Here is a 55818-nt window from a genome sequence, read left to right on the forward strand (position 1 = left end):
AATCAGCTATTATTTCTAGTACAGTAAGTGATATAGCTAATAATATCTTAGAAGATGTTAAGAAGAAGAGGTTTTAATCTTAGATGACTAGCTAAAAAGCTAGTTATCTATATAAAATAATATATGTTTAATTCTTTAAGATTTAATGAAATGTGGTATAGAGAAATTCTAATTGTCAATATTAAGTATTTTCTAAATCAAATACATTTTAGAGTGTGATAAAATTCAGGGTTATCAAAACTTGGAGGAAAAGGAACACTGGCTCTAAATTCTTTATAAGTATTACCTGGAAGTTTGTCTATAATTTCTATAGTGTAAGAAACACTTGTATTTTGCATTTTGGCATTGCGAATATTTTTATCATTGAAAATTTCTCCCCCTACTTTTTTTTGATTTAATATGCTAAGTATCAAATAGCATTTTCTGATTTCAAATTTAGTAAGATTTTGAACCTTTCCGCTTACGATAACACTTTCATGTCTTAGATCTCTTGTGTAGGTTAGTTTGCTAAGATCGGCTTGAGTGGTGAATTGATTGATTGTTAGAAAAATAGAATATATCAAAAGTGCGGTAAAAATAGTAGCTATGGTATAAGAAATCAAAGCCATTTCTTTCTGTTTAACTTTTAGAAAGATTAAAATACAAATCAAGGCAAAGCAAATAAGTAAAATGATAAAAGCTATAATATGAAAAATTGTAAAATGCATTAAAAACACTCCGAAACTAAGCGTATGGTATAGTTATTTTCATAGTTAAAATTTTCGAAAGCAATTCTTTGAAATTGGGTTGCATTTTTCTTTAGATCTTTAATTTCTCTACTTTTTTGTCTAAAAGGGATAAATTTCTTTTTATATTCTTCTATGATATTATCATTAGGTATTTTATCCGCAAAAATTTTAGCTGTAATTTTACATTCTTTAAAATTATTTTTTGAATTATTTGTAATGTTAAAATCAACAATTAAATCATTTGAACTTTGTATTATTTTTTGATCCGTAATAGCGGTTTTCCGAGTTCTTACTTCATTGTCTATTAGTTTATACCCATAGATATAAACTAAAAAACAAACAATAATATCAAATGCAATAATAAAAAGTGCTGCTATAGGTCTATGGCGTAAAAATACACAAAGAAGTAAAACACAAGTGAAGAGAAAAAAAACTAATAAAATCAGCATATAATCTACTAAATATAAATGAGTAGTGTAAAAAAGCACGATTTCTCTTAGTTTTTCCACTTGCGTATCCTTTTAGTTCATGTTGGCAGAACTTTGCTTTTTAGCATCTTTGGTATCAACCCAAATGTTTGGTACTGCTCCACCTGGAGTTAAGAAAATTTTAGCATCTTGATTGACTTTTAAAGCTTCATTAAATTCTTTTTGAGTTTCAATTTGCTTTAAATTTAGTAAAGGAGTGTTTAAGCTGTTTGCGATTTCTTTATTAGAATAAGCTTGTGCATCTGCTTCTATCTTAACAGCCATAGCTTTACCTTTGGCACTGATTATAGTTGCATTTGCTTCCCCTTCAGCTAAGGCAGCTTTTTTTAAGGCTTCTTGATTAGCTCTTTCTACTTCATATTTAGTTCTTTCAGCCTCTTGTTTTGCAATTTGCACGCGTTCGATTTGTTCTTTTACTTTTGAAGGTAAAATAATTTCTCTAAGTTGTACAGCGCGAAGTTCTACAGGTTCGTTTGGTTGGGCTTCTATGGTTTTTCTTATACCTTCTTCTATTTGAGTGGCTATTGTATTACGATTAGTAGGAAGTTCTTCGGCTGTGTATTTTCCTACAACACTTCGCACTACATCACGAACAACTGGATCAATAATTTTATTTTCCCAATTTAAGCTCCAAGTAGCTATAGTTTGAGGAACTTGCAAAGGATTTAAGCGGTATTGTACTGTAACATCAATAGATACAGGCAATCCACGAGAGTCAAGTACAGAAATACTATTTTTATTAATTACACCTGAACCTGAAGATAAATTTTCATTACTTCCCTCTATAGAAGCATAGTTGATTTGTCTTACTCTAGTATCGATTATGGTTATTTTTTGTACAAAAGGTAAGAAAAAGTGAAGTCCTGGTTCTAATGGATTTGGGTCATATTTACCTGTTGTTGATTTAATCCCCATTTCTCCAGAATTTATTACCATAAAAGGTTTTGCAACGATTAAAAATAAGATAATAATAATCACCCCATAAATAAGCGGAGAGAATTTTCCAAAACCTTTAAAATTAAATTCTGGTGTTTTGAAATTGAAATTTTGACGGTTGTTGTTTCCGTTATTGTTAGAATTTCCATTTTTTTTATTGAAATAATCATTCAAATCAGCTGGCATTTATTTCCTTTTTTAAATATAAGTTAGCATAGATGCGTATTTTTGATTGCGTCCATAAACTACATCAAAATAAGCATCTTGAAGTTTTTTAGTTACAGATCCTCTTAAACCATTTCCTATTATTCTTGCATCAATATTGTTAATAGGTGTGATTTCAGCGGCTGTTCCGGTGAAAAATGCTTCATTAGCAGTGTAAACTTCATCTCTTGAAATTCTTTGGCGAAGCACAGTGACACCAAGATCATGAGCGATTTTAAGCACTGTATCTTGAGTAATGCTTTTTAAAGAAAAATCATTTGGAGGTGTGATTAAAACCCCATCTTTTACAATAAAGAAACATTCTCCTGTTCCTTCTGCGATAAAACCTTCTTCATCAAGCATCAAAGCTTCTTCATAGCCTGCTTCAATAGCTTCAAATTTTGCAATTTGAGAGTTAAGATAATTCGCACTTGCTTTAGCTTTTCCCATGCATGATTTAACACTATTTCTTGCAAAAGACGAAATTTTTACTTTTATGCCTTTTTCTAAACCTTCTTCTCCAAGGTAAGCACCCCATTCCCAAGCTGCAATCCCAACTCTTACAGGAGCTTTTATATGATAAAGTCCCATAACTCCATCGCCTAAGAAGATCAAAGGGCGGATATAGACATTGCTTTTAAAATTGTTTGCTTTTAATAGTTCAATTTGTGCATTTTCAAGCTCTTTTTGAGAAAAAGGACAATTTAAAAGAGTAATTTTTGCAGACTCTAAAAGTCTTTTGGTGTGATCTTCAAGTCTGAAAATTGCCAATCCTTTATCTGTTTTATAGGCTCTAGTTCCTTCAAAAACAGCATTGCCATAATGCAAAGAGTGGGTTAAAAAGTGTAAAGTTGCATCTTTAAAATCAACTAATTTTCCATCCATCCAAATTTTATCTGCTGAGATCATTTTTTACCTTTTATAGTTGTTTATTTCTTAAAAAATATTATTTTAAGAATAAATCGGGATTTTATCAAAAATATACTAACAATAAGCTTTTATTAAATTAAGGTTTTTTGTTAAAAAAAATATTAGGTATTTTTTGAAATAATTATAAAAAATTATCGTTAAAAAGGAGAAACAATGCCATTAGTAAATATTAAATTAGCAAAACCGGCTTTAAGCAAAGAGCAAAAAGCAGAACTTATAGCTGATATTACTGAGCTTTTAAGTAAAAAATATAATAAAAGCAAAGAAAGAGTTGTGGTGGTTTTAGAAGATGTAGAAAATTATGACATAGGCTTTGGTGGAGAAAGCGTTGAAGCTATCAAAGCAAAGGCAAGTAAATGAGTTTAAACATAGGAGATAAAGCACCTCAATTTGAGCTTTTAAATCAAGACGGGGTAAAAATAGCCTTAAAAGATTTTATTGGCAAAAAGGTGATTTTGTATTTTTATCCAAAAGATAATACCCCAGGTTGTACTACAGAAGCTTGTGATTTTAGTGCAAATTATGATAAATTTAATGATAAAAATGCAGTGATTATTGGTATCAGTCCTGATAGTGTGACAAGTCATGAAAAATTCATCTCTAAATTTGATTTAAAGCATATTTTACTTAGCGATAGTGAAAAAGAAGTTGCTAAAGCTTATGGAGTTTGGGGACTTAAGAAAAATTACGGAAAAGAATACGAAGGTCTTATCCGCTCTACTTTTGTTGTCGATGAAACAGGTAAGATTGCTCAAATTTATAGCAATGTGCGTGTGAAAGATCATGCTTTAAAAGTGCTTGAAAGTCTTTAATGCTAGTGCATATTTGTTGTAGCGTAGATAGTCATTATTTTGTTGAAGAACTTAGAAAAACTTATCCTAATGAAAAAATCATAGGGTATTTTTATGATCCAAATATCCATCCTTTAAGCGAATACGAACTAAGATTTTTAGATGTAAAAAGATCTTGTGATAAACTTGGTATCAAGCTTTATAAAGGTGAGTATGAGTATGAAAAATGGCTTAATGCTGTGCGTGGTTATGAAAATGAGCCTGAAAAAGGTGCAAGGTGTGAAATTTGCTTTGATGTAAGAATGGGATCTAGTGTTAAATTTGCTGCTAAAATAGGAGAAAAAAAGCTTACTACTACCCTTTTAACCAGCCCTAAAAAAGATTTAGAACAGTTAAAAAATGCTTTACAAAAGGAATGTGAGCCTTATGGAGTAGAGTTTTTAGCTCCTGATTTTCGTAAAAATGGCGGCACTCAAAGGCAGTTTGCTTTAGCAAAAAAAGAAATGCTTTATCATCAAAACTATTGTGGTTGTATTTATGGGCTTAAAAAACAAAAACAAGATAAGAATTTTATTGATGAATTAATGTCTCCTGCAAATAAGCAAATTTTACCTGCAAGTATAGAAGCAAGAATAGCTCTTTATAAAAAAGTAGTTTTATGGGAAAAAAAAGGTATAAAATTTGAAATTTTAAGAGAGAAATTTTTAAATTATCGTCTTTTAAGTGCTTTAATAAAATTAGATAAAAAGCCTGTTAAATCTCATATTTTATTTTATTCGCATTTTAAAAACGCTTATACAAGATTTTCTTTGGATGAGGAAAATTTAAAACAAAATTTAAAAGAAGGCTTTTATAGAAGCACTAAAGATGAAATGGTTTTTGTTGAATTTTGGCGTTTTAATGCATTTTTTAAAAACAAATGGAAAAATTTTGAAGATTTTTTAAAAAGACCTTTGAGTGTGCAAGCAGAAACTAAATGGCGTAATAAATTGTTTGGAACTTATAATCTTAGCCCTATTATCATCCTTGAAAATATTTTACCTTCAAGATATGAAGTGATAGCAAAAAGTGAAATTTATCATGATAATCAAGAGGTGCTTGTAGAAATTTAAGAAATTTATTAAGAAAAACTTTTTTTGTTAATGTAATTTTTAATGATTTTTTTATATAATAAAATTTTTAATTGTTTTCAAGGTTAATTTAATAATGATAGATGTAATGCAAATTCAAGAAATCTTACCGCACCGTTATCCTTTTTTACTAGTAGATAAAATTACAGAATTAAAAGTTAAAGAAGTGGTTCGAGGATATAAAAACATCAGTATAAGTGACCATGTTTTTATGGGGCATTTTCCAGAACATCCTATTTATCCTGGAGTTTTGATTTTAGAAGGTATGGCTCAAACAGGCGGAGTTTTAGCTTTTGAAAGCATGGAAGATAAAGTGGATCCAAAAAGTAAAGTAGTTTATTTCACAGGTATAGATGGAGCAAAATTTAGAAATCCTGTGCGTCCTGGAGATAGGCTTGATTATGAAATGAGCGTGGTTAAAAATCGTGGTAATATGTGGATTTTTAAAGGGCAAGCTTTTGTAGATGGAAATTTAGTTGCAGAGGCCGAGCTTAAAGCTATGATAGTGGATAAATAATGAAAAAAATTCATCCAAGCGCGGTGATTGAAGAGGGCGCACAACTTGGTGATGATGTTGTAATAGAAGCTTATGCTTATGTAGGTAAAGATACTAAAATAGGTAATGATGTTGTCATCAAACAAGGTGCTCGAATTCTTTCAGATACAACTATAGGTGATCATTCTCGTGTATTTTCTTATGCTATAGTAGGCGATATTCCTCAAGACATATCTTATAAAGAAGAGCAAAAAAGCGGTGTTGTTATAGGAAAAAATGCAACTATTAGAGAATTTGCAACGATAAATTCAGGTACAGCTAAAGGAGATGGTTTTACTCGTATAGGCCATAATGCTTTTATTATGGCTTATTGTCATATTGCTCATGATTGTCTTTTAGGTAATAATATTATTTTAGCTAATAATGCAACTTTAGCAGGACATGTAGAGCTTGGAGATTTTACGGTTGTAGGCGGGCTTACACCTATTCATCAATTTGTCAAAGTAGGCGAGGGTTGTATGATAGCAGGAGCAAGTGCACTTTCTCAGGATATAGTACCGTTTTGTTTAGCAGAAGGAAATCGTGCAAGTATTAGAAGTTTAAATTTAGTAGGTATTCGTCGTCGTTTTGATAAAGATGAAGTAGATAGACTTAGCAGAGCTTTTAAAACTTTATTTAGGCAAGGAGACTTAAAAGAAAATGCTAAAAATTTGCTTGAAAATCAAGAAAGTGAAAATGTTAAAAAAATGTGCCATTTTATATTAGAAACAAAGCGCGGAATTCCTGTCTATAGGGGTAAAAATAATGCCTAGAAAATGTAGTTTTTGCAATGAAGTGGAGAATCCACAAAGAAGAATTTTAGCAAATGAAAATGATGATGCTTTTATTTGTGAATATTGCGTTGAAGGTGCTTATAGTATTATTTATGGAGAAGAAAAAGAATTTAAAGAACCTAAACAAAGCTATAATACAGAATTTAAAGATATCACTCCAAAAGAATTAAAAGCTTATTTAGATCGTTATGTCATAGGGCAAGATAGAGCTAAAAAAGTTTTTAGTGTTGGAGTATACAATCATTATAAAAGACTTTTTAAAGCCGAACTTCAAGATGATGATACAGAGCTTTTTAAGTCAAATATTTTACTTGTTGGGCCAACAGGAAGTGGAAAAACTTTATTAGCACAAACTTTGGCTAAATTTTTAGATGTACCTATAGCAATTTGTGATGCAACTTCTTTAACTGAAGCAGGATATGTAGGTGAGGATGTGGAAAATATTTTAACACGTCTTTTACAAGCTGCAGATGGAGATGTGCAAAGAGCTCAAAAAGGTATAGTTTTTATTGATGAGATTGATAAAATTGCTAGAATGAGTGAAAATCGTTCTATTACTCGTGATGTAAGTGGAGAGGGTGTGCAACAAGCTTTACTTAAGATTATCGAAGGAAGTTTGGTAAATATTCCACCAAAAGGGGGAAGAAAACATCCAAATCAAGAATTTATACAAATTGACACTTCAAATATTTTATTTGTTTGTGGTGGAGCTTTTGATGGTTTGGAAACTATCTTAAAAAGAAAACTTGGCGATAAAGTTGTGGGATTTTTTGATGATGCAAAAGAAGAAAATAAAGCTTTACTTGAGAAAATCGAACCTGATGATTTGGTGCATTTTGGTTTGATTCCTGAGCTTATAGGTCGTTTGCATGTGATTGCATCTTTAAATGAGCTTAATGAAGAGGATATGGTAAGAATTTTAACTGAGCCTAAAAATGCCATTATTAAACAATATCAAAAGCTTTTTGCTATTGATGGGGTAAATTTAAAATTTGAAGAAGATGCTCTAAGAGCTATCGCACAACTTGCATTGGAGAGAAAAACAGGGGCTAGGGGACTTAGAAGTATTATAGAAGAAATGATGGTAGATTTAATGTTTGAGTTACCAGAGTATAAAAATTATGATATTGTAATAACTAAAGAAGTTGTTAAAGACAATGCAAAAGCATTATTAATAAAAAGAAAAATAAGTTAAAAGGATAGAAATGATATTAGATCAACTTATAGGATTTTTTTCTAGTGATATGGGGATTGATTTAGGAACAGCTAATACGCTAGTTTTGATAAAAGATAAGGGTATAGTGATAAATGAGCCTTCTGTTGTGGCAGTTGAAAGAGAAAGGTATGGTTCCAAAGCAAAAATTTTAGCCGTAGGTAAAGAAGCTAAAGATATGGTGGGAAAAACTCCAGGCAATATCGAAGCTATTCGTCCTATGAAAGATGGCGTGATTGCAGATTTTGATATGACTGAAAAAATGATCCGCTATTTTATAGAAAAAACACACCGTAGAAAAAGTTTTTTACGCCCTAGAATTATCATTTCTGTTCCTTATGGTTTAACTCAAGTAGAAAGAAAAGCGGTAAGAGAAAGTGCTTTAAGCGCAGGTGCAAGAGAGGTATTTTTGATTGAAGAGCCTATGGCAGCAGCTATTGGTGCAAGTTTACCTATACAAGAGCCTAAAGGAAATTTGGTAGTAGATATAGGGGGTGGAACTACTGAGATTGGAGTGATTTCTTTGGGTGGACTTGTGATTTCAAAGTCTATTCGTACGGCTGGAGATAAGCTTGATATGAGTATAGTTAATTATGTAAAAGAAAAATATAATCTTATCATAGGTGAAAGAACAGGCGAAGAGATCAAAATCACTATAGGTTCAGCAATACAACTTCCAAAAGAGCTTTCTATGGTGGTAAAAGGACGCGATCAAGTAAGTGGACTTTTAAGTCGTATTGAACTTACAAGCGAAGATGTAAGAGAAGCGATGCGTGAGTATTTAAAAGAAATTGCTGATGCTTTAAAAATGGTTCTTGAAATGATGCCGCCTGATTTAGCAAGTGATATAGTAGAAAATGGTGTAGTTTTAACAGGTGGCGGAGCATTGATTCGTGGTCTTGATAAATACTTAAGTGAAATTGTACGTTTGCCAGTTTATATCGCAGATGAACCGCTTTTAGCTGTAGCAAAAGGAACAGGTAAAGCTTTAGAGGAAATTTCATTATTACAACAATTAACCAATGAAGAATAAGATTTTTTATGTTCTTGTCTTAGCCTTTTTGGTTTTTATATCTTTTTATTATGGAGGACTTATCAAGCAGAATGTTCTCCGTGTTAATGACTTTGTTATAGGTAATTTTTATAATATTAAAGATTATTTGGGAGAAAAAATTTCAGAACATTTTAATCAAGCAAATCAAATTCAGCAATTAAAAGCTAGAAATAAAGAATTAGAAGACATTGCTGTAAAGGTAACTAGCTTTGCAAATCAATTAAATCGTATTTTAGAGGATCAAAATTCTACAAAATATTTACCTCAAGTTTCTTTAACTAGAGTTATTTCTTATGTTCAATTGAATGATTATAAAAAATTATGGCTAGATTGGAGCAAAATTCCCGTTGGTAAAAATCGCGGTTTAATATATCAAGGATATACTGCAGGTATAGCTATTAATAAAGATGGCAGAACAATGGCTCTTCTGCAAGGTGATGATCAGTGTGTTTTTTCTGTTTATATAGGAAAATCCAAAGCTCCAGGTTTAATTCAAGGTGAAAATGGCAAGGTTGTGGTTAAATTTATTCCAAAGTGGGCGAAAATTAATGTCGGAGATGAAATCTTAACAAGTGGACTTGATAATATTTTCTTTTCGGATGTCCCTGTTGGGATTGTGAATAGAGTTGATGATGAAGATATGTATCAAAGTGTAGAAGTAAAGCCTTATGTTAAGATCAGTATTCCTGCTTATTTATATGTAGTAGATAATTTATAAGTCAAGGGTTAGACTTTTTAAAAATTTTCTATATTTTTACTAATTATTATAACTTTGTTTAATGCTAAAAATTTTGTTAAATTATCAAATAAATTTTTATAATCGAATGAGAATTTTATAAAAATCTTAAATTTCTTTATGTATTATTTCCTAGATTAAAAGCAGGGTGTTTATTTTTTAAAATTATATCAATAATTTCAAAGTTTATAAAACTAATTTTTGTTATAATCAGCTCAAATTCATGCTCTTAGGAAAATTTATGCCAAAACGAACAGATATTAAAAGCATTTTACTTATAGGAAGTGGTCCTATTGTGATAGGACAAGCTTGTGAATTTGATTATTCTGGAACTCAAGCCGCAAAGACTTTAAAAGAGTTAGGATATCGTGTAGTATTAATCAACTCAAATCCTGCAACTATCATGACAGATCCTGAATTTGCAGATGCAACTTATATAGAACCCATAACAAAAGAAAGTATTTTAAGTATTATTAAAAAAGAAAAAATTGATGCAATTTTGCCAACTATGGGCGGACAAGTAGCGTTAAATGTTGCTATGGAAGTTTATGAAAGCGGACTTTTAGGAGATGTAAAATTTTTAGGCGCAAATCCTGAGTCGATTAAAAAGGGCGAAGATCGTCAGGTCTTTAAAGAATGTATGAAAAAAATCGGTATGGATTTGCCAAAATCGATGTATGCGTATAATTATGATGAAGCTTTAAAAGCCGTAGATGAAATCGGCTTTCCTTTGATGATCCGTGCTTCTTATACTTTAGGAGGTGCTGGAAGTGGTGTGGTTTATAATATGGACGAATTTAAAGAACTTGCCAATACTGCTTTAGCTTTATCGCCTATCCATGAAATTTTGATTGAAGAAAGTTTGTTAGGTTGGAAAGAATATGAAATGGAAGTTATACGCGATAGAGCGGATAATTGTATCATAGTTTGTAGTATAGAAAATATCGATCCTATGGGAGTTCATACAGGAGATAGTATTACAATAGCTCCAGCATTAACTTTGACGGATAAAGAATATCAAGTTATGCGTAATGCTTCTTTTGCTATTTTGCGTGAAATTGGCGTAGATACAGGTGGAAGTAATGTACAATTTGCTATCAACCCAAAAAATGGAAGAATGATAGTTATAGAAATGAATCCAAGAGTTTCAAGATCAAGTGCTTTAGCTTCTAAGGCAACGGGTTATCCTATAGCAAAGGTTGCGACACTTTTGGCAGTAGGCTTTAGTTTAGATGAGATTAAAAATGACATTACAGGAACTCCTGCATCTTTCGAGCCTGTGATTGATTACATTGTAACAAAAATTCCTCGCTTTACTTTTGAAAAATTTCCAGGAGCAAATACAACTTTAGGTACAGCTATGAAAAGTGTGGGTGAGGTAATGGCTATAGGACGCACTTTTAAAGAAAGTATACAAAAAGCACTTTGTTCTCTTGAGCGTTCTTTGAGTGGTTTTGATAGAGTGAAATTTGAAGATAAAAACGATCTTATCTTTAAAATTCGCAACGCTAACGAAAAGCGTTTGCTTTATGTTGCTCAAGCTTTTAGGGAAGGTTTTAGCGTAGAAGAACTTTATGAGCTTTGTAAAATAGATCCTTGGTTTTTAACACAGATTAAAGAAATTGTAGATTTTGAAGAGCAAATTGATATGGATATTTTAAACAATAAAGCTCTTTTGAGAAAGGCAAAAACTATGGGCTTTTCAGATAAAATGATAGCCTTGCTTGTAAATTTGAAAGATAATTTAGAATTAAGCCAAAATGATATTTATTATGCGAGAATGAAGCAAAAAATCATCGCAGAATTTAGCGAAGTAGATACTTGTGCGGGTGAATTTGAAGCTTTAACTCCTTATCTTTATTCAAGTATCAATGTAAGCGAACTCACTCAAAGTAAAAACGATGCTAAGGATAAAAAAGAAAAAAAAGTGATGATTATAGGTGGGGGGCCAAACCGCATAGGACAGGGTATAGAATTTGACTATGCTTGCGTACATGCTTCTTTTGCGCTTAAAGATATGGGTATTAAAACCATTATGTATAATTGTAATCCTGAAACCGTTTCGACTGACTATGATACAAGTGATATTTTGTATTTCGAGCCTATTGATTTTGAACATTTAAGAGCGGTGATTGAGCGTGAAAAACCTGATGGAGTGATTGTGCATTTTGGTGGACAAACTCCTTTGAAATTTGCTAAGCGTTTGAGTGCTTTTGGAGCTAAGATTATAGGTACTAGCGCAAGAGTAATTGATATGGCAGAAGACAGAAAGAAATTTGCCGAATTTATTACAAAACTAGGTATCAATCAGCCAAAAAATTCCACTGCAACAAGTGTGGAAGAAGCGGTGCTTAAAGCTAGTGATATAGGATATCCTGTGCTTGTAAGACCAAGTTATGTTTTAGGTGGGCGTGCGATGCGTGTGGTAAATGATGAGGCCGAACTTAGACTCTATATGCAAGAAGCTGTAGATGTGAGCGATAAAAGTCCTGTTTTGATCGATCAGTTTTTAGACAATGCTACAGAAATTGATGTTGATGCGATTTGTGATGGCAAAGATGTTTATGTGGCAGGAATTATGGAGCATATAGAAGAAGCAGGAATTCATTCAGGCGATAGTGCTTGTTCTTTACCACCTTGCAATATCGATGAAAAAATGCAAGAATTTATTGCACAAAAAACCGCAGATATTGCTTTAAATTTAGGAGTTGTAGGGCTTTTAAATATACAATTTGCTTTACATAATAATGAGCTTTATATGATAGAAGTAAATCCTAGAGCTAGTCGTACTGTGCCTTTTGTTAGTAAAGCTACGGGTATCCCTTTGGCAAAAGTAGCAACGCGTGTGATGTGGCAAGGAAATTTAAAAGAAGCTTTGAAATTTTATGATACTTTCAAAGTGGTTAATTTTGATACTAAAATTTTACGCCCTAAAACTCCAAAATATATGAGTGTAAAAGAAGCAGTATTTCCATTTGCAAAACTTAGTGGAAGTGATTTAGAATTAGGCCCTGAAATGCGTTCAACAGGTGAAGTTATGGGTATAAGTAAGGATTTTGCAAATTCTTACGCAAAAAGTCAAATCGCATCGTTTAATCATCTTCCAGAGCAAGGCGTGGTATTTATCTCCTTAAAAGATAAGGATAAAAAATATACCAAAAAAATCGCTGCAGAATATGTAAAACTTGGCTTTAAACTTATGGCAACCAGGGGAACTTGCAAGGAAATTTTAGAAAGTGGTTTTGAGTGTGAGCTTGTACATAAAATTTCAGAAGGACGCCCCAATGTTGAAGATAAATTGAAAAATGGAGAAATTCACTTAGTTATCAATACAAGCGATAGTCACAGTTTTAAAGGTGATACGAAAAAAATTCGTGAAAATATCATTCGTTTTAAAATACCTTATTTTACAAATTTACGATCAGCTTTAGCAGGTGCAAAATCGATTAAAGCTATACAGAGTAAATCTTGCTTAGATGTAAAGAGTTTGCAAGAGTGGCTTAAATCTTGATTTATTTAGCTCAAACAGATACTACGGTAGGATTTTTAAGTAAAAATTTAGAAGAGATTAATGCTTTAAAAGGTAGAGATAAAAATCAACCTTGCTTAATCACTTCTGCGAAATTTTGCGAGTTAAAAAGTTTAGCAAGAATTCCAAAATCTTTTAAAAATTTAGTACGTCGTTCCAAAAAAACAACTTTTATTTATCCAAATAATCAGGCCATTCGCGTTGTGAAAGAGTGTAAACATGCGAATTTTTTAAGTAAAAATGGCTATTTTTATTCATCTTCGGCAAATAAGCATGGAAAAGAATTTGATGAAGAATGGGCTAGAAGTGTTGCTGATATAATACTTGATGATAAATTTTTCGAAAATATCCCATCAAAAATATTAAAACTTTCAAAGAATAAAATGATAAAAATACGTTAATTAAAGAGCTTTTAAAATATCTTCAAAAGCAATACAAAATTGCTCTATGCCATCGCTTAACAAATCATTGCAAGCTTTTTCTCGTTCACTTTGAGAAATGATTTGATTAAGTTCTGTATAAATTTCAAAATTCATTAAAGGTTTTTTAAAATCCATTTTTCCTTTAAATACCTCTATTGCATCAAGAGGAGCAGTATTAACAGAATTCTCAAAAAGAAGTTCTTTGATATAATAGTCTTTTGGCAGATCATCTCCTTTAACTCCAGTGCTTGCAAACAAGGCGCGAATATTAGGTTCATTTTTTGAGTAGATATTGTTATAAGCTAAATTTGCATTTAAAATTCCAATACGATTTTGCTCTTTGGCTTTAGGATTTAAAAGTCTATCAAAACGACTTACAAAAATACTTATAACAGCTTGTGGTGTTCTAGTATTTTGTTCTTTTAAGGCTATATTGTTTTTTCTAAATTCGACTAAACCTGCATTTAAAGCTTCAAAACATTTTTGACTTTGTTCAAGAGAAAAAATTAAGGTAGCATTGACGCTAATACCATTTTTCATAAGTTCATACATTACTTCATAAGAAGCTTTTGTAGCTGGAATTTTAATCATTACATTTTCTTTGCTAATAGCACTATAAAGTCTTTTAGCTTCGCCTAAACTAAGAGTCGTGTTATCATGAAGTCTTGGATCTATTTCAATACTTATAAATCCATCGTTTTTTTGATAAAAAAGAGGAGCTAATTTATCAGCTGCTTTTTGAATATCAGAAATTGCTAATTCTTCATAAATATCTTTTGTTTTTTTTCCTTTTAATTTAAGAATTTTATCTTTATAAATTGGAGAATTTAAAATAGCATTTTTAAAAATAGCAGGATTTGAAGTAGCACCATTAATTCCATGTGATAATAAATTTAAAAATTCATTATCTAAAAAACTATTTTCTATAAAATCACACCAAAGAGAAAAATTTTTCATTATATTGCCTTTATTATTTCTTTTAAGTCTTTTATATCTATGCAAATATCAGCTTGAGAACGTAAAATTTCTTTAGCACAAAATGCAATCTTTAATCCACTTTCATTAAACATTGCCAAATCATTTGCCCCATCGCCAACACACATCACTTCATCTGTTTTCAAATTTAAAAAGCTTTTTAATCGTTGTAGCATTAAGCCTTTTGAATTTGAAAACATCATTTCTCCACCAACTAGCCCTGTTAAAATGTCATTTTTATGATGCAGATAATTTGCAAAACCGAGGTTAATTCCAAGTTTTTGCATAGCAGGATCTATGCCTTCATGAAAACCACCGCTAAAAATAACAATTTGTATATTTTTAGATTTTAAATATTGGATAAGCTCATGTGCTCCATGCATTAGTGGAAGTGTGCTACTTAATTCTAAAACTTTTTTATAAGACATACCTTTTAAAAGGCTTACTCGTTTTTGAAGACTTTCGAAAAAATCAAGTTCTCCAGCCATAGCATGGTGGGTAATTTCGCTTGTTTGATCACCCTTGCCATGTGCTGTAGCTAAAATATCGATGGTTTCACCATCCATTAAAGTAGCGTCAAAGTCAAAAACACAAAGTTTAATCATTAAAATTCGCGCTTAAGTAAAGCTTCCACTTTGAGTATAGTTAAGATATTTTCATCTCTTTTTCCTATGCCATAAATCATACCTTTGTCTTTAACTAAAGTTTCAGGTGGCGGATCGATTCTGTTTCTGTGAATTTTAATTGCTTCAGTTAATCTATCTATAACAAAACCAGCATTTCCTCCAACTCCAGTTCCATTTGTCTCACCTCTTAAAACAATATATCTTGTTTGAGGTGTCATTTTAGAACTTCCTAAATGAAAGCGTTGAGCTAGATCAATGAGTGGCATAACATTACCACGCATATTAAAAACCCCTAGAACATAATCAGGTACGCTAGGAACTCTAGTATATTCTATAGGTTTGATGATTTCTTGTATATTAAGAATTGGAATCGCATATTCCTCATCTCCAACTACAAAGCCGACAAGTTGGATGATATCATCTTCTCTTTGATCGACATCAGGACCAGCCATCTGAGTTTGCTGTTTTTGCAAAATTTGCTCTAATTTTTCATTACTCATATTCTTATCCTAGTTTCAAATTTTTTCTAACCACATTTTCCAAGTATTCTGGAGAATAAGGTTTAGTGATATATTCAGTCATACCCACTTCAACACCTCTTAAGCGGTCAGTTTTACTTGTTCTTGAAGTAACTGCAATGAGTGGTAAGTTACGATATTTAGAATACTTTCTAATTTCACCAGCTAAGGTGTATCCATCCATTCTTGGCATTTCGATATCTATAAGCATTGCATCAATATCATGTTCGCCAGATTTTATAATATTCAATGCTTCAACACCATTGGTTGCTTCAATTAAACTAACTCCTAGTGGTTCTAAAGCTTTTTGCATTAAAGTTCTATCCATTTTAGAATCATCTACAATTAAGACTTTATAATCACTTGGTTGTTCTTTAGGTTTTTTCGCACTTGATTCTAATTGCGCTTTAATATCAACTTTAATTTCTTTGGCCATATCCATCATAGCACCTACATCGATGATTAATGTCACTCTACCATCACCACGGATTGTAGCTCCTGCTATACCTTGGATATTTTGTAAATAATCACCCATAGATTTAATAACTATTTCTTCTTGTCCTACAAGAGTATCTACTATAATACCAAGCTTGCTTTCTGCTACCCCTATAACAACGACATAAGTTTGATCACCGCTTTCAAGGACTTGTTTAACTCCAAATACATCTGAAAGTCTCACAAGAGAAAGCACTTCATCTCTTAAGCGTAATACATTTTTACCTTCGATAGTATAGATATCATCAATTGGTACTCTAACTGTTTCAAGAACGCTTGCAAGTGGAATTGCATAGAATTCTTCTTGAGTTCCTACAAGTAAAGATTGAATGATTGCCAAGGTAAGAGGAATTTTAAGTTTAAACGAACTTCCTTTACCTAGCTCACTATCAATTTCAATTACCCCATTTAGTTTTTCGATGTTGGTTTTAACAACATCCATTCCTACACCACGACCTGAAACATTTGTTACTTTAGCCGCAGTTGAAAAACCAGGTTTGAAAATCAAAGCAAAAGCTTCTTTGTCTGTCATTTGATCTGCTTCTCTTTCGGTAATCAAATTTTTCTCTATAGCTTTTGCTTTTAAGCCATTTGGATCAAGTCCTTTACCATCATCTGTAATTTCTACAACGATGTGATTGCCTTCATTATAAGCTTTAAGTTGAACTATACCTTTTTCAGGTTTTCCATTAGCTGCACGAGTTGCTGGATCCTCAACACCATGGTCACATGAATTTCTAATCATATGCATGATAGGATCGCCAATTTCCTCTACGATAGATTTATCAAGTTCAGTTTCTTCACCTGTAATTTCAAGTTCTATTTGCTTTCCTAATTCACGACTCAAATCACGAACAACTCTTGGAAATTTATTGAAAACTTTTGCTATAGGTTGCATTCTTGTTTTCATTACAGCAAGCTGAACATCAGTTGTAATAATACTTAATTGACTTACAACCTGATTAAGTTCTTCAAGGAATTTTTCTCCTTCATAACGCTCTTCAACATCATCGTAAATTTTAAGCAAACGGTTTTTACCTAAAACAAGCTCCCCAATTAGATTCATTAAGTGATCTAATCTTTTTACCTCCACGCGTATGGTTTGATCCATACTGCTAGCATTGCTACCTGAAGCAGGAACTTTTTTCTCTCCACTTTCTGCAGGTTTATTTGCTGTATTGTTAGTCGGTTTAGGTGCCGCATTTGTTGTTTGTTTCTTTTGTGCGCGACGAGCTTGATCTTCAGCTTTTCTAACTTTTAAAAGTCTTTCTATTTCAGCTTCAACTTCAGAATCACTTAATTGATTAACATCTACTTCAGGTTCTGGAGTAGCTATTTCTTGTTTTGGTGCTTCTGGTTCTGCTTGTGGAGTAGATTTTTCATTTGAATCTGTTGCTGCAACAGGAGACTCTCCCTCTGAAATAGCTGTTAATCTTGCGCAAATTGGTTCTATATCCATACCAATAGCAGTATCGTTGCCATTATCACGAATGGAATTAAGCAAAGTTTTCATTCTATCAATAGACTCTAAAACCACATCCATGATATCTGGAGTTATTTTTAACTCGCCATGTCTTGCTTTATTTAAAACATCTTCCATGTGGTGAGTTAACTTTGTTAAAACATCAAAATTTAAGAAACTTGATGATCCTTTAACCGTATGTGCAACACGGAAAATTCTATTTAATAATTCTAAATCTTCTGGATTTGATTCAAGCTCTACTAAATCATGGTCGATTTGCTCAACAAGCTCAAAAGCTTCAACCAAAAAGTCTTCAAGTATTTCTTGCATATCTTCCATATTTTACCCCTGTTCTTGAGATTGATGTTTTTTAATAACCTTTGCAATTTCATTGAAGAAATCGCTAGCGTTAAATTTGACAAGATAGCCTTCTCCACCAGCTTCTTGAACACCTTTCTCATTCATAAATTCATTTGATAAAGACGAGTTAAAGACTATAGGAATATCTTTAAATCTTGAATCTTCTTTAATGCGTGCAGCAAAGTGAAAACCATCCATTTGTGGCATTTCGACATCGCTTACTATAATTTTTAAAGTATCATTTAAACTTTCACCATAAACTTGGCTTAATTCTTCTAATTTGTTTATGCCCTCTACGCCGTCCTTAGCTTCAACAACTTGAAAGCCCATCTGTTGCATCATTTCTTTGACGCGTTTTCTAGCAGTCATGCTGTCATCAAGTATAAGTGCTGTTCCAGTAAATTTTTCTATTTTTCCAAAATCTATATCTGTTTTTGGAGCGTAAATTCCTAAATCTTCAACAACACTTTCAAGATCTAAAATTAGCAACACTTCATCATTTTCAATGCGTGTTACACCTGTGATTTTACCTTTATCTAAAGCACCTGATCCTGTAGAAAAAGTTGCTGGTTCTATATCTTTCCAGTTTATTCTACGAATTCTTTTTGCTTCGTGAACTATAAAACCAATAAGAATATTGCTAAATTCAGTAATAATAACTCTAGGTTTTAGCATAGTGCTTTCTGGCTCAGTGATTTGCATCCATTTGGCAAGATTGACTACAGGTATAACCACTCCACGAAGATCAAAGATACCTTCGATGTAATCAGGTACACCTGGAAGTTCTGTAAGGCTTGGGATTTTTATAATCTCCCTTACCTTAGAAACATTTACACCATAAATTCCTTCATAGACTTTATCGTGTCCTTGCTTAAAGATACGGAAATCGACAAGCTCCATTTCATTTGAACCCGTTTTCACGATATTTTCATCAAACATTTTGACCCCTCAATTTCTGTTCTCGAAATTTGATTTCTTGTTGATATTCTACTACAAAAAAACTTCTCTCATATGCAAAACTAGCTAAGTTAAGATATTTAATGTTTTCTTTGTTGATTTGATGATTTTGATGATAGTGTCCTTCACATACCCAAAATCCTAAATTTTCATATCTTTCATATCTTTTTTTTGCTAAATTTTCAAAATCTTTTATTTGATAAAAAAGGTTTTTTTTGTTTTGATTTTGAAGAATTTTATTTGAAATAAAATTACAAGTAATAATATTTAAAAAATTCAAAAATATAAGCAAATAATGATTTCTTAATGTTTTAAGAGTAAATTGTAAAAGAGGTGGTAAAAAAATATCCCCGTGAGCTAATTTTATAAAAGCGTTATTTAAAACAAGATTATTACCTTTACTTGTATGCAAATTAAGCTTTATGGGTTGCTTTTGTAAGTTAAAAATTTTTACCCTTTTAAAAAAACAAGAAAGATTAAAATCATGATTGCCTTCTAAGTAGATAATTTCAATCTTTAAGGCCAATTCTTCTAAAAGTTCTATGTAAGGTTTAGCAAATTCATGTGTAGCAGAGATTTCACCTATAAGTAAATCGAAAATATCACCCATAAGTATGAGTTGAGGGGTGGAAATTTTACCTTTTTTTAAGGCTTGTAAAAATTCCCAAAACCCCCTTCTTTGTTTATTTTCATGAGCGTCCGCGATTAAAATCGCTCCATTTTGTAGTAAAATTTTTTATCCTTAAAATTTCAAAGGCTCATAATTTATAGAAAGGATTTCAAATTCACTTTCACCTTTTGGCAAACGTACTTTAAAATCATCTCCTTCTTTTTTCCCAAGCATAGCTTTTGCTATTGGAGATGCGATGGAAATATAACCCTTATCTAAATCTCCTTCGCAAATTCCTACTAGAGTATATTTGCTTTCTTTTTCTGTATCCAAATCCATGATCACAACACTTGAACCAAATTTCACACTATCGTGCTCATAGCTTGAAGGATCGATCACTTGAGCTCTTGCTAGCAAGTCACTAAGCTCTGCTATACGACTTTCTATCAAAGCTTGCTTTTCTCTTGCGGCATGGTATTCTGCATTTTCTTTTAAATCCCCGTGACTTCTTGCTGTATCGATTTCTATTACAACGGCAGGGCGTTGATTATCTTTCAAATCTTTTAATTCTGCGGCTAACTTATCATAGCCAAATTGACTCATTGGTTCTTTTTGCATAATTTATCCTTTTATATTTCACTTAGGATTTTTGCTAAATTTTTAGCACTTCCAAATTGTAAATATTCTTTTAAAAAATAAACTTTAGCAAAAAATGCCTTATAATCATATTTATTATAAGCTTCATATAAATTTAAAACATTGACTTTATCTTGTAAAAATTCAGGATTTAAAGCTTCTTTTCCAGCGAAATCACAAAAAATATTTGCAAGTCCTATGTGTTTTAATTTTACAAAAAGTTTTGCGATAAAAATATCGATAGCCTTTGCCTTATAAGCAAGAACAAAAGGAGTTCCCACTAAAGCTGCTTCTAAAGTAGCCGTTCCACTACAAATAAAGGCAAAATCAGCTTTTTTAAGCACTTTTGGAGTGTTACTTTCTATTTTAAATTCACTAATATCACCATAAATTTCTAATTTTTCAAGATTAAATGGGGGAACACAAAGAATTTTTTCACCCTTAAATTTTTGAGAAAGTTCTTTAAAAATAGGCATCAAACGCCTAATTTCACTACGCCTTGAACCTGGTAAAAAGGCTATAGTTTTTTCATCATCTTTTTTTAAAAGTATATTGTTAATGTCTTCTTTATTTTTAAATTCTTTTATCTCATCTAAAAGCGGATGGCCTACATAAGTGCTTTTGTTAAAAAACTGATTATCAAAGGGTAAAATAGAAGCTAAAATATCAAAATGACTTTCTATGATAGGTATGCGACCTTTTTTCCACGCCCAAACTTGAGGCAAAATATAATAAATGCGTGGAATTTTACTACCTGCTTTTTTTAAAGCCTTTGCAAAAGGTATGTTAAAAGCGGGCGAATCTATACATAAAATCCCATCTATTTTTTGAGTAAAACTTAAATTTACAAGTTCTTTTATAGCTTTTTTTGCTTTAAAAATCAAAGGTAAAACTTCTATAAAACCCATAGCACTAAATTCATGTGAGCTATAAAGTGGCTTAGAATTTAGATCAAATTCTTTGCATAAGCTCTCATCATAAATCCCATGAATTTCAAATTCGCCAAAATCTTTTTTATAAGCTTTTAAAACTTCTTTTAAATGCAAATTTGCTGAAGGTTCTAAAGCACAAACTAAAAAGGTTTTCAAAAAATTTCCTTATCAATATTTTAAACATTTTATCTTATTTCGGCTTAATTAAAAGAAGTTGTGGAAAAATACACGCTAAAAGTGTATATGAAGGTTTATTATTTTCTCCAGTAGTATTTTTTGAAAATTATTTATTTTTTGCATCGATTTATTAAATATTTTAATTACTCACAAGCTTATTATTTTAGCTTGCTTGCAAGTAATTAATAAATAGGGGTTGCTTCTATAATAGCTGGAGTAAAAAACATTAATTCGTTTAAATCTAAAAATAAAGCTGGATCTAAAGTACATGGTTGTATACCAAAACGTTTTTCTATTGGAACATTTGGGTTGTAAAATATTTTCATACATTCTCTTCCACCTTCAACTAAAGATCTTATTTGAACTGCTGAGCTAGTTGTTGGCATAATAGAAAATATAGTTTCTAACTTTCCATCTTTTAAATCTTGTTTGCATGATTTCCCTCCAAAAAAACCACTTTCTAGTATTGCCAAACAAATATCATCATCGTTTGGATTTACAAATTGCACATAACCAAAGTGTAACAATTCTCCTAATTCATCTTTTTGTTTTAATTCATCGCTAAGTATAATTTCTCTTAAGATCCAATTTTGGTCTTTTAAATCTTCCGAAGTCTCTCTAAAAGGGCTTAAACTAATTCCTGTCTGTAAGGATCTAATAGCAAACATTGGTGTAAAATCAGATAAATCGCCAGGTTCTTCGATAGATTTAGATAAGCTTAATAAAACTAATATTAAAATAACAATTTTTTTCATAACAACACCTTATATTAAAAAAATTTTCTAAAATTCACAGGAAAATGATCTGAAGCTAAAAACGTTCTAAGTCCAGCAGCAGCTAGTATGGCTAGTATAGCTGGGGGAGTATATCTTCTGGTTGTATCAGAATTTCCTGTAACAGCGTAATCAAGAACACCGCCGCTTGCTTGAGTATAAGAAGCAGGAGAAACAAAATATATACGATCCCTTAATCCTCGATCTAATAAAGATGCTAATGAGCCTGGATTTCTATTAAAATCTCCCAAGATCATCCAATTAATTTGAGGCATGTTTCTAAAATGCATATCAACAGCAGTAACTATAGCACCTGCATCATTTCCTCCTCTTGCTAAAGCATGTGCATTGAAAAATACATCATTGCCAATACGGATTCCTATGATAGGTCTTGAAGCAACGGTTGGAGGAGGTAATACAATTACTTCATCTGCCTGTCTTCTGCTTACTATTGCCATATTAACTCTATTTGCTCCTACATCAACTCTTGAATAATATATAAAAACTGAATTAGGACGAGATAAGGTTCCTAGATTCCATTCGTATTCATGGATAGGAATACCCACCCCAACAGGCTGAACTTGTCTTTGTGTCATTACTGCAGTGGATGGTAAAACACCTGCTTCTTGAATAGCTAAGACATCCATAGGATTGCTTCCCGTAACAAGTTGTCTAACGCTAATATTCCATTTACTTTCTGTTGATGCTGAAGAACCTTGTAAATTCCATGTTCCAACATTATAATCTTCTAAAGAAGCAAAACTCAAATTGATACTTAAAATAATCAATAATATTTTTTTCATAATTAACTCCAAAATTTATCTATAGGGACTATGAGTAGCATAAGTAGGCGGTGCTATATACCACTGTCTATCTAAATTTTTTTCTCCTGATTTTAAACAATCAGTAAGAAATATTTTATAATAACTAAAATCAAATTCTTTCATTACATCATTTATAGGTGTTTGAATGCATTTTTGAGTTGCGTAATTATAAATTTGATAAGCACCATTACTCATAGGAAATAATATCCAAAATTGAGCAAAATTGCTTTGATCACAAGGGTAATGGACAACCCCTTCGCCATAAGCATTGAGACATGTAAGCGTCTTAACGTTTTTAATCATAACTTTGTTTTGAGGAAATTCTATGATTTGCCAGACATTTGCATCGCCAAAAGGTATACTTGAATATAAAGTATAGCCCCATATCCAATTTCCCGGTCTTAAAGCCCATACAGTTAAAGCTGCTCCTGATGGACCCATTATGGTTACAAAATCACTAGGATATCCTCTATTTTCATATACAGATGCATCATTAAATTTTCCATTTGATTGTAATCTAGGCGAAGGTCCTTTAACAAAATCATTACCTTTAAAAGTATTTGTTTTTATTACAGGTGGTTCTAAAGGAACATCTTTTGGTATCAAATCTGAACCATCAACTAAAGCAGGAGTTTCTTGTTTGGCTGGTATTGTAGGTGTTTTTCCTATTTTAAGTGGATCGCTATCATGCAAATCACCGTAAGATCGTCCCAGAGGATTAAGCTCTTTAGAAGAGCATCCGATAAAAAATATCAATAATAAGCTTAATACTATCATAGAATGAAATTTTTGCATTTTTTCTCCTTAAAGTGAATTAAGATGTCGATAAGTATAATAATATAATTTTAAAAATATATAAAAAATTATAATTTAAGATTAAATAATTGTCTTCTATAAAAGAATAAAATTTTAATTTTTTGGAAAAATTATAGTTATAAAAAAAATATATTAACATCAATAATGAAAATTAATTTTAATAATAAAAAAGTTTTTTTATTATTAAAATTTAAACTATGGAATTTTAAGTTTTTAAGAATAAAAATATAAATGAGTATGGAATTCAAAATATTTGAACACTAGAAGAGTTACGATTAAAATCGTGATTCTAAAGTGTAGATTGGACTAAATAATAAAAATTAAGTTAATTAAGTTAATTGTGAATTACTTTATTGAGTTGAGAATAAAAGAATTAATTATAAAGAACATTTCTATATAGCTTTATTTGTATTTATTCTTAAAGCTTTTTATGTTAAAATATCCAATAAGGAAAAGCAATGAAAGAAATTCTTATCACTAATGATGATGGCTATGAGAGCAAAGGACTTAAAAAACTCATTAAGATGTTAAAAAAAGAATTTAAAGCCAAGATCACCATAGTAGCTCCTGCTAGTGAAAAATCAGCTTGTTCACACTCCATAACCCTAACCAAACCTTTGCGTTTTGTTAAAGTAGGAAAAAGATTTTACAAACTTGATGATGGCACTCCTGCAGATTGTGTTTATCTTGCACTTCACGCACTTTATAAAACACGCTTGCCTGATCTTGTAATCAGTGGGATTAACAAAGGAGCAAATGTAGGTGAAGATATTACTTACTCAGGAACTTGCGCAGGAGCTATGGAGGCGGTTTTACAAGGAATTCCTGCTATCGCTCTTTCTCAATTTTATAAAAAAAGCGAAAAAGAAATAGACTATAAAAATGCTTTAAAAATTACCAAAAAAATCATTCAAAATATTTTTGATAAAGGTTTTCCTTTGGAAAAAAAAGAATTTTTAAATATCAATTTTCCTGCAAAATCAAAAATCAAAGGCATTAAAATTTGTAAAGCAGGCAAAAGGGTTTATAATTTTGAAGCCCATTCAAATGTCAATCCACGAGGAGTGGAGTACTATTGGCTTGCAGCGGCGAATTTAGACTTTGAAGATGAGAAAAATAGCGATATTGCCTTGCTTAAAAAAGGCTACGCTACAATAACCCCTATAATGCTGGATCTTACAGCTTATGAAAAAATGAAAAAGGTTAAAAAATGGTTAAAGGCAAATGATGAATGATAGATTTACACGTATAAAATGGCTAGTTGGAGAAGAAAAATTTCAAAAAATTTCACAAACAAAAGTTTTGGTTTGCGGACTTGGTGGAGTGGGTGGAATTTGCGTTGATGCGCTTTATCGTAGTGGTTTTAAAAACCTTACTTTAATCGATGCGGATAAATTTGAAATCACCAATCAAAATCGCCAAATTCATAGCGAAAATATAGGCGAAGAAAAAGCTAAAGTATTTGAAAGAATTTATAAGGCTAAAGGTATAGTCAGCAAAATCGATGAAGATTTTTTAAAAAATTTTGATTTAAGCGAGTTTGATCTTATCATAGATGCCATTGATGATATCCCTGCAAAAGTAGCTTTGGCTCATCTTATAGATTTTAAAAAACAAATTTTTATCTCTTCAACAGGTGGAGCTAGAAAGCTTGATCCAACACGCATTAAAACTACAAGTATTTTTAAAACTCACGGTGATGCTTTAGCAAAAAAATTTCGTTATGAACTTAGAAAATCAGGCTTTAAGGGAAATTTTGATGTGGTATTTTCTGATGAAGAAGCACATTGTAAAGATTTAGGTTCTTTTATGGGTGTGACAGCTTCTTTTGGTTTGGCTTTAGCAAGTTTAGCAATGAGAAAAGTCTTATCAAAATATAAAGAGCAATGAGAAATTTTATTGTATTTATATTGTTTTTGAATATAGCCATTGGAGAGGATAAAATACTTGGTAATTTTTTTAAAGATTGTAATACAAGTGGGACTTTTATAGTCTTTGATGGAAAAAATTATGCAAGTAATGATTTTCAAAGAGCTAAACAAGCCTTTTCTCCTGCTTCAACTTTTAAAATTTTTAATGCTTTAATTGCACTTGATAATGGTGTAGTTAGAGATACAAAGGAAATTTTCTATCATTATAAGGGTGAAAAAGTATTTTTGCCCTCTTGGAAACAAGATGCTAGTTTAAGCTCAGCCATAAAACGCTCTCAAGTGCCTGCTTTTAAAGAATTGGCAAGAAAAATAGGACTTAAAACCATGCAAGAAGGCTTAAATAAACTTTCTTATGGAAATACAAAAATTTCAAAAATCGATACCTTTTGGCTCGATAATTCTTTACAAATTTCTGCAAAAAATCAAGCTGATTTGCTTTTTAAACTTTCGCAAAATTCTTTACCTTTTTCCAAAAAAAGTCAAGAAGAAGTTAAAGAAATTATTCTTTTTAAGGAAGATAAAATCCAAAAAATTTATGCTAAAACAGGTTTTAATGATAATATCAATTTAGCTTGGATTGTTGGATTTGTAAAGACTGAAAACAAAATTTTATCTTTTGCTTTAAATGTTGATATAAAGGACATTAAAAATATTAAAATAAGGGAAGAATTGCTAGAAAAATATCTAGCAATCATAACAAATTAAAATAATCCTGCAATCTGATTTGCAATTTTATCTTCTAAAATAGGCGTAGCTTCAGGAAGTTTAAGTCCTGTTTTCACAGCTTCTGCAAAAATAATAGTATTTTTTTCTATATATTTGCCTTCATAAGTTTGTTGTGTATTATTGATTTGATTTGAATTTAAATGTCCTACTTTATCACTGCGAACATTTCCGCCAAAGCTATTTAAAAAGCCTGAGCTTTGGGAATCTCTTACGCTAGCTTGTCCGCTAACATTACCACTAGAAGTTAAAACTTTACCATCAGCTTTTTGCTTGATATTAATATCTACTTGCATTTGCCAAATTGTATCTTCGGTAAGTTTTCCTAAAAGTCCTCCTACTAAAGCACCTGCAGCACCTGCAGCAACCATACCTCCTGCACCGCCGCCATTATAGCCACTAACTGCCACACCCGTAGCACCTCCTGCAACAGCACTGCCTACAGCATTATTTTCTTGTTTTTTATCGCAATATAAAATATTAGTACTTAAAATATAATTTGCTTTATCAGGATCATCTATAACTTTATATCCTTTAGCTTCCAAAGCACTTCTTAATTTAGGTTCTAAATTTACATCATGTCCGCTTGTATTTTTGATATTTAAAAATACAATTCTTTTTTCCTTAGCTACAGGATCAAGAAAAATACTTTGACTCATTGTTGCATTAGTTTGTAAAGTAGTTGTTAAACAACCTGTGAGTAAACTAGCTGCCAAAACACTACTTAATGTGATTTTAAAAATTGATTTTTTCATGATTTCTCCTTAAAGTATAGAATTTTGTTTATTTTTGCGTTCTTGTTCTTCTTTTTTGATATAGTCTTTATAAAGTTTTTCAAATTGATTAGTTTTATAAGTTAAATACATCTCAAAACTTAAATGAGGTGATTCAAGTTCTATTTTACAATCTCCATCCTGTAATTTTACATAACGATTACCTACATAAGGTACTTCTTTTTTGATAATTTTATATTTTGAAAGCGAAGATAAAATATCATTAAAACGATCTTTATGAAATTTTAATTGCACTAGTGTTAATCTATTTTCTTTATCAAAAATAAAAAGAACTTTATCTTTTAAACCCTCAAGCTCAAAATCACTTGAACTTACTTCAATAATCTTACCCCCTGTGTAAATACTAGTACCAGCATTTGAAAAGTTCGGATATTTTTTTACAACTTCATCGAAATTAGCTTTACCAAGTTCTAAGCCAAAAGGCATGGGATTTGCAAATATAACAGTAGTGTAAAAAATGCAAAATAAAAATATTTTTTTCACAATTAACTCCTTTTTAAAAATGAAAAATCAATTATAAAGACTTAAAGCTTAACAAACACTTATAAGTGTTTGTTATTTTACACTTGCTTTTTTATCATTCTAAAAATAACAATTTAGGTATTCAAATTGGAACAAGAATTAGATATTTTTTTTAATAAAATTGTAGAAAAAGTTAAAAAAGAAAGAAAAAAGCGAAAAATATCTCAGCTAATGCTTGCTAGCATTTTAGGACATAAATCACCAAATTATATTGCAAAAATAGAAACTAGAAAACATGGAGCAAATTATAATCTTGCTCATCTTTATCAAATTTCTAAAGAATTTGGTATAGACATCAAAGACTTAATGCCTTAAATTTTTCCAACAATAATAGGATTAAAAGCTTTTACTGAAAGTATGAGAGTATCGCCTATTTTTATATCTTGATAAGCTTTTAAAAATTCCTCTTCACTAAGAGTAATTTTAATAATGTCTTGATTTAAAAGCAAGGTTAAAACCACTAAAATATCACTTTTTTTAATTTCTAACAAAGTTGCACTTAAACGCAATTTTGCACTAATACTTGAATGAGTAAAAAATTCATTTTTAGGAAAATCCTTAATGATTTTTCCATTCCTAAGCTCTAAAATTCTATGACTTAACTTATAAATTTCAGCTAAATCATGACTTACCAATAAAGTACTTATCTTAAAATACTCTAAAATTTTAGCCAATTCATCTTGTAAATTGGCGCGCATTTTAAAATCCAAAGCGCTCAAAGGCTCATCTAAAAGCAAAATTTTTGGTTCCCTTGCTAAAGCTCTTGCTAAAGCTACTCTTTGTGCTTGTCCTCCGCTTAAATGTTTAGGATAAATTTTAGCCAAATTTTCAAGATCCATTAAGGCTAGAAGTTCCATAACCTTTGCCTTAGAACTAGCGGCATAGGCGATATTTTCTTTTACATTCATATTTGGAAAAAGCGCATAATCTTGAAAAACAAAACCAATTTTTCTTTTTTGCAAAGCTAAACTAAAATTTTTTGAAGAATCAAACCAAAGTTCATTATCTACTTCTATACGTCCAAATTCAGGTTTTATAAGTCCTGCTATGATTTTTAAAAGAGTGGTTTTTCCTGCTCCGCTTTCGCCAAAAAGTGCAGTAATTTTTCCTGATTCTATATCTTTTTTAAAATTTAAATCCAGCCTTCCTTTGGCGGTATTCATAGGATGATTGATATCAATTTTTATCATTGAAAACTCATTTTTTTATTGACAAAATAAAGACTAAAAAGCACCAAAAAAGAAAAAATAAACAATATAAAAGCATATTGATGTGCCAAGCTATAGTTTAAGATTTCAAGTTCATCGTAAATAGCTATACTAGCTACTAAAGTTTCACCTTGTTTATGTCCTCCTATCATCATCACGACTCCAAATTCACCCACAGTATGGGCAAAACTCATCGCACAAGCACTAAAAATTCCTGCTTTAGAATTAGGTAAAATCACTCTAAAAAGAGTATAAATTTTACTTTTACCTAAACTATAAGAAGCATCGAGCAAATTTGGATTGATCGATGAAAAGGCACTTTGCAAAGGATTTACCATAAAAGGCAAAGAAAAAATCAAAGAAGCAAAAACAAGACCTTCAAAACTAAAAACCAAAGAAAGATTAAAATATTCTTTTAAAACTTGCCCTAAAAAACTATTAGCCGAAAAAGTTACAAGCAAATAAAATCCCAAAACACTAGGAGGTAAAATCAAAGGCAAAGAAATAAAGCTTTGAAGGATTGTTTTAAAAGGAAAACGCACAAAACTTAACAAATAAGCTAAAAATACACCAATAAAAAAAAGAATAAAAGTCGTGATAAAAGCAAGTTTAAAAGTAAGATAAAGGGTTTGTAAAAAAGCTGAATCAAGCACTATGACTCCTTAATACAATATCATTTGCTTTTACAAAGCAAAGCCATTCTTGATTTTCACAAAGTTCAAGTTCTAAGGCTTTTTCTTTGGTGATGATGCTAGAAAGCTCATTACCTTTAAAATCAAAAAATACCTGATACAAAAGTTCGCCTTTTTTAATTTTTGTAATTTTAGCCAAAAAAGAATTTTCAACACTTAAAAGAGTTTTACTTGTGCTAAAACAAAGCTCATGTTCTTTAAAAAGAAGTTCTACACTCGCGCCAATTTTTAAATTTTCTAAAGATTTTAATTCAAGCATTAAAACACTAAAAATCACTTCTTTAGAAAGTATTTTAACAATAACTATATCCTCTTGATTTAAAAGCTCACAAATTTGTCCTTTTATAAGGTTCATGGTGTGCTAAATCCGTATTTTTTGAAAATTTCTTTTGCTTTTGAAGAGCCAATAAATTCGCTAAATTCAAAGGCTAATTTTTTATCCTTAGCGTATTTTGTGATAACATAACTTTGCTCTAAAGGGCTAAAATACTTTGCATCAATTATAACAGCCTTACCCTTAGGATGATTGATAGAAGAAACTAAAGAATAAGCTACTATAGCTATATCTGCATTTTTACTATCTACATGTAAAACAGGCACTGAGATATTTTCACCTAAAACGATTTTATCCTTAAAAAGCTCATTTAAATCCAAATTTTCAAGCACTTCTTTAGCTGCTACTCCATAAGGAGCTACTTTAGGATTGGCTATGCTTAGATGCGTGATTTTACCTGCCTTTTCTTTTAAATTTTCAACACCTCCTTGGAGTAAATTTTCATCCAAGCTATATAAAGCCAAAACTCCCAAAACATAAACTTTTGGCTTTATTAAAGCATTTTTATCATCATAAATAGCCTTAGCATATTTAGTATCCGCTGAAAAAAAGAGATCAAATTCTCTTCCTTGTTTTAAAAGCTCATAATATTTTCCAGAAGCACCAAAAACCAATTCTATTTTATCTTCTGGATGTGTTTTCAAAAACTCATCTTTAACTTCACTCATCGCCTTTGAAGCTGAAGAAGCCACGAAAATGTTTAAATTTTGTGCATTTAAACACGAAGCAAAAAACAAAATCCCAAAAAATACTATAAACTTTTTCATTTAGTTTTCCTTGTGTAAAAATTTAATTTTTGGATTATAACACAAAAAATTCATTTTATATCATTTTTGCATAAAATAAATACAGGATGATAAGTGAGTTTGTTTTGAAATTTTTCTTCAAATTCTTTTAAAAAGCTTTTATTTAAAGGATAAAATCCTAAAGAATTTACCCCGCTTAATTTTAAATGCCTAAAAACATCTAAAGCATTATCAAAGCTTAATTTTATGAGTTCTTGAGTAATTTTTACCTCATTAAAATAGACTTTAAAAATTTGTTCTAATTCATTTAAGCTAAAATAATTTAAACCAAAACCCGTGCTTTGCTTGATTTCTTTTAAATTTTGTTCTACAAAAGTAGAAAGAAGTAAAATCCCATTTTGATTTAGCATATTCCTAAGACTTGGTAAAATGCGTTTTAAATCAAGCCATTGCAAAGTTGCATTTGAAACAATAAGATCAAATTTCTCTTTACTTAAATCCTGTTTTGAAATTTCATTCATATCAAAAATTAAAATATTAGAATTTTCTTTAAAATCTAAAATATCGTTTTTTAAATACTCATCAAAGGTAATGAAATTTTGAAGTTTTTTACTCAATTCACCCCTACCACAACCAAATTCAAACACTTTTTCAAAATGTGAAATTTTTAAATCTTTTAAAATTTCACAAAGTTTTAAACCCATGAAATCTTGCACTTTTGCATGTTTTTCATAATCTTTTGCTTTTAAAAAATTCAAAGCTCATCCCAAGTTTTAAAATGAAAAAAAGCAAAATGCGGTTCATTTAAAAAAATAAGTTTTGAAAAAGCATTTTTTAAAGCATTTGGTGGAAAAATTTCATCTTTTTTACTTGAATAAACCTTATCCCAAAGCAAATTTTCTTCTTGTTTTACTAAAGCAAAGTCAAAAAGTTTTTCAAGCTCTATTTTTAAAGCTTTTTCATCTTTAAAAATAAAATCTTTGGCTAAGCTTTTGCATTCTTCAAATAAAACTTCTTTAAAATGTTCTAATTTAAAATTTTGTAGGGTTTTTTTAAAAATTGTAGGATGAATTCCTTTTGATTTATCTATGCCTAAATTTGTGCCATTTATGGCTATTTTTTGTTTAAAATTAAGCTCTTTTAAAAGTCTATTTGCCACACAAACCCCCATAGAAAAAGCGATTAAAAAAAGTTCATCAAAAGCTTTGAAATCAAAATTTAAATCAAAATTTTCATAATCATAAAATAAAATCACATTTTTATCGCTTTTTAAATGCGAAAAATGACTAGAATGTGAAGCAAATCCCCCAAATACCACTATAAGTTTTTTTGAATCAGGATTTTTGCATAAAAATTCATATTTCATAAAAGCTCTATTATCCTTTCAAGTTCTTCTATATTAAGTCCTGCGTGCAAAGAAAAACGAATTCTAGCTGTATTTTTTGGCACGGTAGGTTCTTTAATCGCAGGAGCAAAAAATCCAGCTTTTTGAAGTTTTTGTGAAATTTCTAAGGCTTTTTTATTTTCACCTAAAAGCAAGCAAATAATATAAGCATCGCCTAAAACAGTGTGATTTTTTTCTTGCAATTTACTTTTAAAAAAAGTACTTAAAAGTTCTAATTTTTCTCTTTCTTTCTTAAAATAAGGCATTTTTTTAAAAATAAATTGCGTCCAAGCTACATTAATAGGTGGCAAGGCTGTAGAATAAATAAAAGCTCTAGCTTTGTTGATGAAAAATTTTTTATATTTTTCATCACATATCATACAAGCACCCATGGAGGCAAGGGCTTTTCCAAAGGTAAAAACCAAAAAATCCACTTCATTTTCCAAGGTCAGTTTTTTAACAAACCCCAAACCTTCTTCATCAAAACAACCCACGCTGTGTGCTTCATCTATATAAAGCTTAATTTTATCATAACGTCTTTTAAGCTCACACAAAGTTTTAAAATCGCTAAAATCTCCATCCATACTAAACAAAGCTTCGCTTAAAACGATGATATTTTCATAATTTTCATAATGTTTTTGGATTAAACTCTCTAAATGATTCATATCTTTATGATGAAAACGAAAAAAATCAGCCCTGCCAAGTCTTAAGCCATCAATCATACTTGCATGAATTAATTTATCGGCTAAAAAAAGCGTTTTAGAAACGCTAGAAAGTGCTGCTATACAAGAGATATTTAGATGATAGCCACTATTAAAATGTAAAATTTCCTTATCTTTAAATTTAGTCTTTAAAAAACTTTCTAATTCTTCATAAATTTCAAAATTTCCACTCAAACTTCTTGAACTAGAACTTGAAAAAAACAAATCTTGCTCTTTTAAGGTATTTAAAAACTCAGCTTTTAACTCTTTAGAAGACGCCAAATAAAGATAATCATTTCCTGCTAAATTTAAAAGTTTTTGATTTTGCTTATAAACAAATTTATTTTCATGTTTTAAAGGCGTTAGAGTTCTTAGATTGTGATTTTGCTCTAGATCTTGCAAAATTTTTTCAAGCTTCATTTTTTTCCTGTAAATTTAAAAATTTAAAGTATTATTTTGCCAAAATATTTTTAAAAAAGAAGTTATAATGCAAAATCAAATCTTAAAAAATCTTGATTTAAAACACATTTGGCACCCTTGCACACAAATGAAAGATCACGAAACCCTACCTTTAATCCCTATAAAAACAGCAAAAGGCGTGTGGCTTTATGATTTTGATGATAAAGCTTATATGGATTGTGTGAGTTCTTGGTGGGTAAATCTTTTTGGTCATTGTAATGAAAAAATCGCAAATGCCATTAAAAAACAAGTTGATGAGCTTGAACATGTGATTTTAGCAGGTTTTACACATGAGCCTATCATCAAGCTTTCTACGAGACTTTGTGAAAAAGTAGGCAGGAATTTTAACAAATGTTTTTATGCAGATAATGGCTCAAGTGCTATTGAAGTAGCACTTAAGATGAGTTTTCATTATCATTTAAATAAAGGCTTGAAAAAAAATAAATTTTTATCCCTAAGCAATTCCTATCATGGTGAAACCTTAGGGGCTTTAAGCGTGGGCGATGTTGCGCTATATAAAGATACTTACAAAGCCTTGCTTTTAGAGTGTTTAAGCACTCCTGTGCCACAAGGCAAAGACTATACTAAAGAGCTTGAAATTTTAAAAGATATTTTAGAAAAACACTCGAGTGAAATTTGTGCTTTTATTCTTGAACCCTTGGTGCAATGTGCGGGAAATATGCACATGTATGAAGTTGGTTTTATCGATGAAGCGATCAAGCTTTGCCATGCTTTTAATGTGCAAGTGATTTTTGATGAAATTGCAGTGGGTTTTGGACGCACAGGAACTTTGTTTGCCTTGCATCAATGCAAACAAAGCCCCGATTTTATCTGTCTTTCAAAGGGAATTACAGGAGGATTTATGCCTCTTTCTGTAGTGCTTACAAAGGATGAAATTTATAATGCTTTTTATGATACTTATGAAAGCCAAAAGGCTTTTTTACATTCTCATAGCTATACGGGAAATACCTTAGCTTGCGCGGCAGCTAATGCGGTTTTAGATATCTTTGAAAATGAAAATATTTTAGAAAAAAATCAAATTTTAAGTACCTTTATCCAGCAAGAATTTTCCAAACTTAAAAAATTTGATTTTTTAGGAAATTTTAGAACTTGTGGAATGATTAGTGCTTTTGATATTTTAAGCCATAAACACGAACGCATGGGACTTTTTGTATTTCAAAAAGCCTTAGAAAAAGGCTTGCTTTTAAGACCTTTAGCAAATACGATTTATTTTATGCCTCCTTACATCATCACAAAAGAACAAATCGTTTATGTGGTGGAAAGTTTAGAGCAGATTTTTAATGAATTTTAAGTTGTAAAATTTCTTGCATTTGCTCTTTAAAATCTTCATTTAAAATGCTATTTTCATCAAAAAAATCAAGATTGATTATGGGAATTTTTGCATAATTTTTTATAAAATCATCTTGTAAGATATCTTTTTTACCCATCATCACAAGGGCTAAAAGATTGATATTTCTTTGCTTTAAAGCTTCAATGCTAAGTAAAATATGATTAATACTTCCAAGATAGTATTTTGCTACTAAAATCGTAGGGTGTTTAAAAATATTTACAAAATCAATCATAGTGTAATTTTCATCCATAGGAGAAAAAAGCCCACCCGCAAGCTCAATAAGTAGGTTCTCACTTTTTGGTAAAATAATATCTAAGGCTTTATAATCAAGCTTTTCTTTGATTTTTCCAAGATGAGGGGAAGCTGGAGTTTGCAAAAAAATACCTTCTTTAAAAACCTTTGTTTTTGGGCTAAATTTTGCAATAAACTCGCTATCTGTTGGAGTTCCTGCTTGAATGAGTTTAAAATAATCATAGTTAAAATTCGCGCAAAAAGCTGCACTAAAATGTGTTTTTCCTACATCAGTATGTATTCCACTCACATAAATTTGCACAAAAAATCCTTAAGAAAGAAATTTTAAACCTACTGTACAAGCAATAATCACAGCGATTAAAAAAAGTTTTAAAAAACTTTTACTTTCTTTATAAAAAAGTACTCCTATCATTACCCCACCAGCAGTTCCAGCTCCTGTCCATATAGCATAAGCAACACTCATAGCGATATTTTGCATACTTAAGCTTAAAAAAGTAAAAGAAAATCCAAAACACACTATCAAAGCCAAAAGGTAAAGCTTGTTTTTAGTGCTTACAAGTTCTTTCATGATCACCACACCAAAAATTTCACAAGCAGTAGCTAAAAACAAATAAAACCATTCCATATTTAAGCTTCCTTGCTTACCCATTTAAGGGCTATAATGCTTAAAAGTAAAATCGCTATAAGCACAAGTTTAATTACAGAAACAGCCTCATTAAAAATAAACATTTCATTTAAAACCACTCCTATAGTGCCAATGCCTACAAAAACACTATAAGTAATGCTTACTTCAAGTCTTTCACAAGCTTTTAAAAAACAAGTAAAAGAAATACAAACTCCAATGGCTGTTAAAATATAATGCCAAATTTCTGTAGAATATTTAAGTCCGCTTACCCAAAAGCATTCTATAATCCCACCTAAGATTATTAAAAACCAAGCTATATTGATATTGAATTTTTCATTCACATGAAGCCTTAAATTAACATAATTTATAAAACAAATTATATCTTAAAGAAATTAAAAGAAGCTATAAATTTACTTTTCCATAAGCCAAAATTAGATATAATCAAAGCTCATTTTTTAAGAAAGGACAAAAGATGTTAGAAGGTATCGTTAGAGAGAGTATCGGTAGAAAAGCTGCTAAAGCTTTAAAAAGAGATGGTTATCTAATCGCAAACATCTATGGAAAAGGATTAGAAAACATCAATGCCGCTTTTAAAGTAAATGAGTTTATTAAAGAAGTTCGTAAAAAAACTACTTTAATTTTTGATGTAAAAGTAGGTTCTCAAACTTTAAGCGTTGTAGTTGTGGATTATCAAAAAGATCCTGTAACTGCAGAGCTTAAACATGTGGATTTAAAAGTTGCACAAAAAGGTGTGATTTCTAAGTACATGGTTCCGGTTAAAATCACAGGAACAGCTATAGGTCTTAAAAATAAAGGTGTTTTAATCCAATCAAAAAGAAGATTAAAAGTAAAATGTGCAGCTGAAAATTTACCAAATTTCTTCGAACTTGATGTAAGTAAACTTGATGTGGGTGATGCTTTACTTGTTCGTGATATTGTAGTTCCTGCGGGAGTAACTATAATTGATGCTGATAGAGTAGCGGTTGTAGGCGTAGAAAAAGCTAGATGATTTTAGTCGTAGGGCTTGGCAATATAGGCGTAGAGTATGAAAATACCCGTCATAATGTCGGTTTTATGCTAATTGACTTGCTTTTAAAAGAAAGCAATTTTACAAATCTTACAAACTCTAAATTTAAAGGAGAACTTTTTAAAATAGGTTCTTCTTTACTTCTTCTTAAACCTAGCACTTATATGAATAATTCAGGACTTAGTGTAAAAGCAGTGAATGATTTTTATAAATGCGAAAGAATGATAGTTATCCATGATGATATAGATATAAATTTAGGATCCTTGCGCTTTAAAAAAGGCGGTTCAAGTGGTGGACATAATGGACTTAAAAGCATAGATACTTTATGTGGAAATGATTATGAAAGAGTGCGTATAGGAGTGGGAAAGGGTGAAAATGTGATTTCCCATGTTTTAGGTAAATTTAAACCCGAAGAAGAAATAACCTTAAGCAAAGTTTTAGAGCATACAAAAAAAGCTTTGCTTGAGCTTATTGAAAATGATGATTTGTCTGCTATATCATCCAAATACAGCCTAAAGGCTTAAGATGTGGATATTTTTTCGTTTTATTTCAGGGATTTATCTAAAAAATTTTTTTATTATATTTTTTTCTTTACTTGGTTTTTATTGCGGTATTGATTTGCTCTTAAATTTTAAAGATCTACCAAAAGCCGCAAATCTTGATTTGCTTTATGTTATGTTTTTATCTTTCTCGGCAGTGCCTTATGTATTACCCATTTCCTTGATTTTTGCCTTGGTAGTTTCTTTGATTTCTATGATCAGAGCAAATGAATTTGTAAGTCTTTATGCGTTAGGACTGAGCAGAAATTATGTTATTTTATTTCCTTTTTTATGGGCTTTATTTTTTTGTTGTGTTTATATAGGATTGAATTTTACTTCTTTTGCTTATGCAAATGATTATAAGAGAAATATTTTAAAAAATGGCACTATTATGAATCAAAGTGGAGAAGTGTTTTTGAAATTTAACAATAATTTTGTTTATATTTCAAAGATAAACAATGGACAAAATAGTGCTCAAAATATAAAAATTTTTAATATCAATGATTTAAATTTAAGCTCTTTTGTAAGTGCTAACCTTGCCCATTTTGAAGGTGAAAGTTGGATTTTGCGAGATGGTAATATTACATTATTACCTAAAAACTATGAACTTGCTAATGATGGTTTAAAAATACAAGATTTCTCCGAGCTTAAATCACTTGAGGGTTTTAAACCAAAGATTATAGAAGGGGTTGCTAGTAATAGTGATTATTCAATATCTGATGCACTTGAAAGTTTTGAGCTTTTTAAAGCACAAAATGTCAATACAGATGCTCTTAAAATCAATCTTTATAAATTTGTTTTTACTCCTTTTTTTGCACCATTTTTAATGCTTATTATGTATTATTTTTTTCCTGTAATAGCAAGATTTTTTAATCTTGCTTTTGTAACTTTTATAGCTTTTGTAGCGACTTTGATGATTTGGGGAGTCTTGTTTTTGCTTACTAGATTAAGCGAAAATAGTGTGATTGCAAGTGAAATTGGCATTGTAGCGCCTATTATAATTTTGGGTTGTTTAAGTGCTTATATGTATTATAAGCATCGATAAATTAAGCTTTGTGTAGTAAAATTATAAAAATTAAAGGTTAAATATGGATTATAAACAATTAAAGCAAGAATTTAATACTCCTTTTTATATTTACAATTTTGATTTCATAAAAGAGCGTTTTTTAAATCTCAAAGAGGCTTTTAAGGCTAGAAAATCTCAAATTTTTTATGCTGTAAAAGCCAATTCAAATTTAAGTTTGTTGCAAATGCTTGCAAATTTAGATAGTGGATTTGATTGTGTGAGTATAGGCGAGGTAAAGCGTGCCTTAAAAGCAGGGGCAAAAGCTTATAAGATTATTTTTAGTGGAGTAGGAAAAACCAAAGAAGAGTTAAGACAAGCTTTAGAATATGATATTTTATATATTAACCTTGAAAGCGAAGCTGAAATGATGCTTTTAGAAAGTGTGGCTAAAGAACTTAATCTAAAGGCAAGAATTAGTATTCGTGTTAATCCAAATGTTGATGCAAAAACACATCCTTATATTTCTACAGGATTAAATGAAAATAAATTTGGTGTTGAAATTGATACAGCAAGAAAAATGTATCTTTATGCAAAAAATTCATCTTTTTTAGAGCCTGTTGGAGTGCATTTTCATATAGGTTCGCAACTTTTAGATATTTCTCCCATTCATGAAGCAGCAGGCATCGTTGCAAAACTTGTAAGAGAGTTAAAAGCCTTGCAAATCGATCTTAAATTTTTTGATATAGGCGGTGGTTTGGGTGTGGCTTATGAAAAAGATGAGTGTGAAGTTGATCTTTATAATTATGCACAAGGTGTATTAGCACAACTTCATGGGCTTGATTTAACTATAGGAATGGAGCCTGGAAGGTATTTAGTTGCTAAAAGTGGAGAATTTGTTTGTTCGGTGCTTTATGAAAAACAAAATAAAACCAAGCGTTTTGTTGTAGTAGATGGAGCGATGAATGATCTTATACGCCCAAGTTTATACGAGGCTTATCATGAAATAATCTTACCTTATAATCAAGCTCAAGAGAGTTTATGTGATGTTGTGGGCGGAATTTGTGAGAGTGGAGACTTTTTTGCTAAAGCAAGGTCTTTACCCAGCACTCAAAGTGGTGATATAATGGTTATTAAAAATACTGGAGCTTATGGTTTTAGCATGAGTAGTAATTACAATACTCGTAATAAAGTTTGCGAATTAGCCCTCGAAGAAGGACAGGTAAGATTGATCCGTCAAAGAGAAAATTTTGAAGATCAAATCGCTTTAGAAGAGAAATTTTTAAAGGCTTAAAATGTTTTTTTTAGATGTTCAAGGGACTTTAATTTCTGATCATGATAAGAGTTTAATCCATGGTGCTAAAGAATTGATCGATTTTTTAAATGCAAAAAATCTTCCTTATGTTATTATTACTAACAATACAAAAAAACTTGATTTTTTAGAAAAATTACAGCAAAAAGGATTGGCTATAAAAGAAAATGCTTATATTGATCCTTTTAGCGTTTTAAAACACCTTTTAAAACCTTGTAAAGTTGCGGCTTTTGGTGCAGATGAGTTTGTAAAAAGTCTTGAAAATCTTGGTTTTGAGCTCGATTTTGTAAATCCTAGTGCTGTGCTTGTAGCTAGTTATGATGATTTTAAATTTGTAGATTTTGCTAGTATGATAGAATTTGCTAGAAGAGAAGTTAGGTTTATAGCTATGCACGAAACTAGCATTTATAAAAAAGATGGCAGGCCTTATCCTGGTGTAGGTAGCATTATGGCTATGCTTAAAAATGCTATTGATTTTAAATACGAGGTTGTGGGTAAGCCTAGTATTGCTTTTTATAAAGAAGCTTTAAATTTGATAAGAAGACAAAATTCAAAAATCGATTTTGAAGATATTAAAATCATTAGTGATGATTTTAGAGGAGATTTGCTTAAGGCAAAAGAACTCGGCATGAAAACCTTACTAGTTTTAAGCGGCAAAATAAGCGACACAAAAGGGCTTGATACGGATTTGCTTGATGGAGTTTATCCTAGTGTTTTTGAGTTTTTAAAGGAGCTAAAATGCTAAATTTAGAAGAATTTAGAAATAAAATCGATGCGGTTGATGATAAAATTTTAGAACTTTTAAACGAAAGAATGACTTATGTTAAAAGCATAGGCGAGCTTAAACAAAGTAGCGGGGGAAGTATTTATCGTCCTGAGCGCGAAAGAGCCATTATCAATCGTTTAAAAAATGCAAATTTAGGAGTTTTAGATCAAAATGCCATAGAGGCAATTTATCAAGAAATTTTTGCAGTTTCAAGAAATTTAGAAATGCCTCAAACTATAGCTTATTTAGGGCCTGAAGGAACTTATACTCATCAAGCAGCAAGAAGTCGTTTTGGAGCGATGAGTCGTTATATAGCCTTGGCTAATATCGAAGATGTTTTTAAAGAGTTAAGCAACAAAGAAGCAAAATACGGTGTTGTGCCTATAGAAAATAATACCGAAGGTGCAGTAGGTATTACTTTAGATTGTCTAGGTAGGTATAATGAGCTTAAAATTTTTGGTGAAATTTATATGGATATTCATCATTCTTTTGTGGGAATTAATGAAAATTTAAAAGAAATCAAACGTATTTATTCGCATCCACAAGGTTATAATCAATGTCGTAAATTTTTAGAAAGTCATGAACTTAGTGCTATAGAATTTGTTCCTTCAAAATCTACAGCTAATGCGGCTTATCTAGCTTCGCAAGATAAATATGCAGCAGCAATTTGCTCTAAAATAGCGGCTAAGCTTTATAATGTGCCTGTGCTTTTTGATAAAATAGAAGATAATGCAGCCAATAAAACAAGATTTTTAATTTTAAGCGATATTAAAAATCCTAAAATGCCAAATTGTAAAACTTCTATTTTAGCACACACAGCACATAAACCTGGGGGGCTTAGCTTTTTATTAGAGCAGTTTAAAAAAGAAAATATCAATCTTACCAAGCTTGAATCTCGTCCTGTAAAATCAAAAGAATTTTTACACAGTTTTTATATAGATTTTGAAGGGCATATTGATGATGAAAATGTAAAAAAAGCTTTAAAAGATATACAAGAGATTGTTTGGCTTGGATCTTATTTATCAGGAGAGAAAGATGAAATTTAATGAATTTTTAAATCATTTAAGCAATTATGAACCCGGCAAAGATATAGAAGTTATTGCTAAAGAATATGGCGTTAAAGAAGTGATAAAATTAGCAAGTAATGAAAATCCTTTTGGCACGCCACCAAAAGCTATAGAATGTTTAAGACAAAATGCAAACAAAGCCCATCTTTACCCTGATGATAGTATGATAGAACTTAAAAGCACATTGGCTCAAAAATACAAAGTTCAAAATGAAAATATTATTATCGGTGCAGGCAGTGATCAAGTGATTGAATTTGCTATACATGCTAAGTTAAATTCTAAAAATGCTTTTTTGCAAGCTGGAGTTACCTTTGCTATGTATGAAATTTACGCCAAACAATGCGGTGCAAAGTGCTATAAAACTCAAAGCATTACTCATAATTTAGATGAGTTTAAAAAGCTTTATGAAACGCACAAAGATGAAATTAAACTCATTTTCTTATGCTTGCCAAACAATCCTTTAGGCGAGTGTTTGGATGCAAGTGAAGTGACCAAATTTATTAAAGGTCTGGAGGAGGATTGTTTAGTTGTGATTGATGCAGCTTATAATGAATTTGCAAGTTTTAAAGATAGCAAAAAACATTTAGAACCTTGTGAATTGATTAAAGAATTTGACAATGTACTTTATTTGGGAACTTTTTCTAAGCTTTATGGATTAGGAGGCTTACGCATTGGTTATGGCATAGCTGATGCTAGTATTATTAGTGCATTTTACAAGCTTCGTGCGCCTTTTAATGTGAGCAATCTTGCTTTAAAAGCAGCAGTTGCAGCAATGGATGATGATGAATTTACTGAAAAAACTTTAGAGAATAATTTTTCTCAAATGGAGCTTTATAAAGAATTTGCTAAAAAACATAATATCAAAATCATTGATAGTTATACAAATTTCATCACTTATTTTTTTGATGAAAAAAATAGTACAGATTTGTCTGAAAAATTGCTTAAAAAGGGTATAATAATAAGAAATTTAAAAAGCTATGGTTTAAATGCTATACGCATTACTATAGGAACATCTTATGAAAATGAAAGATTTTTTACAGAATTTGATAAGATTTTAAGATAGATATAAATCAAATAAAAATATGTAAAATTCGCCAAACTAAGGGATGAGAATTAATGGATTTTAAAAATATGTTTCATCAAATTGGGCAACTTTATCAAAATTTAACTCGCAAGCAGCGTATAGTGATTGCTGCATCTATTGTAGTGGTGGTTGGGTTTTTGGTTTTTTTAGCTTTATTTCGCGGAAGTGGTAGTAATGCAAATAATGGATATGCAGTTTTAGTTGAAAATGTAAGTCCAAGTTCTTCTGCTGCAATTGTAGCTAAACTTGAACAAAATAATATTCCCTATAAATTAGAAAGTGAAAATAAAATTTTAGTTCCACAAGATCAGGTTTATCGTCAAAGAATGTTTATTGCAAGCGAAGGTCTTATAAAAGATAGTCGCGTGGGTTTTGAAGCTTTTGATACTCAAGCTTTTGGAGCTACAAATGAAGAGCAAAAGGTAAAATACCAAAGAGCCATAGAAGGCGAACTTGCAAGAACTATTGAGACTTTAGAACCTATTCGTAGTGCTGTTGTACACATAGCATTTCCTAAAGATAGTGTTTTTACCGAAAGGCAAATTCCGCCTACAGCTTCAGTTGTTGTTAATGTTCGCGAAGGCTTAAAGCTTACTAGAAAACAAATTGATGGTATAAAAAATATTGTTTCAGCGGCAGTTCCAAAACTTACTAAAGAAAATGTTAAGATTAGTGATCAAAGTGGTGTACCTTTAGATGAGCAAGAAGCATATGAAGATGACTTGGTTCGTGCGCAAATTAAATTTAAAAGTGATCAAGAAAAAGCTTTAGAAGATAAGATTATAGAAAATTTAGCTCCTTTTGCAGGTGGTATGGATAAAGTAAAAGTGAGTGTAAATATAGATTTTGATTTTTCCAAGCAAGAATCTCAAAGTGAAATTTATGATCCAAATCCTATAGTGCGTAGTGAGCAAACTTTAAACGAGGAAAGAACAGGTAGAAAAGATCCAGAAATTCAGGGTGTTCCAGGTGCTGTTTCTAATATAGGTCCTGTTGAAGGACTTGACAATAAGGGTCAAATTGACACTTATAAAAAAAATCAAGTTACTACAAATAATGAACTTTCTAAAACTATTACAAATACCAAAAAACAATTTGCAACAGTTTTACGCACTTCAGCAGCTGTTACTATAGATGGAAAATATCAAGATGTGGTTGATGAAAATGGAAATGTAAAAAGCGAATATGTTCCATTAACCAAAGAAGAGCTTGCAAGTGTTGAGAGTATAGTTAAAAATACTATTAATTTTAGTGCCGCGAGAGGTGATAGTGTTGTAGTTCAAAATTTACCATTTCATCGCGAGTCGATTAGAGTTGAAAGTAAAGTTAAAACTTTTTATAATCGTTTTATTGAGCCGTTTATTCCACCGGTTAAGTATTTTATTGCAGCGATTTTACTTTTTATTTTTTACAAAAAAGTTATTACTCCATTTACTCAAAAAATGCTTGAAGATGTCGCAGCACAAGAAGAAATGCAGCAAGGTCCAAATGCTGTTTTAGATGATGTTGAAGATACTTTGGAAAAAATGAATGCAGCAAGGAAAAAAGTTGAAGAACAACTTGGTTTCGGAGATAATTTCAATGAAGATTCTATCCAGTATGAGGTTTTGCTTGAAAAATTGCGTGGTTTGGTAAGTGATAAAAGCGAGGAAATTGCTGCACTTTTGCAAAATTTAATTCAAAACGATAGTGAATTTGGTGAAAAGGATATGTGATGATAAAGCTAAGTGAAGAACAAAAAATGGTCTATGATGATTTATCGATGCCTGAAAAGGTGGCGATATTTCTTATACAACTTGGCGAAGATGCAACAACTTCTGTGTTTTCACATATGGAAATTGATGTAATTACAGAAATTTCACGTTATATTGCTATGGCTAAAAATGTTGATAGATCCGTAGCTACTGCAGTTTTAGAAGAATTTTACACTCTGCTTCAATCAAATCAATATATTAAAAGTGGTGGTTTGGAATATGCTAAAGAAATACTTTTTCGTACTTTTGGGCCAGAGATTGCAAATAAAATTCTTGAAAAACTCACTAAAAGTATGGAGAATAATCAAAATTTTGCTTATTTGGCGCAAATTAAACCACAGCAACTTGCAGACTTTATTACTAAAGAGCACCCACAAACCATCGCTCTTATTTTGGCACACATGGATTCTATTCATGCGGCAGAAACTTTAGAGTATTTTAGTGATGAATTAAGGGCTGAGGTGGTTATAAGAATGGCAAATCTTGGCGATATTTCTCCAAGTATTATTAAAAGAGTTTCTGCAGTGCTAGAAAGCAAGCTTGAAAGTCTTACCTCTTATAAGGTTGAAGTGGGTGGCCCAAGAGCAGTAGCAGAAGTGCTTAATCGTTTGGGTCAAAAAGCAAGCAAATCAACCATTACTTATATTGAACAAAGTGATGAACGCTTAGCAGAGACTATTAAAGAGCTTATGTTCACTTTCGATGATATACAAAAACTTAGTACTCAAGCTATAAGAGAAATTTTAAAAGTAGCTGATAAGCGTGATTTAATGATAGGTTTAAAAGGTGCAAGTGAAGAGTTAAAGCAAAAATTCTTAGCCAATATGTCTACGCGTGCAAGCGAAGCTTTTCTTGAAGAAATGGGTTTTTTGGGTGCTGTGCGTGTTAAAGATGTTGAAGATGCACAAAGAAAGGTTGTTGAAGTGGTGCAAAAACTTGCAGAACAAGGTCTTGTTCAAACAGGCGATGCGGATGAAATGATAGAGTAGGTGAGAGATGGTTAATCGTAGTAATGTAATTTCCGGTGGGGATTCTGATCAGCATGTTGTTGAAGGATATCGTTTTAAAGTTATTTCAGAATTTGATAATCATACAGGTGAAAAAAAACATACTCAAACTCCAGATGAAGAAAATGCTAATATATCTTTAAATGACGAAAAACCAGTCGAAGAAAATCATGCTATTGCCCCTACGCAAGCTGTTATGGAAACTCAAATTCCAACATTTCAACCAAGTTTTGTTGAAGATTTGCTTAAAAAAACAGATGAAATGTCAAGCAATATTATTAAACTTCAAATGCAAATAGAAAGTCAAGAGAATGAATTTAATAACCGCTTAAATTCAGAACTTGAAAATGCTAAAGAAAAATTTGCCAAAGAAGGTTATGAGAAAGCAAAAGAAGAATTTCAAAAGGAATTGAGTGATTTTAAAGATAAGTATTTAAAAAGTATAGCCAAGCTCGATAATGCTTGTGAAAATCTTGAAAATTTTATAGAAAAAAACGAGAAAGAATTAGCAGATACCGCTATAGATATCGCTAAAGAAGTAATCTTAAAAGAGCTTGAACTAAATTCAAGTAAGATAGCTTATGCTTTGGCTAAAGATTTAATCGGCGAGCTTAAGGGTGCTAGTGCAATTGAGCTTAAGGTTAATGCAGAGGATTATGAGTATTTAAAAGAGCAATTTGATCAGAATACTCATATTAAAATAAGCCTTGATGATGCAATTAGCAAAGGAAGCGTTGTTATTATAAGTGACGCAGGCAATATAGAGTCCAATCTTAACTCTCGTCTAACTAAAATTAAAAAAATGGTGAATAATGAGTAAAAAATTTGCCCATACTCAAGAAGAGTTAGAAAAGCTAAGTTTAAAAGAATTAGAAAATTTAGCAGCATCTATGCGTGAAAAAATCATACAAGTTGTGAGTAAAAATGGTGGGCATTTAAGTTCAAATTTGGGTGCTGTAGAACTTAGTATAGCAATGCATTTGGTTTTTGATGCAAAAAAAGATCCTTTTATTTTTGATGTGTCACATCAGTCTTATACACACAAGCTTTTAAGCGGAAAAGAAGAAATATTTGATACTTTAAGACAAATCAATGGTTTAAGTGGTTATACAAAACCTAGCGAGGGAGATTATTTTGTAGCAGGGCATTCTAGCACCTCTATTTCTTTGGCAGTAGGTGCTTGTAAGGCCATTGCTTTAAAGGGTGAAAAACGTATTCCTGTTGCTTTGATTGGAGATGGTGCTTTAAGTGCGGGTATGGCCTATGAGGCTTTAAATGAATTGGGTGATTCTAAATTTCCTTGCGTAATACTTTTAAATGATAATGAAATGAGTATTTCAAAACCAATTGGAGCAATTTCAAAGTATCTTTCTCAGGCTATGGCAACACAGTTTTATCAAAGTTTTAAAAAGCGTATTGCTAAAATGTTGGATATATTACCTGATAGTGCTACTTATATGGCTAAGCGTTTTGAAGAGAGTTTTAAACTTATTACTCCTGGGCTTTTGTTTGAAGAATTAGGGCTTGAATATATAGGGCCTATTGATGGACATAATTTAGGTGAAATTATTTCTGCATTAAAACAAGCAAAAGCTATGCAAAAGCCTTGTGTGATACATGCTCAAACCATAAAGGGTAAAGGCTATGCTTTAGCTGAAGGAAAACATGCTAAATGGCACGGGGTAGGAGCTTTTGATATAGATAGTGGAGAGAGTGTTAAAAAAAGTGATACTAAAAAATCTGCTACTGAAATTTTTTCTAAAAATTTGCTTGATTTAGCCTCAAAATATGAAAATATTGTTGGGGTTACGGCGGCTATGCCAAGTGGAACAGGTCTTGATAAGCTTATAGAAAAATATCCAAATCGTTTTTGGGATGTGGCTATTGCAGAACAGCATGCAGTAACTTCTATGGCTGCTATGGCAAAAGAAGGATTTAAACCTTTTATTGCAATATATAGCACCTTTTTGCAGCGTGCTTATGATCAAGTGATCCATGATTGTGCAATTATGAATTTAAATGTGGTTTTTGCTATGGATAGAGCAGGGATAGTAGGTGAAGATGGGGAGACACATCAAGGTGTTTTTGATCTTAGTTTTTTAGCTCCTTTGCCAAATTTCACTCTTTTAGCCCCAAGAGATGAGCAAATGATGCAAAATATAATGGAGTACGCTTATTTACATCAAGGACCTATTGCTTTTCGTTATCCTAGAGGGAGTTTTATTTTGGATAAAGAATTTAATCCTTGTGAGATAAAACTTGGTAAGGCACAATGGCTTGTAAAAAATAGTAGCGAAATTGCTTTTTTAGGTTATGGACAAGGTGTGGCAAAAGCGTGGCAAGTTTTAAGAGCCTTGCAAGAAATGAATAATAATGCTAATTTGATTGATTTAATTTTTGCTAAACCTTTAGATGAAGAGCTTTTGCGTGAGCTTACTAAAAAAAGTAAAATTTGGTTTATTTTTAGTGAAAATGTTAAAATTGGCGGTATAGAAAGTTTAATTAATAATTTTTTACAAAAATATGATTTGCATGTAAAAGTTATTAGCTTTGAATATGAAGACAAATTTATTGAACATGGAAAAACAAGTGAGGTGGAAAAAAATCTAGAAAAAGATGTCAATAGTTTGTTGACGAAAGTTTTGAAATTTTATCATTAAATAATAAAAAATATTATTTAATATAAACTTCTTTTAATAAAAATTTTATTATTATTTCCACTTAAAAAAGCAAGGAATAAATACAATGGAATTACTACAAATGCTTAAAAAACATGAGTTAAAAGCTACTCCGCAAAGACTATGTGTTTTAAAAATTTTAAAAAGACATGAACATCCTAATATTGATGAATTATATGCAGAAATTAAAAAAGAATACCCTTCAATCTCTTTAGCGACGGTTTATAAAAATCTTAATACTTTACAAGAACAAGGTTTAGTTGTTGAAATCAATGTTTTAAATCAAAAAACTTGTTACGATATTTATGAAGAAGAACATATTCATGTAGTTTGCACCAAATGTGGTGGTATAGAGGATTTAAGTTTTAAAGATGCTAAGCTTTATGAATATCAAGAGCATTTAGAAAAAAAGATAGGCAATCTCGTCAATCATCTGTCCGTTTGTGCTTATGTTGATAGTTGTAAAAAGTGTCATTAAGCAAAATAAGGTTAAAATAGCCCATATATTTTAAGGGTTATTTTAATGGTTTATGAAATTCAAAAAAACTTTTTACTATCCGATTGCACTCTTTTAGAGAATTTAAAAAAAGATAATATACCTTTTCGAAATTCTAAATTTGAAACTTTTTATACTCAAATAACTTCAAATCATAGTGTTAAATTTCAAAGTTTTTGCAATGAATTTTATAAAATTACAAAATTTAATAATTCAATTTTAGAACAGAATCAAGAAGAGAAAATTTCTAAAAAAAAATTTGAAAAAGCTCGAAAAAAGATTATAGGAAAGAGCATTAAAAAAGAACGCTTCGAATTTAAATTGTGTTCTTTAAAAAGTTATATTGATATTTATGAAGAGCCTAAAATTTGTATTTTAAAAATATTTTTTCCAACATTGGATAGTTCTAATGAATTTAAAATTCCTAAAGATTTTAAAATTCAAAAAGAATTACATCATGATTTAAATTCTAAACATATCGTTTTATATGGTTTTGAATATCAAAAGTTTGATATAGAGAAATGTTTTAAAATTATAGAAAAAAATCAGAATTTTAGCTTGGATTTTCCAAATTATATTAATGCTTATGATGGATTTAGGGTTTTTTTATTTTATTTATTTAAAAAATTAAAATTTTATTGGACTTTATCTTTAGAGAGAAAAGATAAGCAAAGTTTATGTGAATTTTTATTTTATTCAAGAAGTTTGTATATAGTTTTATCAAGCATGAATACTATTTTAGATAAAAATTTGAGTAATATTTTGGCTTTAAAGTTTAAAGATATAACGAAAAAAACTCAAGATATTTTAGCAAGTGAAAATTCAAATCAAGATTTATTGCTATTTTTAAGTGATGAAAAAATCCAAGATTTGTTTAATGATTTTGATTTTTTCATAAAGGAAAATTCTTTTTATGAAGGCGATTGCAAAGATAGGTTTTTTAAACAACTTGTTGCGTTAGAACTTAGAAAAAAAATTATTTTATTTAGAAAAAATATACTAAAAAATTTTGATTTAGAGCTTTTTGAAAATAGTTTTTTTGAATTGGCAATATTTTTAGAATATTTTTATCGTTTTTTAGAGATAAAAAATTTAAACAAACTTTATGAAAAATATTGCAAAGATAGGGATAAAAATATTTTTTCGAAAATAATCAATAATAAAAATAAATTTTGCAAATTGCTTAAAAAATCAAGTAAAAATTTGAAAATTTACAAAGGATAAAAATGCAAAAACAAGAAAAAATTATAGAAATGTTTAATCAAATTGCACCTACTTATGATAAGGCGAATAGAATTTTAAGCTTTGGAGCTGATGTAGCGTGGCGCAAAAAAGCTTGTCAAAGAGTGATGAGTTTGTATTTAAAAAAAGATTTAAAAATCGCTGATATTGCCTGTGGCACAGGGGATATGATAGAGATTTGGCAAGAGAGTGCTTTAAAAATGGAAAAAAATATTTTAAATATTAAAGGTATTGATCCAAGTAGTGGCATGCTAAATGTTGCAAAAGAAAAATTTCCAAATGTCGAATTTATAGAAGCAGGGGCGCAAAATTTACCTTTAGAAAGTCAAAGTTTAGATATTTTAAGCATTAGTTATGGCATTCGCAATGTTGTAGAAAGACAAAAAGCCTTAAGCGAATTTGCTAGAGTACTTCAAAAAGATGGTATTTTGGTAGTTTTGGAATTTACAAAAAGAGAAAAGGGTGGATTTATAGCAGCTTGTAGGGATTTTTATCTTAAAAATATTTTACCAAGTATAGGTGGGATAATCAGTAAAAATAAAAGTGCTTATGAGTATTTGCCAAACTCTATTGAAGGATTTTTAAGTAAGGAAGAATTCATCTTAGAACTTAAAAATGCTGGTTTTGAAATGCTTGATTATAAAAGTTTTAGCTTTGGCGTGAGTTCAATGTTTATAGCAAAAAAACTATGACACCAACAGAATTAAATCTTAAAGCAAAGGCTTTATTAGAAGCACATTTTGATGATGTAGTTTTAAGTGGAGAAATTTCAAAAATCACTTTACATGGTTCAGGGCATTGGTATTTTGATTTAAAAGATGAAAGATCAAGTATTTCTTGTGCTATGTTTAAAGGAGCTAATTTAAAAGTCGGATTTAAACCAGCGGTGGGGGATTTTTTAGAGCTTTGTGGAAGTGTGAGTTTATATCCTGAAAGCGGTCGTTATCAATTTATCGCTACTAGTATGAAAAAAGCAGGTTTTGGGGATTTGGAAGCGCAGTTTTTGGCTTTAAAAGAGTGTTTGCAAAAAGAAGGACTTTTTGATCCACGCTTTAAAAAATCTCTGCCAAAATTTCCTAAAAAAGTAGGCATTATCACTTCAAAAACTTCTGCTGCTTTGCAAGATATGTTAAAACTTATTCATCATAAAGAATATTTTTTGGCAAAAATTTATATTTTTGATGCTTTAACTCAAGGAAATAATGCTCCTTTTTCTCTTATGCAAGCTTTAAAAAAAGCTGATGATATGGATTTAGATGTTCTTATTATAGCACGTGGTGGAGGAAGCAGGGAAGATCTTTTTTGTTTTAATGATGAAAATTTAGCAAGAGAGATTTTTAAAGCAAAAACTCCTATTATTTCAGCCATAGGACATGAGATTGATTATGTTATTAGTGATTTTGTTGCAGATTTTAGAGCTCCAACGCCCTCAGCTGCTATAGATGCTTTGTTTTATTCTAAGTTAGATATAGAACAAAGTTTAGATTTAATGGAAGAAAAATTAATGCAACTTTGGAATCATAAAATACAAAATTATGAAAATTTGCTTTTAAATTTAAGTAAATTTTTCAAATTTAATTCTTTACCAAAAATAATAGATGAAAAAATAAAACAAAGCTATAATATAGAAAAGCAATTAAATCATCTACTGGCAAATCAAATGCGTTATAATGAATTAAAATTAGATAAATTGCAAAATGCTTATTTGCAACATGAGAATTTTTTTAATAAAAGCAAAAAGTTTATTTGTATCAGAAAAAATGGTAAAATAGCAAATTTAGAAGATCTTAAGAGTGATGATATCGTTATTTTAAGTTCTCAAACTTCTCAAAAAGAAGCAAAAATTTTATAAGGATAGATTATGAGAAAAATCAATTTCAGCGCAGGGCCATCAACTTTACCTTTAGAAATTTTAGAGCAAGCTCAAAAAGAACTCTGTGATTATCAAGGTAGGGGTTATTCTATAATGGAAATTTCTCACCGCACAAAAGTATTTGAAGAAGTGCATTTTGGAGCACAAGAGAAAGCTAAAAAACTTTACGGGTTAAATGATGATTATGAAGTATTATTTTTACAAGGTGGAGCAAGTTTGCAATTTGCTATGATTCCTATGAATTTAGCTTTAAACGGGGTTTGTGAATATGCAAATACAGGAGTTTGGACAAAAAAAGCAATTAAAGAAGCACAAATTTTAGGTGTCAATGTTAAAACCGTAGCAAGTAGCGAGGAAAGTAATTTCGATCATATTCCTAGTGTGGAATTTAGTGATAATGCTGATTATGCTTATATTTGTTCTAATAATACTATTTACGGCACTCAATATCAAAATTATCCTAAAACTAAAGCTCCTTTGATTGTGGATGCATCGAGTGATTTTTTTTCTAGAAAAGTAGATTTTTCAAATATCGCTCTTTTTTATGGCGGAGTGCAAAAAAATGCTGGAATTTCGGGTTTAAGTTGTATTTTTATCCGTAAAGATATGTTAGAAAGATCTAAAAATAAACAAATTCCTAGTATGTTAAATTATTTGACTCATGCCGAGAATCAGTCCTTGTTTAACACGCCTCCAACCTTTGCCATTTATATGTTTAATCTTGAAATGGATTGGCTTTTAAATCAAGGTGGGCTTGATAAAGTGTATGAGAAAAATTCTCAAAAAGCTACTATGCTTTATGAATGTATTGATTTAAGCAATGGATTTTATAAAGGACATGCAGATAAAAAGGATAGATCTTTAATGAATGTGAGTTTTAATATTGCTAAAAATAAAGATTTAGAACCTCTTTTTGTAAAAGAAGCCGAAGAAGCTGGAATGATAGGACTTAAAGGACATAGAATTTTAGGAGGAATTCGTGCAAGTATTTATAATGCACTTAATTTGGATCAGGTAAAAACCTTGTGTGAATTTATGAAAGAATTTCAAGGAAAATATACATGATAAAGCGTTTTGATGAGTGCGATAGAATGTCGCAAATTATTGTTTTTGATAAATATTTTAAGACCGCAGGACAAGTGGCTTTTGAACCTAGCGGAGATATTAAAAAACAAACCAAAGAAGTGCTTGCAGAACTTGATGCTTTGTTTGAAAAAATAGGCGCAAGCAAAGGAGATTTAATTCAAATTCAAATCTGGCTAGCTAATATGAAAGATTTTGATGCAATGAATGAAATTTATGATGCTTGGATTAAAAATTACCCTAAACCTGTTAGAGCTTGTGTGGGAAGTGCTTTAGCAGAGGGTTATTTGGTAGAAATTCAAGCTTTTGGAAAGTTAAGAGAGAATTAAAAATTCTCCCCTCCAAATTTTAAAAGCGCAGATCCCCAAGTAAAACCACCACCAAAAGCATCCAGTAAGATCAGACTTCCTTTTTTAAGTCGACCTTCTTCATAGGCATCATTCATTGCCATAGGTATAGAAGCAGCTGAAGTATTGCCATATTTTTGCACAGTGATCACACATTTTTCATCACTTAGATTGAGTTTTTCTTGGACGGCTTTAATGATGCGTAGATTAGCTTGATGAGGAATAAAAAGATCAATTTCTTGTGCTAAAATGTTATTTTTAGCTAAAATTTCTACAACATCATTGCTAAGCGTGTTTACTGCTATTTTAAAAACTTCATTGCCCCTCATTTGCATAGAAAGTGTTTGACATAGGCTTGATTTTTGCGATCTTTGAGTCATTAAAAGATCTCCATAATTACCATTGCTTGCAGTATGTACATCAAGGATATGATTTTCATTGTCCAAACTTACAACTCCAGCACCCGCACCATCTCCAAAGAGTATGCAAATGCTTCTGTCATTGTAATCCATAATTGAACTTGTTTTTTCAGCTCCTACGATTAAAACATTTTTTTTCAAACCACTTTCTATTAAGGCTTTAGCTTGTTCAAGCAAATAGATAAAACCAGAACAAGCTGCTGAAATATCAAAAGCACTAATATTTACAAGTCCTAAATTTGAAGCAATTTTACAAGCCGTTGAAGGCATAGTAAAATAATCAGGACTTAAAGTGGCTACAAGAATTGCATCAATATCTTCAGGTTTTAAATTTGCTCTTTCTATGGCTTTTAATGCAGCTTTTGTACCCAAATCGCTAGTATTCTCATTTTCACCAGCAATACGTCTTTCTTTAATGCCTGTGCGTCTAGTGATCCATTCATCGGTAGTATCTACCATCTTTTCAAGATCGGCATTGCTTAAAATTTTTTCTGGAATATAAGAAGCTATACTTTTAAGACTGGCTTTAAGCATTGTATTTCCCAAGTTCATTTTCTATAAGTTCATTGATATGAGATTGGCTAAAATTTATAGCTTGAAAAATTGCATTTTTAATGGCCCTAGAATCGCTTTTTCCATGACTTATAATCACACAACCATTAACTCCAAGAAGGGGTGCTCCGCCATATTCTTGCCAATCAATATGTTTTTTTAATTTCTTAAAAGATGGTTTCATAAGTAAAGCACCTATTTTAGAAATAAAAGATTGCTTTACTTCGTTTTTTAAAAGTTGAAAAATTGCTGTTGCTACACCCTCACAAGCTTTTAAAATCACATTTCCATTAAAACCATCACAGACTAAAACATCTATTTCGCCATTGAAAATATCTCTACCTTCAGCATTACCTATAAAATTTGGAATTTTTTTCATAAGTTGATGGCTTTCTTTGGTAAGTTCATTACCTTTGCATTCTTCTTCGCCATTAGAAAGCAAAGCAAGACGCGGTTTTTGAATTTGCATGATTTCTCTAGCATAAACTTCACCCATTACGGCAAATTGAAATAAATTTTCAGCTTTACAATCTGTATTAGCCCCAACATCTAAAAGTAAAGTTTTGTTAGTAATATTTGGCATTAAAGTAGCGATAGCAGGTCTTGAAATACCTTTGAGTCTCCCAAGTCTTAATGTGGCTAAGGACATGCTTGCTCCACTATGACCCGCTGAAACTACAGCATCTACTTTTTTTTCTTTTAATAGATTAATAGCTTTATAAATGGTTGTTTCTTTATTTTTTAAAGCATCAGTGGCACTTTCATTCATTGAAAAAATTTCACTAGCTTCTTCATATTGTATATATTGTTCTAATTTTTTTGGTATTAAAGGTTTTAGAATTTTAGAATCTCCCACCAAGATAGCGTTAAAAGGTTTTGCTTCTAGTGCCTTTAAAACGCCTTCTATAATGGGTTTTTCTCCAAAATCACCACCCATTGCATCGATGGCAATGTTAATCATTGATTTTAATATTCCTTAGTTGTTGGATTCGCACGGTGAGGCATTTTATAGCTTCCATCTTTGTCTTTTACAGGCATAGGAAGACTAACTTTATAGTGAGTTCTGCGTTTAGCTGCGCGAGTTTTGCTCACTCTTCTCTTTGGTACTGCCATTTTTTCTCCTTTATAAAATTTAATTAATTACTGCAATTTGCACAATAAAAATAATCACTCAAATAAGCTTCAAGCTCGCTGATAGCAACTTCTATTAAATCAATATGTCCATCGAAAAATTCTATAGTATTGCTCAATTCGTTTGCTTCATCTTTAAAAATACCATCACTTGCAAAAAGTTCTAAATTTTCTTTAATTTGAAGTTCAAACTCAGTTCCACAGCTATCACAAGGTCTATAGATAAAACCTTGCATAATAGCATTTATTTTAACAAGCTTAGGATTTATTTTTACTAAATTTCCCTCAAAAATCATATTTTCAAGATTAAGTTTAAAAGGATATTCCTTTATGTTAATCTTAGAAAAAGGGATTTTCATTTAGCAAATTTCGTTTGGTTTAAAGAAAAATTCAACTTCTATTTTTGCATTTTCCAAGCTGTCGCTTCCATGAACAGCATTAGCATCAATACTCTCAGCAAAATCGGCTCTAATTGTTCCTGCTTTAGCTTCTTTAGGATTTGTCGCTCCCATTAAATCTCTATTTTTTAATACGGCACCTTCTCCTTCTAGCACAGAAACAACAACAGGACCACTAATCATAAATTCAACCAAGTCTTTAAAAAAAGGTCTTTCTTTATGAACAGCATAAAAATTTTCAGCTTGTTCTTTACTAAGTTGAACTTTTTTCATTGCAGCGATTCTTAATCCATTGCTTTCAAAACGATCTAAAATTTTTCCTATAACACCTTTTTTAACAGCATCAGGTTTAATTATAGATAAAGTTTTTTCCATCTTTGTAATAACTCCTTATTTTAATAAAGCTTAAAATTATACTTGAATTTGTTTAAAAAAAGTTAAATTAAAAGAAAAAGCTAGGAATCTCTAGCTTTTTAATTTTTTAAAATTATGCAAAAACTGGAGTGTCCCCGCTTCTCATATCAGCGCCGATATTATCACGACTTGGTTGTCCTGATTCTACAGCACTCCAAACTATACATCCATCTGTTGGGCAAGCACTGGCACAAGCTGGTTGATCATTATGTCCTACGCATTCAACGCATTTGTTTGCATAAACATAATATCT

Annotated in this window: 65 protein-coding genes (1 of these 65 only partly in view); 32 read left to right on the forward strand and 33 right to left on the reverse strand. The window is 30.7% G+C overall.

Features of this window, described 5'->3' with window-relative positions; translation table 11 throughout:
- Positions 1-197: 197 nt before the first annotated feature.
- From ELQ12_RS03430 to ilvE, 4 genes are read right to left on the reverse strand one after another with little or no spacing between them, the layout of a single operon-like run.
- On the reverse strand, positions 198-707 hold the full coding sequence (locus ELQ12_RS03430; protein WP_002861050.1) for a DUF2393 family protein: 510 nt from the start codon (positions 705-707) through the stop codon (positions 198-200).
- Positions 707-1237, reverse strand: a complete 531-nt coding sequence (locus tag ELQ12_RS03435; RefSeq protein WP_002870863.1) for a DUF2393 domain-containing protein — start codon at positions 1235-1237, stop codon at positions 707-709. The genes ELQ12_RS03430 and ELQ12_RS03435 overlap by 1 nt, the downstream gene beginning before the upstream one ends.
- Before the next feature lie 12 nt (positions 1238-1249).
- Positions 1250-2338: a prohibitin family protein gene (locus ELQ12_RS03440; RefSeq protein ID WP_070243328.1), complete on the reverse strand. Its 1089-nt coding sequence runs from the start codon at positions 2336-2338 to the stop codon at positions 1250-1252.
- A 12-nt stretch (positions 2339-2350) separates the two neighbouring features.
- A complete protein-coding gene (ilvE, locus tag ELQ12_RS03445; protein ID WP_070243327.1) occupies positions 2351-3265 on the reverse strand; it encodes a branched-chain-amino-acid transaminase in 915 nt (304 codons plus the stop codon).
- Between the two features lie 174 nt (positions 3266-3439).
- Here ilvE and ELQ12_RS03450 point away from each other — a divergent pair, with 174 nt between their 5' ends.
- The 10 genes from ELQ12_RS03450 to ELQ12_RS03495 all read left to right on the forward strand — a co-directional run bounded on the left by ELQ12_RS03450 (position 3440) and on the right by ELQ12_RS03495 (position 13469).
- On the forward strand, positions 3440-3646 hold the full coding sequence (locus tag ELQ12_RS03450) for a 4-oxalocrotonate tautomerase family protein (RefSeq protein ID WP_002870857.1): 207 nt from the start codon (positions 3440-3442) through the stop codon (positions 3644-3646).
- On the forward strand, positions 3643-4098 hold the full coding sequence (gene bcp, locus ELQ12_RS03455; RefSeq protein ID WP_070243326.1) for a thioredoxin-dependent thiol peroxidase: 456 nt from the start codon (positions 3643-3645) through the stop codon (positions 4096-4098). Before ELQ12_RS03450 ends, bcp begins: the two co-directional genes overlap by 4 nt.
- On the forward strand, positions 4098-5189 hold the full coding sequence (locus ELQ12_RS03460) for an epoxyqueuosine reductase QueH (protein WP_070243325.1): 1092 nt from the start codon (positions 4098-4100) through the stop codon (positions 5187-5189). Before bcp ends, ELQ12_RS03460 begins: the two co-directional genes overlap by 1 nt.
- A gap of 94 nt (positions 5190-5283) precedes the next feature.
- Positions 5284-5724 (forward strand): 3-hydroxyacyl-ACP dehydratase FabZ, encoded by a 441-nt coding sequence (fabZ, locus tag ELQ12_RS03465; RefSeq protein ID WP_052949480.1) that lies wholly within the window; start codon positions 5284-5286, stop codon positions 5722-5724.
- Positions 5724-6515 (forward strand): acyl-ACP--UDP-N-acetylglucosamine O-acyltransferase, encoded by a 792-nt coding sequence (lpxA, locus tag ELQ12_RS03470; protein ID WP_052949481.1) that lies wholly within the window; start codon positions 5724-5726, stop codon positions 6513-6515. Before fabZ ends, lpxA begins: the two co-directional genes overlap by 1 nt.
- On the forward strand, positions 6508-7731 hold the full coding sequence (gene clpX, locus ELQ12_RS03475; protein WP_002874131.1) for an ATP-dependent Clp protease ATP-binding subunit ClpX: 1224 nt from the start codon (positions 6508-6510) through the stop codon (positions 7729-7731). The genes lpxA and clpX overlap by 8 nt, the downstream gene beginning before the upstream one ends.
- A 10-nt stretch (positions 7732-7741) precedes the next feature.
- On the forward strand, positions 7742-8782 hold the full coding sequence (locus ELQ12_RS03480; RefSeq protein ID WP_002861059.1) for a rod shape-determining protein: 1041 nt from the start codon (positions 7742-7744) through the stop codon (positions 8780-8782).
- Positions 8772-9521, forward strand: a complete 750-nt coding sequence (mreC, locus tag ELQ12_RS03485) for a rod shape-determining protein MreC (RefSeq protein WP_070261202.1) — start codon at positions 8772-8774, stop codon at positions 9519-9521. Before ELQ12_RS03480 ends, mreC begins: the two co-directional genes overlap by 11 nt.
- Positions 9522-9780: 259 nt before the next feature.
- Positions 9781-13050, forward strand: a complete 3270-nt coding sequence (gene carB / locus ELQ12_RS03490) for a carbamoyl-phosphate synthase large subunit (protein ID WP_070261201.1) — start codon at positions 9781-9783, stop codon at positions 13048-13050.
- A complete protein-coding gene (locus ELQ12_RS03495; protein ID WP_134264570.1) occupies positions 13047-13469 on the forward strand; it encodes a Sua5 YciO YrdC YwlC family protein in 423 nt (140 codons plus the stop codon). The genes carB and ELQ12_RS03495 overlap by 4 nt, the downstream gene beginning before the upstream one ends.
- On the opposite strand, the gene ELQ12_RS03500 is transcribed toward ELQ12_RS03495, so the two are convergent.
- The 11 genes from ELQ12_RS03500 to ELQ12_RS03550 all read right to left on the reverse strand — a co-directional run bounded on the left by ELQ12_RS03500 (position 13470) and on the right by ELQ12_RS03550 (position 23630).
- Complete coding sequence (locus ELQ12_RS03500) at positions 13470-14447, reverse strand: transaldolase (protein ID WP_133401577.1); 978 nt, start codon at positions 14445-14447, stop codon at positions 13470-13472. It abuts the gene before it with no gap.
- Positions 14447-15070, reverse strand: a complete 624-nt coding sequence (gene serB / locus ELQ12_RS03505) for a phosphoserine phosphatase SerB (RefSeq protein ID WP_002861064.1) — start codon at positions 15068-15070, stop codon at positions 14447-14449. The genes ELQ12_RS03500 and serB overlap by 1 nt, the downstream gene beginning before the upstream one ends.
- Positions 15070-15591, reverse strand: a complete 522-nt coding sequence (locus ELQ12_RS03510) for a chemotaxis protein CheW (RefSeq protein ID WP_002826355.1) — start codon at positions 15589-15591, stop codon at positions 15070-15072. The genes serB and ELQ12_RS03510 overlap by 1 nt, the downstream gene beginning before the upstream one ends.
- 4 nt (positions 15592-15595) lie before the next feature.
- Entirely contained in the window at positions 15596-17905 is a 2310-nt protein-coding gene (locus tag ELQ12_RS03515) for a chemotaxis protein CheW (RefSeq protein ID WP_070282932.1), read from the reverse strand.
- A gap of 3 nt (positions 17906-17908) precedes the next feature.
- Positions 17909-18865 carry a chemotaxis protein gene (locus ELQ12_RS03520; RefSeq protein ID WP_002870846.1) on the reverse strand — a complete coding sequence of 319 codons (957 nt, stop codon included), beginning with the start codon at positions 18863-18865 and terminating at the stop codon, positions 17909-17911.
- Positions 18858-19616, reverse strand: coding sequence for a UDP-2,3-diacylglucosamine diphosphatase (locus ELQ12_RS03525; RefSeq protein ID WP_332950371.1), 759 nt, complete (start codon positions 19614-19616; stop codon positions 18858-18860). Before ELQ12_RS03525 ends, ELQ12_RS03520 begins: the two co-directional genes overlap by 8 nt.
- A 9-nt stretch (positions 19617-19625) precedes the next feature.
- On the reverse strand, positions 19626-20111 hold the full coding sequence (gene greA / locus ELQ12_RS03530) for a transcription elongation factor GreA (protein WP_002851733.1): 486 nt from the start codon (positions 20109-20111) through the stop codon (positions 19626-19628).
- 11 nt (positions 20112-20122) lie between these two features.
- Positions 20123-21217 (reverse strand): lipid-A-disaccharide synthase, encoded by a 1095-nt coding sequence (gene lpxB, locus ELQ12_RS03535; RefSeq protein ID WP_070252462.1) that lies wholly within the window; start codon positions 21215-21217, stop codon positions 20123-20125.
- A 203-nt stretch (positions 21218-21420) separates the two neighbouring features.
- Complete coding sequence (locus tag ELQ12_RS03540; protein ID WP_044779556.1) at positions 21421-21993, reverse strand: cytochrome c oxidase subunit IV; 573 nt, start codon at positions 21991-21993, stop codon at positions 21421-21423.
- 14 nt (positions 21994-22007) lie between these two features.
- Positions 22008-22814 (reverse strand): cytolethal distending toxin subunit B family protein, encoded by an 807-nt coding sequence (locus ELQ12_RS03545; RefSeq protein WP_044779555.1) that lies wholly within the window; start codon positions 22812-22814, stop codon positions 22008-22010.
- 15 nt (positions 22815-22829) lie between these two features.
- Positions 22830-23630, reverse strand: a complete 801-nt coding sequence (locus ELQ12_RS03550) for an RICIN domain-containing protein (RefSeq protein ID WP_044779554.1) — start codon at positions 23628-23630, stop codon at positions 22830-22832.
- Between the two features lie 479 nt (positions 23631-24109).
- On the opposite strand from ELQ12_RS03550, the gene surE reads away from it, so the two are divergent.
- The 3 genes from surE to blaOXA are packed head-to-tail and all read left to right on the forward strand — an operon-like array spanning position 24110 to position 26287.
- Positions 24110-24886: a 5'/3'-nucleotidase SurE gene (gene surE, locus ELQ12_RS03555; protein ID WP_126229121.1), complete on the forward strand. Its 777-nt coding sequence runs from the start codon at positions 24110-24112 to the stop codon at positions 24884-24886.
- Entirely contained in the window at positions 24876-25541 is a 666-nt protein-coding gene (locus ELQ12_RS03560; RefSeq protein ID WP_074486806.1) for a ThiF family adenylyltransferase, read from the forward strand. The genes surE and ELQ12_RS03560 overlap by 11 nt, the downstream gene beginning before the upstream one ends.
- Complete coding sequence (gene blaOXA, locus ELQ12_RS03565) at positions 25538-26287, forward strand: OXA-184 family class D beta-lactamase (protein WP_070243316.1); 750 nt, start codon at positions 25538-25540, stop codon at positions 26285-26287. The genes ELQ12_RS03560 and blaOXA overlap by 4 nt, the downstream gene beginning before the upstream one ends.
- On the opposite strand, the gene ELQ12_RS03570 is transcribed toward blaOXA, so the two are convergent.
- Positions 26284-27060 (reverse strand): complement resistance protein TraT, encoded by a 777-nt coding sequence (locus ELQ12_RS03570; RefSeq protein WP_070243315.1) that lies wholly within the window; start codon positions 27058-27060, stop codon positions 26284-26286. The genes blaOXA and ELQ12_RS03570 overlap by 4 nt on opposite strands.
- A gap of 9 nt (positions 27061-27069) precedes the next feature.
- Complete coding sequence (locus ELQ12_RS03575; protein ID WP_002861080.1) at positions 27070-27582, reverse strand: hypothetical protein; 513 nt, start codon at positions 27580-27582, stop codon at positions 27070-27072.
- A gap of 126 nt (positions 27583-27708) precedes the next feature.
- Between ELQ12_RS03575 and ELQ12_RS03580 the strand changes: the two genes are divergently transcribed.
- Positions 27709-27936 carry a helix-turn-helix domain-containing protein gene (locus ELQ12_RS03580; RefSeq protein ID WP_002870726.1) on the forward strand — a complete coding sequence of 76 codons (228 nt, stop codon included), beginning with the start codon at positions 27709-27711 and terminating at the stop codon, positions 27934-27936.
- Here ELQ12_RS03580 and ELQ12_RS03585 read toward each other — a convergent pair.
- From ELQ12_RS03585 to ELQ12_RS03615, 7 genes are read right to left on the reverse strand one after another with little or no spacing between them, the layout of a single operon-like run.
- Positions 27933-28811, reverse strand: a complete 879-nt coding sequence (locus ELQ12_RS03585; RefSeq protein ID WP_070243314.1) for a sulfate/molybdate ABC transporter ATP-binding protein — start codon at positions 28809-28811, stop codon at positions 27933-27935. The two genes, ELQ12_RS03580 and ELQ12_RS03585, sit on opposite strands and share 4 nt — an antisense overlap.
- Positions 28808-29482, reverse strand: coding sequence for a molybdate ABC transporter permease subunit (gene modB, locus ELQ12_RS03590; RefSeq protein WP_070243313.1), 675 nt, complete (start codon positions 29480-29482; stop codon positions 28808-28810). Before modB ends, ELQ12_RS03585 begins: the two co-directional genes overlap by 4 nt.
- Positions 29475-29876 carry a molybdenum-pterin-binding protein gene (locus tag ELQ12_RS03595; RefSeq protein WP_002861084.1) on the reverse strand — a complete coding sequence of 134 codons (402 nt, stop codon included), beginning with the start codon at positions 29874-29876 and terminating at the stop codon, positions 29475-29477. Before ELQ12_RS03595 ends, modB begins: the two co-directional genes overlap by 8 nt.
- The gene (gene modA / locus ELQ12_RS03600; protein ID WP_070243312.1) at positions 29873-30622 is read right to left on the reverse strand and encodes a molybdate ABC transporter substrate-binding protein; all 750 of its coding nucleotides are present in this window, start codon (positions 30620-30622) and stop codon (positions 29873-29875) included. Before modA ends, ELQ12_RS03595 begins: the two co-directional genes overlap by 4 nt.
- A 50-nt stretch (positions 30623-30672) precedes the next feature.
- The gene (gene bioC, locus ELQ12_RS03605; RefSeq protein ID WP_070243311.1) at positions 30673-31359 is read right to left on the reverse strand and encodes a malonyl-ACP O-methyltransferase BioC; all 687 of its coding nucleotides are present in this window, start codon (positions 31357-31359) and stop codon (positions 30673-30675) included.
- The gene (locus ELQ12_RS03610) at positions 31356-31967 is read right to left on the reverse strand and encodes a pimeloyl-ACP methyl esterase BioG family protein (protein WP_052790049.1); all 612 of its coding nucleotides are present in this window, start codon (positions 31965-31967) and stop codon (positions 31356-31358) included. The genes bioC and ELQ12_RS03610 overlap by 4 nt, the downstream gene beginning before the upstream one ends.
- Complete coding sequence (locus ELQ12_RS03615) at positions 31964-33106, reverse strand: pyridoxal phosphate-dependent aminotransferase family protein (protein WP_134264571.1); 1143 nt, start codon at positions 33104-33106, stop codon at positions 31964-31966. Before ELQ12_RS03615 ends, ELQ12_RS03610 begins: the two co-directional genes overlap by 4 nt.
- A 67-nt stretch (positions 33107-33173) precedes the next feature.
- Here ELQ12_RS03615 and ELQ12_RS03620 point away from each other — a divergent pair, with 67 nt between their 5' ends.
- Positions 33174-34457, forward strand: a complete 1284-nt coding sequence (locus tag ELQ12_RS03620; RefSeq protein WP_134264572.1) for an adenosylmethionine--8-amino-7-oxononanoate transaminase — start codon at positions 33174-33176, stop codon at positions 34455-34457.
- Here ELQ12_RS03620 and bioD read toward each other — a convergent pair.
- From bioD to ELQ12_RS03635, 3 genes are read right to left on the reverse strand one after another with little or no spacing between them, the layout of a single operon-like run.
- Positions 34444-35049, reverse strand: a complete 606-nt coding sequence (bioD, locus tag ELQ12_RS03625) for a dethiobiotin synthase (RefSeq protein ID WP_134264573.1) — start codon at positions 35047-35049, stop codon at positions 34444-34446. The genes ELQ12_RS03620 and bioD overlap by 14 nt on opposite strands.
- A gap of 9 nt (positions 35050-35058) precedes the next feature.
- A complete protein-coding gene (locus ELQ12_RS03630; protein WP_002794052.1) occupies positions 35059-35373 on the reverse strand; it encodes a multidrug efflux SMR transporter in 315 nt (104 codons plus the stop codon).
- Positions 35374-35375: 2 nt separating this feature from the next.
- Positions 35376-35714, reverse strand: coding sequence for a multidrug efflux SMR transporter (locus ELQ12_RS03635; RefSeq protein ID WP_002870735.1), 339 nt, complete (start codon positions 35712-35714; stop codon positions 35376-35378).
- A gap of 131 nt (positions 35715-35845) precedes the next feature.
- Between ELQ12_RS03635 and ELQ12_RS03640 the strand changes: the two genes are divergently transcribed.
- From ELQ12_RS03640 to ELQ12_RS03720, 17 genes are all read left to right on the forward strand, one after another.
- Entirely contained in the window at positions 35846-36382 is a 537-nt protein-coding gene (locus ELQ12_RS03640; protein WP_002880509.1) for a 50S ribosomal protein L25/general stress protein Ctc, read from the forward strand.
- Entirely contained in the window at positions 36379-36924 is a 546-nt protein-coding gene (pth, locus tag ELQ12_RS03645; RefSeq protein ID WP_002861093.1) for an aminoacyl-tRNA hydrolase, read from the forward strand. Before ELQ12_RS03640 ends, pth begins: the two co-directional genes overlap by 4 nt.
- 1 nt (position 36925) lies before the next feature.
- The gene (locus ELQ12_RS03650) at positions 36926-37984 is read left to right on the forward strand and encodes an LptF/LptG family permease (RefSeq protein ID WP_074486811.1); all 1059 of its coding nucleotides are present in this window, start codon (positions 36926-36928) and stop codon (positions 37982-37984) included.
- Positions 37985-38027: 43 nt separating this feature from the next.
- Positions 38028-39236, forward strand: coding sequence for a diaminopimelate decarboxylase (lysA, locus tag ELQ12_RS03655; RefSeq protein ID WP_070248609.1), 1209 nt, complete (start codon positions 38028-38030; stop codon positions 39234-39236).
- Between the two features lies 1 nt (position 39237).
- Positions 39238-39999, forward strand: coding sequence for an HAD-IIA family hydrolase (locus ELQ12_RS03660; RefSeq protein ID WP_002861096.1), 762 nt, complete (start codon positions 39238-39240; stop codon positions 39997-39999).
- Positions 39993-41066, forward strand: a complete 1074-nt coding sequence (gene pheA / locus ELQ12_RS03665) for a prephenate dehydratase (protein ID WP_002861097.1) — start codon at positions 39993-39995, stop codon at positions 41064-41066. Before ELQ12_RS03660 ends, pheA begins: the two co-directional genes overlap by 7 nt.
- Positions 41056-42150 carry a histidinol-phosphate transaminase gene (gene hisC, locus ELQ12_RS03670; RefSeq protein ID WP_002861098.1) on the forward strand — a complete coding sequence of 365 codons (1095 nt, stop codon included), beginning with the start codon at positions 41056-41058 and terminating at the stop codon, positions 42148-42150. The genes pheA and hisC overlap by 11 nt, the downstream gene beginning before the upstream one ends.
- Before the next feature lie 53 nt (positions 42151-42203).
- The gene (gene fliF, locus ELQ12_RS03675; RefSeq protein ID WP_002870740.1) at positions 42204-43886 is read left to right on the forward strand and encodes a flagellar basal-body MS-ring/collar protein FliF; all 1683 of its coding nucleotides are present in this window, start codon (positions 42204-42206) and stop codon (positions 43884-43886) included.
- Positions 43886-44914, forward strand: coding sequence for a flagellar motor switch protein FliG (fliG, locus tag ELQ12_RS03680; protein ID WP_002854670.1), 1029 nt, complete (start codon positions 43886-43888; stop codon positions 44912-44914). The genes fliF and fliG overlap by 1 nt, the downstream gene beginning before the upstream one ends.
- A gap of 7 nt (positions 44915-44921) precedes the next feature.
- Positions 44922-45752 (forward strand): flagellar assembly protein FliH, encoded by an 831-nt coding sequence (gene fliH / locus ELQ12_RS03685; RefSeq protein ID WP_052858505.1) that lies wholly within the window; start codon positions 44922-44924, stop codon positions 45750-45752.
- On the forward strand, positions 45745-47592 hold the full coding sequence (gene dxs, locus ELQ12_RS03690; protein ID WP_070243305.1) for a 1-deoxy-D-xylulose-5-phosphate synthase: 1848 nt from the start codon (positions 45745-45747) through the stop codon (positions 47590-47592). The genes fliH and dxs overlap by 8 nt, the downstream gene beginning before the upstream one ends.
- Before the next feature lie 85 nt (positions 47593-47677).
- Complete coding sequence (gene perR / locus ELQ12_RS03695) at positions 47678-48088, forward strand: peroxide-responsive transcriptional repressor PerR (RefSeq protein ID WP_002870743.1); 411 nt, start codon at positions 47678-47680, stop codon at positions 48086-48088.
- A gap of 45 nt (positions 48089-48133) precedes the next feature.
- Entirely contained in the window at positions 48134-49330 is a 1197-nt protein-coding gene (locus ELQ12_RS03700) for a hypothetical protein (RefSeq protein WP_070243304.1), read from the forward strand.
- Between the two features lie 2 nt (positions 49331-49332).
- Positions 49333-50040 (forward strand): bifunctional demethylmenaquinone methyltransferase/2-methoxy-6-polyprenyl-1,4-benzoquinol methylase UbiE, encoded by a 708-nt coding sequence (ubiE, locus tag ELQ12_RS03705; protein ID WP_002872421.1) that lies wholly within the window; start codon positions 49333-49335, stop codon positions 50038-50040.
- Entirely contained in the window at positions 50037-51200 is a 1164-nt protein-coding gene (gene xseA / locus ELQ12_RS03710) for an exodeoxyribonuclease VII large subunit (RefSeq protein WP_070261189.1), read from the forward strand. The genes ubiE and xseA overlap by 4 nt, the downstream gene beginning before the upstream one ends.
- Before the next feature lie 9 nt (positions 51201-51209).
- Positions 51210-52286, forward strand: coding sequence for a phosphoserine transaminase (gene serC / locus ELQ12_RS03715; protein ID WP_002861106.1), 1077 nt, complete (start codon positions 51210-51212; stop codon positions 52284-52286).
- A complete protein-coding gene (locus ELQ12_RS03720) occupies positions 52283-52633 on the forward strand; it encodes a RidA family protein (RefSeq protein WP_070243303.1) in 351 nt (116 codons plus the stop codon). Before serC ends, ELQ12_RS03720 begins: the two co-directional genes overlap by 4 nt.
- Here ELQ12_RS03720 and ELQ12_RS03725 read toward each other — a convergent pair.
- The 6 genes from ELQ12_RS03725 to ELQ12_RS03750 all read right to left on the reverse strand — a co-directional run.
- Positions 52630-53604, reverse strand: coding sequence for a beta-ketoacyl-ACP synthase III (locus ELQ12_RS03725; protein WP_052949500.1), 975 nt, complete (start codon positions 53602-53604; stop codon positions 52630-52632). The genes ELQ12_RS03720 and ELQ12_RS03725 overlap by 4 nt on opposite strands.
- Positions 53597-54583 carry a phosphate acyltransferase PlsX gene (plsX, locus tag ELQ12_RS03730; RefSeq protein WP_002870748.1) on the reverse strand — a complete coding sequence of 329 codons (987 nt, stop codon included), beginning with the start codon at positions 54581-54583 and terminating at the stop codon, positions 53597-53599. Before plsX ends, ELQ12_RS03725 begins: the two co-directional genes overlap by 8 nt.
- A gap of 5 nt (positions 54584-54588) precedes the next feature.
- Complete coding sequence (rpmF, locus tag ELQ12_RS03735) at positions 54589-54735, reverse strand: 50S ribosomal protein L32 (protein ID WP_002862578.1); 147 nt, start codon at positions 54733-54735, stop codon at positions 54589-54591.
- Between the two features lie 23 nt (positions 54736-54758).
- Positions 54759-55112, reverse strand: coding sequence for a hypothetical protein (locus tag ELQ12_RS03740; RefSeq protein WP_070243302.1), 354 nt, complete (start codon positions 55110-55112; stop codon positions 54759-54761).
- The gene (gene ndk, locus ELQ12_RS03745) at positions 55113-55526 is read right to left on the reverse strand and encodes a nucleoside-diphosphate kinase (protein ID WP_002870750.1); all 414 of its coding nucleotides are present in this window, start codon (positions 55524-55526) and stop codon (positions 55113-55115) included.
- A 112-nt stretch (positions 55527-55638) separates the two neighbouring features.
- Positions 55639-55818, reverse strand: the 3' portion of a protein-coding gene (locus ELQ12_RS03750; RefSeq protein WP_002854354.1) for a 4Fe-4S dicluster domain-containing protein. The gene runs 105 nt beyond the window's last position; the window shows 180 of its 285 coding nt (coding positions 106-285); the start codon falls outside the window, past its right edge — the gene reads right to left on this strand; its stop codon occupies positions 55639-55641.

The organism is Campylobacter sp. US25a (genome assembly GCF_004379075.1).
Lineage (GTDB): Bacteria > Campylobacterota > Campylobacteria > Campylobacterales > Campylobacteraceae > Campylobacter_D > Campylobacter_D jejuni.

Excerpts from the sequence above, each read along its gene's own strand:
- ELQ12_RS03430 (WP_002861050.1), bottom strand. The coding sequence starts at position 707 with ATGCATTTTACAATTTTTCATATTATAGCTTTTATCATTTTACTTATT.
- ELQ12_RS03440 (WP_070243328.1), bottom strand. The coding sequence starts at position 2,338 with ATGCCAGCTGATTTGAATGATTATTTCAATAAAAAAAATGGAAATTCT.
- ilvE (WP_070243327.1), bottom strand. The coding sequence starts at position 3,265 with ATGATCTCAGCAGATAAAATTTGGATGGATGGAAAATTAGTTGATTTT.
- ELQ12_RS03450 (WP_002870857.1), top strand. The coding sequence starts at position 3,440 with ATGCCATTAGTAAATATTAAATTAGCAAAACCGGCTTTAAGCAAAGAG.
- bcp (WP_070243326.1), top strand. The coding sequence starts at position 3,643 with ATGAGTTTAAACATAGGAGATAAAGCACCTCAATTTGAGCTTTTAAAT.
- ELQ12_RS03460 (WP_070243325.1), top strand. The coding sequence starts at position 4,098 with ATGCTAGTGCATATTTGTTGTAGCGTAGATAGTCATTATTTTGTTGAA.
- fabZ (WP_052949480.1), top strand. The coding sequence starts at position 5,284 with ATGATAGATGTAATGCAAATTCAAGAAATCTTACCGCACCGTTATCCT.
- lpxA (WP_052949481.1), top strand. The coding sequence starts at position 5,724 with ATGAAAAAAATTCATCCAAGCGCGGTGATTGAAGAGGGCGCACAACTT.
- clpX (WP_002874131.1), top strand. The coding sequence starts at position 6,508 with ATGCCTAGAAAATGTAGTTTTTGCAATGAAGTGGAGAATCCACAAAGA.
- ELQ12_RS03480 (WP_002861059.1), top strand. The coding sequence starts at position 7,742 with ATGATATTAGATCAACTTATAGGATTTTTTTCTAGTGATATGGGGATT.
- mreC (WP_070261202.1), top strand. The coding sequence starts at position 8,772 with ATGAAGAATAAGATTTTTTATGTTCTTGTCTTAGCCTTTTTGGTTTTT.
- carB (WP_070261201.1), top strand. The coding sequence starts at position 9,781 with ATGCCAAAACGAACAGATATTAAAAGCATTTTACTTATAGGAAGTGGT.
- ELQ12_RS03500 (WP_133401577.1), bottom strand. The coding sequence starts at position 14,447 with ATGAAAAATTTTTCTCTTTGGTGTGATTTTATAGAAAATAGTTTTTTA.
- serB (WP_002861064.1), bottom strand. The coding sequence starts at position 15,070 with ATGATTAAACTTTGTGTTTTTGACTTTGACGCTACTTTAATGGATGGT.
- ELQ12_RS03510 (WP_002826355.1), bottom strand. The coding sequence starts at position 15,591 with ATGAGTAATGAAAAATTAGAGCAAATTTTGCAAAAACAGCAAACTCAG.
- ELQ12_RS03515 (WP_070282932.1), bottom strand. The coding sequence starts at position 17,905 with ATGGAAGATATGCAAGAAATACTTGAAGACTTTTTGGTTGAAGCTTTT.
- ELQ12_RS03520 (WP_002870846.1), bottom strand. The coding sequence starts at position 18,865 with ATGTTTGATGAAAATATCGTGAAAACGGGTTCAAATGAAATGGAGCTT.
- greA (WP_002851733.1), bottom strand. The coding sequence starts at position 20,111 with ATGCAAAAAGAACCAATGAGTCAATTTGGCTATGATAAGTTAGCCGCA.
- ELQ12_RS03540 (WP_044779556.1), bottom strand. The coding sequence starts at position 21,993 with ATGAAAAAAATTGTTATTTTAATATTAGTTTTATTAAGCTTATCTAAA.
- ELQ12_RS03545 (WP_044779555.1), bottom strand. The coding sequence starts at position 22,814 with ATGAAAAAAATATTATTGATTATTTTAAGTATCAATTTGAGTTTTGCT.
- ELQ12_RS03550 (WP_044779554.1), bottom strand. The coding sequence starts at position 23,630 with ATGCAAAAATTTCATTCTATGATAGTATTAAGCTTATTATTGATATTT.
- surE (WP_126229121.1), top strand. The coding sequence starts at position 24,110 with ATGAAAGAAATTCTTATCACTAATGATGATGGCTATGAGAGCAAAGGA.
- ELQ12_RS03560 (WP_074486806.1), top strand. The coding sequence starts at position 24,876 with ATGATGAATGATAGATTTACACGTATAAAATGGCTAGTTGGAGAAGAA.
- blaOXA (WP_070243316.1), top strand. The coding sequence starts at position 25,538 with ATGAGAAATTTTATTGTATTTATATTGTTTTTGAATATAGCCATTGGA.
- ELQ12_RS03570 (WP_070243315.1), bottom strand. The coding sequence starts at position 27,060 with ATGAAAAAATCAATTTTTAAAATCACATTAAGTAGTGTTTTGGCAGCT.
- ELQ12_RS03585 (WP_070243314.1), bottom strand. The coding sequence starts at position 28,811 with ATGATAAAAATTGATATCAATCATCCTATGAATACCGCCAAAGGAAGG.
- ELQ12_RS03595 (WP_002861084.1), bottom strand. The coding sequence starts at position 29,876 with ATGAACCTTATAAAAGGACAAATTTGTGAGCTTTTAAATCAAGAGGAT.
- modA (WP_070243312.1), bottom strand. The coding sequence starts at position 30,622 with ATGAAAAAGTTTATAGTATTTTTTGGGATTTTGTTTTTTGCTTCGTGT.
- ELQ12_RS03610 (WP_052790049.1), bottom strand. The coding sequence starts at position 31,967 with ATGAAATATGAATTTTTATGCAAAAATCCTGATTCAAAAAAACTTATA.
- ELQ12_RS03615 (WP_134264571.1), bottom strand. The coding sequence starts at position 33,106 with ATGAAGCTTGAAAAAATTTTGCAAGATCTAGAGCAAAATCACAATCTA.
- ELQ12_RS03620 (WP_134264572.1), top strand. The coding sequence starts at position 33,174 with ATGCAAAATCAAATCTTAAAAAATCTTGATTTAAAACACATTTGGCAC.
- ELQ12_RS03630 (WP_002794052.1), bottom strand. The coding sequence starts at position 35,373 with ATGGAATGGTTTTATTTGTTTTTAGCTACTGCTTGTGAAATTTTTGGT.
- ELQ12_RS03640 (WP_002880509.1), top strand. The coding sequence starts at position 35,846 with ATGTTAGAAGGTATCGTTAGAGAGAGTATCGGTAGAAAAGCTGCTAAA.
- pth (WP_002861093.1), top strand. The coding sequence starts at position 36,379 with ATGATTTTAGTCGTAGGGCTTGGCAATATAGGCGTAGAGTATGAAAAT.
- ELQ12_RS03650 (WP_074486811.1), top strand. The coding sequence starts at position 36,926 with ATGTGGATATTTTTTCGTTTTATTTCAGGGATTTATCTAAAAAATTTT.
- lysA (WP_070248609.1), top strand. The coding sequence starts at position 38,028 with ATGGATTATAAACAATTAAAGCAAGAATTTAATACTCCTTTTTATATT.
- ELQ12_RS03660 (WP_002861096.1), top strand. The coding sequence starts at position 39,238 with ATGTTTTTTTTAGATGTTCAAGGGACTTTAATTTCTGATCATGATAAG.
- pheA (WP_002861097.1), top strand. The coding sequence starts at position 39,993 with ATGCTAAATTTAGAAGAATTTAGAAATAAAATCGATGCGGTTGATGAT.
- hisC (WP_002861098.1), top strand. The coding sequence starts at position 41,056 with ATGAAATTTAATGAATTTTTAAATCATTTAAGCAATTATGAACCCGGC.
- fliF (WP_002870740.1), top strand. The coding sequence starts at position 42,204 with ATGGATTTTAAAAATATGTTTCATCAAATTGGGCAACTTTATCAAAAT.
- fliG (WP_002854670.1), top strand. The coding sequence starts at position 43,886 with ATGATAAAGCTAAGTGAAGAACAAAAAATGGTCTATGATGATTTATCG.
- fliH (WP_052858505.1), top strand. The coding sequence starts at position 44,922 with ATGGTTAATCGTAGTAATGTAATTTCCGGTGGGGATTCTGATCAGCAT.
- dxs (WP_070243305.1), top strand. The coding sequence starts at position 45,745 with ATGAGTAAAAAATTTGCCCATACTCAAGAAGAGTTAGAAAAGCTAAGT.
- perR (WP_002870743.1), top strand. The coding sequence starts at position 47,678 with ATGGAATTACTACAAATGCTTAAAAAACATGAGTTAAAAGCTACTCCG.
- ELQ12_RS03700 (WP_070243304.1), top strand. The coding sequence starts at position 48,134 with ATGGTTTATGAAATTCAAAAAAACTTTTTACTATCCGATTGCACTCTT.
- ubiE (WP_002872421.1), top strand. The coding sequence starts at position 49,333 with ATGCAAAAACAAGAAAAAATTATAGAAATGTTTAATCAAATTGCACCT.
- xseA (WP_070261189.1), top strand. The coding sequence starts at position 50,037 with ATGACACCAACAGAATTAAATCTTAAAGCAAAGGCTTTATTAGAAGCA.
- serC (WP_002861106.1), top strand. The coding sequence starts at position 51,210 with ATGAGAAAAATCAATTTCAGCGCAGGGCCATCAACTTTACCTTTAGAA.
- ELQ12_RS03720 (WP_070243303.1), top strand. The coding sequence starts at position 52,283 with ATGATAAAGCGTTTTGATGAGTGCGATAGAATGTCGCAAATTATTGTT.
- ELQ12_RS03725 (WP_052949500.1), bottom strand. The coding sequence starts at position 53,604 with ATGCTTAAAGCCAGTCTTAAAAGTATAGCTTCTTATATTCCAGAAAAA.
- plsX (WP_002870748.1), bottom strand. The coding sequence starts at position 54,583 with ATGATTAACATTGCCATCGATGCAATGGGTGGTGATTTTGGAGAAAAA.
- rpmF (WP_002862578.1), bottom strand. The coding sequence starts at position 54,735 with ATGGCAGTACCAAAGAGAAGAGTGAGCAAAACTCGCGCAGCTAAACGC.
- ELQ12_RS03740 (WP_070243302.1), bottom strand. The coding sequence starts at position 55,112 with ATGAAAATCCCTTTTTCTAAGATTAACATAAAGGAATATCCTTTTAAA.
- ndk (WP_002870750.1), bottom strand. The coding sequence starts at position 55,526 with ATGGAAAAAACTTTATCTATAATTAAACCTGATGCTGTTAAAAAAGGT.